This window comes from Halomonas stenophila (genome assembly GCF_014192275.1).
In the GTDB taxonomy this organism is placed as follows: domain Bacteria; phylum Pseudomonadota; class Gammaproteobacteria; order Pseudomonadales; family Halomonadaceae; genus Halomonas; species Halomonas stenophila.
Map to the genome: position 1 here is coordinate 680,940 of NZ_JACHXR010000001.1, position 55,736 is coordinate 736,675.

Genomic DNA, 55,736 nt, shown 5'->3' on the forward strand with positions numbered 1-55,736 from the left:
TGTTTTCTTGCTGATGGTTTCGGCAGTTCTAGGCTTTATTTATTCTGGCTTATTGTTGTTTTTGGTTGGGTATGTTGTTTGCGTGTTTTCTCTCTTTGGTTTTTTGTATGGCAAGAGTAATAGGTTCAAGAAGGGACTTGTTGAGGACCTGCCGAAATATGTAAATAGTGCAACAGGCGTAGGTTTTCTTTTGTCCTTTGGGTATATGGTTGGACAGTTTTTGTGGGGAGCCCCTCCAGGGATATTGATCGCAGTTATATCATTAATATTAATGCGGCAGGGTTTTTCCCGAATTAACGGGCTTGTGAATGATTTAAAAGGCTTGTTTTTGCAACGACTAAAGCTAAATGCTCTTTTTTTTCATGGCCATGTCCTGGTTTCAGAGGAAAAGAAGCATGAGGTGAGCTTCTGGACTTTGCTGGATTGCTCCAGTTGTGAGCGATGGATGCCATACGTCATTAGCCAATGGTGTGATCATGAAGTTGACAAGGTGGCTATTAGCTGGATTCAGCTTGGTGTTCAGGATGTCGCTGCCTTTCATGTCAAGTCATCGAATGACAGAGAGGGGGTGGTTGATGAATTTCTGGTTAAAGTCTTTAATGTAAATCGAGTTTCCCATGCCAAGCATGAGGCTACTCTTTTGTCAGAGCAGGGGCAGCTTCCTTCGTTAGACATTTTGGGGGTCGAGGATGTAGAGGGGCTACATTGTCATATCATGCATTGGCAGCCCGCCAAGAAAGTCTCGTCAGATAAAATGGCTGAGGCCAAGCAGGATTTGGCACTTTCCTTGCTTGCCTTTGATCCAAGCAAGCAGTTGGTATCTCAGTTCAAGCGTTCACGGCCGCCGCTGTGGCGACGAATCGATCAACGGATGATTGACCGACTTTTGACAGTGGCTGATATGATCAGTCCAAGACACTCTGATTATGTCAACATGTTTAAGAAAAACATGGTTGAGATTACCAGTCGACTCAGTGATATGCCGCTGATGATTGTGAATCCTGACATGGGAAGCGACTCGATACGAGTTGATAAGGGTGGACGGTATATTTTGCTGCATTGGGGGCGCTGGACTTTAGAGCCTGTTGGCGCAAGTTGGCCGATCCTGCCTGAAGAGCTCGATCGTCATATTGATGCATTGAGTGAAGCAAAGGAATCAAGGCCTGATCTGAGAGGCTTGCTTGAGTCGGACGTTCGACTCTCGGCTTTGGTGTATTCACTCGAAAAGCAATATATGAGGCAGAATTTTGTGGGTGCAATAAATACCATACCTCGTATAATTGAGTCCCTGGAAGAGGCTCGTTGCCACCCCTTGGCTGCAGGTTGATTTGGATACTGGTTTAGGAGTATGATTTGAGCACCGTTTCCATGATTGTCTGGAATGAGTTTCTTAATGATGCGCGTGTGCTGAAGGAAGCTCAGACCTTGCAATCCTCCGGCTTTCAGGTCGTTGTGCATGCCTTGCATACTCCCGGAGTGACACAAGAGAGAGAAACCCTCGACGGCGGGGTAAAGGTCGTACGAGTGGCGAAAAATCCCTTCTGGAAGCTTCGCAAGCGCCGGTACCTGGAGGCTGGCAAGAAGTCCGCCACCAATCCGGAACAGAAACCTCCGCAAGCGCAGAAGCCGGCAACGCCACCGCCGGAAACCTTCCAGAGGCAACTGCTGAAGCTGATCGCCAGGCTCTCGACACACGCGGGGCTCGCCTTCCAACTGGTGCGCTCGCGGCCTGCCGCGATCCATGCCCATGACGTGAATGTGCTGCCGACGGCGTGGTTGGCGGCCAAGCTGGCCCGGGTGCCGCTGGTCTATGATGCCCACGAGATCAGCACCGACCGGGAAGGCTACAAGGCCTTCCGCAGGCTGGTGGGCTGGATCGAAAAGACGCTCATGCCCGGGGCCGCCGGGACCATCACCACCACCGAGGCCCGTGCCAAGTTCTTCGCGCGGGCCTATGGCATCCCGCGTCCGCTGGTCTTGCAGAACCGGCCGCGGCTGGTGAAGGCATCGGGCTCCAATCGGATTCGTGAGGAGCTGGGGTTGTCCGAGCCGTGGCCCATCGTGCTGTATCAGGGCGGCCTGCAGCCGGGCCGGGGGCTTCCGCGGCTGGTGGAGGGGGCCGCCAGCGTGCCGAACGCCTATTTCGTGTTCATCGGTGGGGGACGCCAGGAGCGGGAGTTGCACGGGCTCAGCGAGCGGCTGGGCCTGGCCGAGCGGGTACGCTTCATTCCGACCGTGGCGTTGGCCGAGCTGCCGTCCTATACGGCCTCGGCCGATATCGGCGTCCAGCCCATCGAGAATACCTGCCTGAACCATTTCACGACCGACTCCAACAAGCTCTTCGAGTACGTGATCGCGGGATTGCCGGTCGTGGCGAGCCAGCTGCCGGAGATCAGCAGGGTCGTGCGGCAGCATGACCTCGGGCTACTGGTGCCGCCAGGCGATACGGCTGCCCTGGCCGAGGCCATCCAGCGCCTGGTCGAGGATCCCGAGCGGCGTGCCCATTACCGCGACCAGGCGGCAACGGCCGCTCAGTCACTCAACTGGGAATCCCAGGAGCAGGGGCTGATCGATCTCTATGCCCGGGTCCTGCCCGCCTCTCGTGCCGGTGCGACGCAGCGATGACGGCGGTGAGGGTACTGCTGCTCGGCTTCTACTATCCCCCCGATATCAGCGCCGGCGCCTTTCGCTGCGAGGCGCTGGTCCATGCCCTGGCCCGTCGACTGCCGTCGGGTAGCGAGCTGGATGTGATCACGACGGAGCCCAATCGCTTCGGAAGGGAAGGGCAGTGGCGCCCGGATGATGCCGAATGGCCCGAGGGGAAGGTGACGATCACCCGGCTCGAGGTGTCGGGCGGCGGAGGCGGCATGGCCTCGCAGGCACGGGCGTTTGCCTCCTATGCCGCCCGGGTTCGGCAACTGACGCGCGACCGGCACTTCGATCTGGTGATTGCCACCTCGTCGCGGCTGATGACCGCGGTGCTGGGTCGCTGGGTGGCGAAGCGTTGCGGGGCCCGGCTGTATCAGGATATTCGCGACAACTTCGTCGATAACCTGCCCTCGGTGTTGCCCCATGGGACGGGTCACCTGCTCGCCCCGGTGTTCGGGGGCCTCGAGCGGTGGGCGTTGGCCAGGGCGGATCGCATCAACCTGGTGTCACGGGGCTTCGAGCCCTACTTCCAGTCGCGCTATCCGGGGCAACGCTTCTCCTGGCATACCAACGGGATCGATGCTCCCTTCGTCGCGGCGTTCGAGTCCGGCATGTTCGAGCAGGAGGCGACAGGGCGGGTGGATCAGCCGCTGCAGGTGCTCTACGCCGGCAACCTGGGGGCCGGGCAGGGCATGGAGCACATTCTTCCGGCACTCGCCCGGCGGCTCGAGGGTCGCGTCGCGTTTCGGGTGATCGGCGCAGGCGCCGGACGCGAGCCGCTATGCCGAGCGCTGGCCGAGCAAGGCGTCGACAATGTTCAGGTCCTGGCGCCTGTGTCGCGAGACGACCTGCTGGACGCCTATCGCCAGGCCGACGTGCTCTTCCTCCACCTGAATCGCTTGCCGTCGCTGGAGAGCGTGCTGCCCTCGAAGCTCTTCGAGTATGCGGCAACCGGCCGCCCGGTATGGGCGGGCGTGTCGGGGGCCGCGGCGCGCTTCGTCGAGCAAGAGATTGATAACGCAGCGTGTTTTTCACCATGCGATGTCGACGAGGCCGTCGCGGCCCTGGGGCGACTTGAGGTATCCTCACGCCCGCGGCCCGCGTTCGTGGCCAGGTGGCGCAGAGACAGGATAATGGATGAGATGGCCAACGAGATCATGGCACTGGTGATGGATGAAGCGTGAGTATCAGCGCCGCCACTCGCGGTGGTACGAGGTGTTGCTGTTAGGGCTGTCGGTCCATGTGGTGGTGGGGATTCCGCTGGTCGTCGGGCTCCCGGCGCTGGAGCGGTGGGGCTGGGGATTCTGGGATTACCTGCCGGACGTACGCTACAACACCATGTTCGCCATCGCGCTGGCGTTTCTCGCCTCGGCGCTGACGCTGCGGCGCATGGCGCGCTTCCCCGGGGCGCAGCTTGCCGCCAACATCCTGCCGACCATCTCCCTCGCCTTCCTGATCGCGGTGGCCGTGCTGTTCTTCACCCGCGAAGGCTATACCCGTCAGGTGCTGTTCGGTGGCTACCTGGTCAGCCTGATGTGGTTCTATCTGGGCTTCTTCCTGGGCCGGCGTTTCCGCAGGCTCAAGCTGGCGGTGGTGCCCTTCGGTGATGTCTACCGCCTGATGGGCACCCGCCAGGCGGATCTGCGCTTGCTGGAAGGCCCCGATCTGGAAGGCATACGGGTGGATGGCGTGGTCGCGGACCTGCACGCCGCGGACCTGCCGCCCGAGTGGGAGACCTTCCTGGCCCGGTGCACGCTCTGCCATATCCCCGTCTACCATAGTCGCCAGGTGTCGGAGTCGATCTCCGGGCGGGTGCAGATCGATCGCCTCTCGGAGAACGAGTTCGGCAGCCTGCTGCCGCCGCTCGTCTATATCGGTTTCAAGCGGGTGGTCGACAGCGCCGCCGCCGTGCTCTTGCTGCCGGTGCTGTTGCCGGTGATGATCGGTGTCGCGATGGCCATCAAGCTGGATAGCCGGGGCCCCGTGCTGTTCCTGCAACCCCGCATGGGTTACAAGGCCCTGCCCTTCCTGATGTACAAGTTCCGCAGCATGCACCATGACATGAGCGGCGAGGACTTCACCATCTCCGAGGACGACCCGCGGATCACCCGGGTCGGGCGGGTGATCCGCAAGTATCGGCTCGATGAACTGCCCCAGCTGTTCAACATCCTGAAGGGCGAGATGAGCTTCATCGGCCCACGGCCCGAGTCGGTCTCGCTCTCCGAGTGGTATGAGCAGGATGTGCCCTTCTTCAGTTACCGTCACGTGGTCCGCCCGGGGATCACCGGCTGGGCCCAGGTGGAGCAGGGCTATGCCGCCGAGGTGGATGGCATGACCAAGAAGCTGCAGTATGACTTCTACTACATCAAGCACTTCTCGCTGTGGCTGGATGTGCTGATTGCCCTGAAGACCTCCCGAATTCTCTGGACCGGTTTCGGGGCACGCTGAGCCCCCACCATGCCGTTGCCACCCGACGTTGCCGCGCCTTGCGCGGCGACGTCGTGTCGGGGGCGGGGAATCTGCTACCATTCGCGCTTCCTTGGAAACGCTAAGAGTGACGCGGCAGTGAGGCACCCCTATTCCCTTCTCGAGCCGGGCGGGCCGCCCCCCGCCTGGGCTTCTCCCCCGTGGATGTGTTGGCTGGGCCTGGGGTGCGTGCTGCTCTATGCCGGCCTGCGGCTATGGGCGCCCCCGGTCGGTGAGCCCGCCGGCACCCTGATGGCCGTACTGGGGCTCTTTGCCGTTCTCCGCTGGGGGCATGGCCTTCGCAATGGTGGTGCGCTCTGGCTGTTGTTGGCGGTGGTGGCGGTGCAGCTGATCTCCTGGCTGGGCGGTTACCTCCACCACCCCGAGTGGGTGACCGACACCCCGCAGCTCGATCGGCTGGCCAAGTGGTTCCTGTTCATCGGCCTGGCCTGGTGGTTGGGGGGGAGCAGCCGCGTGACCCTGCTCGCCTGGGGGCTCGCGCTGCTGGGGCTGATGGTGGTGGTCTTCTGGCCCGAGGGTAGCCTCGAGCAGTGGCGGCTGGGGCTAGAGGGCGCGCGAGCCGAGTTCACCATTCGCAACGCCCAGCACGACGCCATGCTGTTCGCTACCGGCCTGCTCGGCCTGGTGTGCTTCGCGGGGCGGTGCTGGCGGGGCAGCGGCGCCCTGGCGTGGGGACGCCGTGTGGCGTGGAGCCTGGCCCTGATCGTGTGTCTGGTCGGTATCGGGATCACCCAGACCCGGGCCGTGTGGCTCGCGCTATTGCTGGTGATGCCGTTGCTGGCGGTGCTGGCCGGGTGGAGAGGGCGCCGGCCGTCCCGCAAGGCTGGGTGGGGGCTCGGTGCGGTTGCCCTGGTGATGCTGGTCGGGGCGGTGGCCTTCCACGAGCCGGTGGCCGAGCGGCTGGCCAACGAGAATCGCATCATTGCCCAGGCCATGGAGAATGACTGGAAGTCGCTTCCCTACAGCAGCATCGGCAATCGTCTGCTCACCTGGCGGGCCTCGCTGGACTGGATCGCCGAGCGCCCGCTGATCGGCTGGGGGGAGGAAGGGCGCAGCCTGGTCATCGAGCATACCGAGTGGTTGCCGGCAAAGACCCAGGCGCTCTATGGCCACCTGCATAACACCTTCCTCGAGATCCTGGTCGGCTATGGCCTCTTGGGGTTGTCGGTGGTGTTGGCATTGATCGCCTGGATCGGCCTGGGCACCTGGCAGGCCTGGCGGGCCGGTGTGATGCCTGGCGACATGGCGCTGTTCGCGGCGGGCTTCTTCGTCTTCTACGCCATCGTCAACCAGTTCGAGTCCTATGGCAGCTTCTGGACCGGGGTCTATGTCCAGAACCTGGTGGCGGGTGGCCTGGTCACCCATATCTGGCGCTGGCAGATAGCAACGGGACGTCGCGTGTTTCCCGCTCTTCGTAGCAAGGCCGCCTGATGCGCACACTGGTTGTGGTTCGCTCCCTGAAGATGGGAGGCATGGAGCGTGTCGCCGTGAACCTGGCCGATGCCTTCGCCGAGGCCGGGCACGAGAGTCACCTTCTCAGCCTGCGATCGACAGAATGCCCGCTGAAGCCGGAACATGCCGACGTCGAGCACCATCATTTGCCACTTCGCTGGTGGAGCCGGGTCACCGTGCTTGGCCTGCTGTTCGAGCAACTGGCGCGCTTCTTTCTGAACCCTCTGGTCAAGCGGTCGCTGTTTCTCGGGCGGGGGCTGATGGGGGGCATTGTCTTCCGGGCCTGGCTGCGGGCCTTCGAACGCCGCCACGGGCGCGTGGATCGCATCGTCTTCCGCGGCATCGGGACCTTCGAGCTGGTCTGGACGTTCCGCGACGAGCGAGCCCGTTACGTTCTCGAGAACATCCTGCATGTCCGTAATGCCGGCTGGGCGCGCCGGCTCTTCGCGCGCTGCCTGTACCATCGCCGCCACCTCGTGACCGTCTCCCGGGGGGTGGCGGAGAGCGTGCGCGAGGGGATGACCCGCTGGAAATTCACGCCGGCCTCGCTGACGGTGATCCCCAACCCGTGCCCCGTCGCCGGCATTCGCCAGCAGATGACGCGTCCCGAGCCCGACCTGCCCGCCGGGCCCTATATCGTCAACGTGGCACGCCTGGTGCCGGCCAAGGACCAGGCGCTGCTGCTGCGCGCCTATGCGAAGTCCGGCGTCTCGCTCCCCCTGGTGCTGGTGGGCGATGGACAGGAGCGGCAGCGCTTGCAGGCCCTGGCGAGCGAGCTGGGCATCGCCGATCGGGTGGTCTTCGCCGGCCAGCGGGACAACCCCTATCCGTGGATGCACCATGCCCGGCTGTTCGTGCTCAGTTCGCGTTTCGAGGGCATGGGCATCGTGTTGTTCGAGGCCCTGGCGTGTGGTACCCCCGTGCTGAGCGTGGATTGCCCGGGCGGGATTCGGGAAATCCTGAAGGGCGAACTGGAGGCATCCATCGTGCCCCATGATGTCGATGCCCTGGCGGAGGGCATTCGTCACGCCGCCGAGGCGGAGAAGCCCGAGATTCAGGAGCGCTGGCTGGATGACTTCCGCCCGGCAACCGTCGCCGAGGCCTTCCTGTGAGCCGTGAAGGCGAGGCCGGCATACGGAAGGGTGACGGCGCTGCGAGCTCGGAGCGTGGCTTCGAGATGGACTGGCAGCGGTTCGTCGACTACGGCATCCGCGAGGTGCTGGGGGGCAAGGGGCATCTGCCCTGGCTTCGGCTCTTCAAGTGCCTGTGGTCCATCAGGCCGGAGCGCCAGGCCGTGCTTCGCGTGCGGCTGGTGCAGATGCTCGAGCATTACGGACGCAACACCTTGGTCAGGCGTCAGCTCGCCACTCTGACGACCCGCTTCGGGATCCATGTGGAGCCGCGCACGGTCATCGGCAGGGGGCTGAGACTGCCCCATCCCACCTCCATCGTGATCGGCAGGGGACTCAGGATCGGTGAGCGCTGCCAGCTCTACCAGCAGGTGACCCTGGCGGCGGCGCCACGGGAGCACGAGCCGTTCATGGCGCGCGTCGGGGATGACGTCACGATCTTTCCCGGGGCCAAGTTCGTCGGCGAGGGACGTGTCGGGAATCGCGTCATCGTCGGCGCCAATGCGGTGGTGGCGGATGCCTTCGGCGACGACGTGGTGGTCGGCGGCGTGCCGGCCAGGGTGATCCGTGAGGTGAGGCCCGGCGAGCGGACCGGTTCAGGCAAGCCGGAATAGGGTGGTATCTAGGCAATGTCCGAAAAGTGCCTGCGCTCGGCTATACGGCGTTAAAAATCGGCTCAAAGTGCTCATTTACTACCTGTAAACTCCGCCTTTTCACCGATTTTTGCCTTGTCTAGCCTTCGCTCGTCGACTTTTCAGACAAAGCCTGGTGTAGGCCTGTCCTGGCTGAAGCATGGGCCAAGGGAATAACCATGCTTCGACCCTGGACCCTCCTAGGGTTCGCTACTCCATTAACGACTGCAGGCGCGACGCCGCCCGGGCGCGGTAGCGCTCGCCACGCAGCTTGTTGACGGTCAAGGAACGTTCGAGAGCCGGCCATTGGTCGGCTCTTTTCGTTGGCAGGCGGCGCACATGGGCGTCGATCCACACCAGCTGGCCGTCGGCCTTCACCAGCAGGTTGTTGTAGTGCAGGTCGCGATGCGCATAGCCGGCCCTGGCCAGCATGGCCACCTCCTGGCACAGGCGGTCGAGGAAGCGCTCACGCTCGGTCTCGCTGAGTGCATCGAAGACCTCGCCGCCCATTCGGGCATCCGCCACGTGCTCGAGCAGCAGCAAGGAGGCATTGCGGTTGCAGGGGTTCAGCGAGACGCCCCAGCCATGGCAGTAGGGTGTGGCCAGGCCCGTGCCTTGCAGGAGGCGCAGGCTGAGGAACTCCTTGCGGGCATCCGATTGCAGCAGGCAGCGCTTCTCGAGGTAGTCCCGCCACGCCCAGCCCAGCGGACGATGGCGCTTGTGGAACTTGTCGGGCACCACCTTGGCGAGGATATGGCCGTCCTCGCTCAGGTAGAAGCGGCTGCTGGCCACCGCCTCGAAGGCCGCGGTGGTCGTGGTGCTGGCCAGGCGCAGCTCGCCCGGCAGCTCGCTGGGGTGAAACACCAGGTAGCGGCGGCGGCGATCGTCGAAGGGGAGGTCCAGCAGCTTCATGGTATCGTTTGCCCTAGAGCGCCTCGAACTGCGGTAGCACGGTATCCTTGAGGAACTGCCGGTAGTGGCGCGGCTCGATGGCCACCGGGGCCTGGTCCATGCGCGCGATCGCATCGGCCAGGCCCTTTTCGTTCTCCGGGGCCACCAGGAAGTCCACTAGCTCCTGGGTCAGGATCTCCTTCGGCCCGCTGGGACAGTCCACGCTGATCACCGGGGTGTGCAGCAGCAGGGCCTCGATCAGCACCCGCGGCAGGCCTTCGGCGTCGGAGGTCAGCAGCATGGCCTTGGCATGGCGGATGAAGGGGTAGGGGTTGTGGTGATAGCCCAGCCACAGCACGCGGTCCTCGAGTCCCAGGGTCGTGATCAACTGGCGGACCTCGGCCTCGTGTTCGGGCTTGCCCTTGCCCATGATGGCCAGCGGCGTGGTGACGCCGCTCTCGGCGTAGGCGCGCAGCAGCCGGTCGTGACGCTTGCGGGGTTCGATGGCCGCCACGCACAGGAAGTACTCGCCATCGGGTAGCGGCGCCGGCTCGTCGGCCATGGCCACGAAGGGCTCACGCTCGTAGGGGTTGTAGATGGGCACGATGCGCTCGGCCTGGAGGCCGACGACGTTTTCCAGGTTGCCTTTCACGCCCTGGGAGACGGCGATGACCTGGCGCCCTCGGTAGAAGCGCCGGACCTTGTCGAAGGCTCGCTCGCGCTGCTTCGCCTCGCTGAACTTGGCCGAGACGTCCGACTTCACCCAGAAGTAGAGGTTCGAATGCTTCAGGTGGCGGGTGATCTTGTCGCAGGAGCAGGAGATCGCCACGTCCGGCTGCCAGGCTTCGAGCGCCTTGGCGATCCGCGAGGCCTGCCACTTCTCGGTCAGCACCGTGCTGGTCGCCTTGGTGAAGCGGGTCACGACGGCGAGATCCTCGATGTCCAGGCCCTCGGGCAGGCGATGCTCGATCCGCTCGCGCAGTGTGAAGACCCTCACCGCATGGCCACGCTGGCGCAGCTGGTCGGCGGTGTAGAGCAGCGATTTCTGGGCGCCGCCGCCGTAGAGGTCCTCGATGACGAAGGCGAAGCGTTTGTGGGCCATGCTGTCGTCCTGCTGGGGATCCGTGTTCGCCGTGTGTCCCCACGGCGCGAAAGGCCGGTATTCTAGCACGGCCGGCAGCGACGGTTGATGGTCGGATGCGATGACTCGGCCGTCCCCGCCCAAGCCGTCCTCGCCGGGCCTTCAGGATGAGTATCCTTTCATTTCGTTTTGGTACTTGCCTCCTGTTTTTCCCCTGTTATCTCAGTCCATCTTGGCACCCTGGTCGAGGGTGATATCCCATCCATCTCGACGGAGAAGAATCCGTCTGTGAACGCTCTGTAACTTCGTAAGCTGAAGTTAACCACCCCGTGACGCTCTGTGACAGAAGGTGCCTACATGCTACAGGGCGTGCGGGGTGGTACCACCCGGCGGTGCGGCAAGGAGCTACCTGAAGGAAGAAGGTCCCGGGGCGGCAGCGTCGCAAGCCAAGCACCAGATCAGAGACGCGTTGAACATGGTTGCGCATCTTGAGGTTCGAAGCACGACGCTGGCTGATGCAGGGGACACAGGAATGATGGGACTCGAGACGTTGATCAGGATGCCTCGCCGCTGGAAGCGCGCATTGTTGCGAGTGATGGATGCGCTGTTGATTGCCTCCTCCCTGCTGGTGGCGTCGCTGCTGGTGGGCCGTGATTTCTCCCAGGTCGATGAGGGAGGCTGGTGGCTGCTCGGCGTGGCGGTTGCCTCTTCACCCCTGATCTTCCAGGTTCTGGGGGTGTATCGCGTTGTCCTGCGCTTCATGCATCTGAGATTCATGGCCTCGCTGGTGTCGGGTGTGGGCCTGGTGTCCATCGGTCTCCTCGTCATGGACATGCTGGTGGGGTGGCCAGTGCTCTGGGAGGCCATTCCCGTGTTCGCCATGCTGGCCATCATCACGGTCTCCGGCCTCAGGTTGCTGCTTCTCGAGCTTTATCTCTTGAGTCGTCACCATCCAGGCAAGCCGGTCATTATCTATGGCGCCGGTGTCGCGGGTGGGGAACTGGCGCGTTCCCTGTATCACGGTGGCCAGTATCGGCCCCGTGCCTTCGTCGATGACTGGCGAGGGCTGCAGGGCTCTTTGGTGGAGGGGTTGCCGGTATACTGCCCCGCGCAACTCGAGAACAGGATCGAGCGCCTGGGCATCGAACTGGTGCTGCTGGCGATTCCCAGCGCGCCGCGTTGTCGTCGGCGTCAGATCCTCGAGCGGCTGGAGGGGCTCTCGATCCCGGTGCAGACGATTCCGGGCTTGGAGGACCTGGTATCGGGACGATCCCGCATCGCGGATACCTGTGATGTGCAGGTCGAGGATCTGCTGGGACGCGATCCCGTGCCTCCCTTTCCCGAGCTGATGGACGCCAATATTCGCGACAAGGTGGTCATGGTCACCGGGGCGGGGGGCTCGATCGGTGCCGAGCTGTGTCGTCAGATCCTGGCGCAGGAACCGCGTGTGCTGGTCCTGGTGGATAATGCGGAACATGCCCTCTATGCCATCGAGCAGGAGTTGCAGCTGTGGTTACGAAGGTCTGATAAACGCATCTGCCTGCGCGGACTCCTGGCTTCGATCCAGCAGGGCGAGCGGATGCGGGAGATCCTGTCGAGCTTTGGGGTCCAGACCCTCTACCACGCCGCGGCCTACAAGCATGTGCCTCTCGTCGAGTGCAACCTGGTGGAGGGCTTGCGCAACAATGTGTTCGGCACCCTCGCCCTGGCGACGGCGGCGGTGGAGTCGAGGGTGGAAACCTTCGTCATGGTATCCACCGACAAGGCCGTTCGACCCACCAATGTGATGGGCGCCACGAAGCGCCTGACGGAGCTGATCTGTCAGGCCTTCGCCGGTCGTGATCTCGGGCATGGCAAGACCCGTTTCTGCATGGTGCGCTTCGGCAATGTGCTCGGCTCCAGCGGGTCGGTCGTCCCCTTGTTTCGTACCCAGATCGAGCGGGGAGGGCCTCTCGAGGTGACCCACCCGGAGATTACCCGATACTTCATGACCATTCCCGAAGCGGCCCAGCTGGTCATCCAGGCGGGGGCCATGGGCAGCGACGGGCAGGTGTTCGTCCTGGACATGGGAGAGCCGGTCCGCATCGCCGACCTGGCCGCCAGCATGGTGCGACTCTCCGGGTTCGAAGTGAAGGACGACGACCATCCGGACGGGGACATCGAGATCCTCTTCACGGGGTTGAGACCGGGAGAAAAACTCTATGAGGAACTGCTGATCGGGGGCGAGGTTCAGGCGACGCGCCATCCCAGGATCATGACATCCCGGGAATTTTCCTGGGCCTGGTCCGAACTGGAGGCCTATCTCGTCGAGCTGCATGAGGCCATGAGTGCCTCGCGGCATGGCAGAATCCAGGCGCTGCTGGTGAAGGCGCCTCTTGGCTATTCGCCCGAAGGCGAGATGGTGGATCTGGTATGGGAGGCGCAGCATGCTTCGTCGCCTCTCGAACCCGTGATGCAGGCGGCTTCGACATCAGCCGTTGTGCCGCTTGTGCAGGAGCGTTTCAGATCTTCAGGCTCGACATGAAGACGTGGGGGTGGCCATGGGCGTTCAGCGTAGTGATGACTGGCTTGGCCCATGGGGATGCGAGGCTGATGCCAGGTGGTCGATGAACGGTGAATGCTCGAGGTCTCGATGATGAACCTGGGGGACGGGGGGGATCAGGAGGCCGACGAGTCGGGCGTTGGGCAGCTCGAGGGCAGCACGATCCTGGCACTGCAACCGGTGCTCATGGAGTGGGGGGAAACGCTCCCCCCGCCGGGTGTCGTCCTGCAGTCGCAAGAGATTCATCTGCCACCGAGAGCCTGGCGATACCTGGTCTTGAGGCTGGCACCGATACCGTCCACCTGGCCACTCGAGGCGCAAGAGGGCTGCACCCTCAACGTCAAGCGGCTCGTGCTGGCTGCGGGGATGCCCTTGCCGCCGCGCTTCGGCGATGACGGCTGGTTGTTGCTGACGCATTGGCCGGACGTCAAGGCGATGTCTGCCTTGTTGTTCAATCCCCATGGGGTACATTTCCTGGTCAATGCCCGGCATCGTCGCTATCGGCACTTATGGCCTGGCAGGATCACTCAGTGTCAGGCGTTTCTCTCCCGTCAGGAGCTCGAGGCATCGCGGGTGGTATTCGCTGGCTGCCTGGTGCTGGAGCTCTACGGAATCCGTCGTGGCAGGGTGATTGGCTACCTGGCGCTGGACACCGTCTCCCAGGCGGTGTCGCCCTTCATCGCCCAGGAGGCGGAAGTGGCAAGGTGTGGCATCGACAAGGTCGAGATGATCACCGATGCTCGCTACCACTTCGAGGTCGATGGTTTCAAGATCATGGCCTTCGGGCAGCTTCGGCAGCTGAAGCGCCATAGACGTAACCTGCAGGATCGCAACGACCTGGCCATGATGGCGGCGCTGGAGGAGGGCAGGAGCTGGTATCTGTGGCTGGGGCGGTGTATCGATCTCGTGCTGGCAGGCGCCATGGTCGTGCGACGGGCGGTCGCGCGCCTGGCCCGATTTCTCGGGCTGGGGAGGCGGCGGGGCAATGGGGCTCGAGGCGGCTAGATGTGTCAACCCGGGATCATGGCAGGGCAAGCCACAGTGCCAGCGCGCTCATGGCCGCCAGGAAGGCTGCCAGGCCGAGCCGGCCGATGGGCAGGCGTGACTCGCCCGACTGGGTGATCTCGGGATTGTCCGGGTCATGGCGGATCGTCAGGAGCGTGCCGGGTGGCGTGCGGTCGGCGTGGGCGATGGCGGCTTGCCGGCTGGTGAAGGAGGGAACGCCGTCGAAGCGGCCATTGTCCGATCGATAGGTGAGCCCCTTGGCGCTGGGCCAGCGGTTGACGTCGCGCCGCCGCCACGCGCCGTGGCCGGCGACCACGGCGCCCAGGCCCGCGGCGAGGGCGATGAATGGCGCGATATCAGGCATGCTCGGAGCTCACGATGATCGAATCCCTGCAACGGCTCTTCCAGGACATGATGGCGGCTGGCGAGGCGCCTGAACAGGGCGAGCCCACCCTGGCACTGGCCACCGCGGTGCTGCTCTGCGAGGTGGCGCGAGCCGACTATCACCTGGATGATGCCGAGCTGGCTCGCCTGAGGGAGGTCCTCGACCAGCGCTTCGCCCTCGATGCATCGGCCCTGGACGCCCTGCTCGCCCAGGCCCGGGAGGAGGTCGATACGGCGGTGGACCACCATCGCTTCGTGCGCCGCGTGCGGGACCACTGCGACTACGCCGAGCGCTATGAGCTGGTCCGCCTGATGTGGTCCCTGGCCCTGGTGGATGGCCACAAGGACCCGCTCGAGGAGCACCGCATCCGCCGTCTCGCCGAGCTGCTGCATGTCCGTCACGGTGACTTCGTGCGCGCCAGGCTCGCCGAGGAGGAGGACGCTCGCCGCTGACCTCAAGGGGTGTCTCGCGCCATGCGGGGCGCCGACTGGTATGATCGAGGGCGGATACGCCACGTTGGGTCCGCTCATCGTTCACGGCAGGGGAGGTGCAGGATGGCGCGCGAGATCATCGTTCTGGGAGCCGGCATGGTGGGGGTGTCGGTGGCCTGGCACCTGGCCCGGCGGGGGCACAGGGTGACCCTGGTGGATCGCCGTCCCCCGGGCTCCGAGACCTCCTTCGGCAATGCCGGCATCATCCAGCGCGAGGCGGTTCGCCCCTATCCCTTCCCCCGGGATCTCGCCACCCTGCTGCGGGTGCTGCCCAACCGGCAGGTCGATATTCGCTACCGGCCCGGTGGCATGCTGAGCGCCGCCGTCCCCCTGCTGCAGTACTGGCGGAATTCCTCCCCGCGTCGTTACCGGGATATCGTCCCCGAGTACGCTTCCTTGATCGCCCTCTCGCTGGACGCCCATGCCCCCATGATCGAGGCCGCGGGTGCCGACTCGCTGGTGCGCCGGGAGGGCTGGCTGGAGGTCTTCCGGACCCGGGAGGCCCTCGAGGCGCGCCTGGAGGAGGCTCACGACAACCAGGCCCGGTTCGGCGTTCGCTATCGTGCCCTGGACAGCAAGGACCTCGCCGACATGGAGCCGAGCCTGGTGGAGGGCCTGGCCGGGGCCGTCCACTGGCTGGACCCCTGGACCGTCGCCGATCCGGGCGGCCTGGTCCAGGCCTATGCCCGGGCCTTCGAGGCCGAGGGCGGGCGCCTGCTCGAGGCCGAGGTCGGCGAGGTGGCCCGCGACGCCGACGGCTGGCGGGTGAGCGCCGGCGAGGAATGCCTGCTGGCCAGCGACGTGGTGATGGCCATGGGGCCCTGGTCCCGGGCATGGCTGGCCCGGCTGGGGCTGCTGGTGCCGCTGTTCGTCAAGCGGGGCTACCACATGCACTACGGCAGCGTCGGCAAGGCGCGCCTCAATCACTGGGTCATGGATGCCGAGGTGGGCTACCTGCTGGCGCCGATGCGGGCCGGGATCCGCCTGACCACGGGGGCCGAGCTGGAGCGCCTCGAGGCGCCGCCCCACCTGCGCCAGCTGGCCGCGGCCGAGGAGAAGGCGCGGCAGCTCTATCCCCTGGGGGAGCGCCTCGATCCGGAACCCTGGAAGGGGGCCAGGCCCTGCACGCCGGACATGAAGCCGATCATCGGCCCCGTGGAGGGGCAGGCGGGGCTATGGTGCGCCTTCGGTCACGGCCACCAGGGCTTCACGCTGGGGCCGGCCACCGGCCGGCTGCTGGCGCAGATGATGGACGGCGAGACGCCGGAGATCGCCATGTGGCCATTTCGCGTGGATCGCTTCTAGGCCATCTAGAGCCCGGGCCGACGCCCGGCCTCAGGCGCTGTTGGTGGGGCCCCGGCGAGCCCGCTCGCGGATGCGGCGCTTCTCCCTCATCAGGTGGTACAGCAGCTTGACCGCCAGGGTGACGATGAACACCAGCCAGCCGGCGGTGGCCAGCACGTTGAACAGCAGCATCTTCTGCTCGCCGTTCAGCGGCGTGATCAGGTGATCGATCACGATCGCCAGCAGGAAGGCCAGGGAGAGGGGCAGGGCGAGGATGTGCATCCACATCTCGGTGCGGCGCTTGCGCACGTGGTAGCGGCTGAGCAGCACCCGGATGGGGCGGTGCACGAAGCTGATCATGATCAGGCTGCCCGCGATCAACAGCGCCGCCAGGGTCGGCTCGATGTTGTCGATGTGCACCGAATAGCTCACCGACCAGTAGACCAGCAGCCACATCAGCCCGGCCAGGATGGCGACGAGATCGGCGTAGTAGCGTACCTTCGGCATGATGTCTCCTCGCGTGGATCAGCGCGCATGATACGCAGATCAACGCCGGCTGACGAATTTGCGCGGCATGTCCGCCGTAGGCGGCAACGTCCTGAGACGTTGAGGGAGGAGAGGATGTCAAGAATTTGCGTACCCGGTACCAGCGATTGAAACGGCGGCCCATCTTGGCAGACAAAAAAATCGCGTCCCGCCGCCGGGGCCGGTTCCGGTATACTGGCGCCATCGCCGGGTCCCTGACCCTCTCCCTGAATCGCCGAGACAGGACACGCCGTGAACTCGATTACCCTGACCCGACCGGACGACTGGCACCTCCATCTGCGTGACGGCGAGGTGTTGCCCGCCGTGGTGCCCGCCAGTGCCCGCCAGATGGGCCGCGCCATCATCATGCCCAACCTCAAGCCGCCGGTGACCACCACCGAGCAGGCCCTGGCCTATCGGGAGCGCATCCTCGCCGCCGTCCCGGCGGGGCATGACTTCGAGCCGCTGATGACCCTGTATCTCACCGATCGCACCAGCGCCGAGGAGGTCGAGCGGGCCCATGCCTCCGGCCTGGTGCAGGCCGTCAAGCTCTACCCGGCGGGCGCGACCACCAATTCCGATTCCGGCGTCACCGACCTGGCCAACTGTGATGCGGCCATCGCCGCCATGGCGCGGCTGGGCATGCCGCTGCTGGTGCATGGCGAGGTGACCGACGCCGAGATCGACATCTTCGACCGCGAGGCGGTATTCATCGAGCGGGTGATGAAGCCGCTGCTGGACCGCCACCCGTCCCTGAAGGTGGTGTTCGAGCATATCACCACGGCCGAGGCGGCCGCGTTCGTGACCGCGTCGCCGGCCAACGTGGCGGCCACCATCACCGCCCATCACCTGCTGTTCAATCGCAACCGCATGCTGGTGGGCGGGATCCGCCCGCACTACTACTGCCTGCCGATCCTCAAGCGCGAGCGTCATCGCCAGGCGCTGGTCGAGGCCGCCGCCTCCGGCAACGGCAAGTTCTTCCTGGGGACCGACAGCGCCCCCCATGCCCAGGGCGACAAGGAGAGCGCCTGCGGCTGCGCCGGGGCCTATACCGCGCCCGCGGCCCTCGAACTCTATGCCACCGCCTTCGAGCAGGCCGGGGCCCTGGAGCAGCTGGAGGGCTTCGCCAGCCATCATGGCCCGGCCTTCTACGGCCTGCCGCGCAATACCGGGACCGTCACCCTGGTGCGCGAGCCCTGGACGCTGCCGGAGACGCTGCCCTACGCGGCCGGCCAGGCCATCGTGCCGCTGCAGGCGGGCGAGACGCTGGACTGGAAGCTGCAGGCGTAAGGCAGAAGAGGGAAGAAGTAAGAGCGAAGAGTGAAGAGGGAAGCTGCCCGGTGACGGGCGGCAGGTAGCGAGGCAGAAACGCGAAACCCCACCGGGCTACCCTGGTGGGGTTTCTTGCTATCGAGCGGAAGGCCAGGTTGGTGCCGGCATCATGGTGGATGCGCTGGCGCTTATCCACCCTACGCCGCTGGCCGCGCGGCTCAGCCCTCGACGGCGGCGTCGGCGGTCGCGGGTTCGGCGAGCCTGGCGACCATGGCGGTGACCATGCGGGTCGAGTGGTCGGCCGCCTTGGCGAGGAATGCCTCGAACGACAGGTGGTTGTCGCCGCCGCCGGCGATGTCGGACAGCGCGCGGATCACCACGAAGGGGCAGCCGTAGAGATGGCAGGTCTGGGCGATGGCCGCGGCCTCCATCTCGGCGGCGAGCATGGTGGGGAAGCGCGAGCGCGTCTGGGCGACCAGCTCGGGGCAGGCCATGAAGACGTCGCCGGTGGCGATCAGCCCCTCGACCACGCGCACCTCGTTCATCGACTCGATGCTCTCCCGGGCCACTCGCACCAGGCGCTCGTCGGGCCGGTAGGCGGCGGGCATGTCGGGCACCTGGCCGTGCTCGTAGCCGAACACCACGGCGTCCACGTCGTGGTGGCGCACCTCGCTCGAGACCACCACGTCGCCGATCTCGAGCCCCTCGCCGAAGCCGCCGGCGGAGCCGGTGTTGATGATCGCCTCGGGCTGGTACATGTCCAGCAGCAGGGTGGTGCCGATGGCGGCGTTCACCTTGCCGATGCCGGACTGCAGGATCACCACCTCGACCCCATGCAGCGTGCCGCGATGGAAGGTGGAGCCGACGTGGCGGCGGGTCTCGCGATCCTCCAGCATGGCCGCCAGCTGGGCGACTTCCTGGGACATGGCGCCAATGATACCGATGCGTTTCATCTTCCGGGGTCTCCGCGAAGTAAGGCGTGAGGAGTGAAGGGTAAGGCGTACGGGGTCAGGCGTGGCCAGGCAGCCCGGTTCGGCTGCCTATCAGCCTTCTTCGGCGAAGACCTGGGTCCACTCGTCGCGCTTGGCCAGGAAGCCGCGGGCGATGTCCTTGGCGCCTTCCAGGCTGTGGCTGGCCGCCCAGCCGCACTGCATCTCGTTGCAGGCCGGCACCGCGTCCGCCGCCAGCACGTCCTTCAGGGTGCCCTCGAGCAGGTCGAGTACGCCGTCGTAGTCGTCATGGTTGATCATGGCGACATAGAAGCCGGTCTGGCAGCCCATGGGGCTGATGTCGACGACCTTGTCGGAATGGTTGCGCGACAGCTCGGCCATCAGGTGCTCCAGGGAGTGCAGCGCCGGCATCTCCATATGGTCCTGGTTGGGCTGGCAGATGCGCATGTCGTACTTGTGGATGCGGTCGCCGAGCTCGCCGGTCTTGATGTCGGCCAGGCGGACATAGGGCGCCTTCACCTTGGTGTGGTCCAGGTTGAAGCTTTCGACGTTCATCTTGTCGCTCATCGACGGACCTCGCGAGTCGGTGGAAAAGTAAGCGGGATATTCTACCGGAGTGTGACTTATTCCTCACCCCTCACTCTTCACCCCCAGCGCCATGGCGTCGTGCATCTCGGCGGCGAGCAGGGTGTTCTCGAGCAGCGAGGCGACGGTCATGGGGCCGACGCCGCCGGGGACCGGGGTGATGTAGCTGGCGCGGGCGGCGGCGGGCTCGAAATCGACATCGCCGATCAGGCGGCCGTCCTCCTGGCGGTTGATGCCCACGTCGATGACGATGGCGTCGTCGCGCACCCACTCGCCCTTGACCAGCCCGGGCTGGCCGACCGCGACCACCAGCAGCTCGGCCCGGCGCACGTGCTCCTCGAGGTTGCGGGTGAAGCGGTGGCACACGGTGGTGGTGCAACCGGCCAGCATCAGCTCCAGCGCCATGGGGCGGCCGACGATGTTGGAGGCGCCGACCACGGTGGCGTCCAGGCCGCGCACCTTGAGCCCGGTCTCCTGCAGCAGGGTGATCACCCCCTTGGGCGTGCAGGGGCGCAGCAGCGGCAGGCGCTGGGCCAGGCGCCCCAGGTTGTAGGGGTGGAAGCCATCGACGTCCTTGTGCGGCAGGATGCGTTCGAGGATCGGCCGCGGATCGAGGTGCTCGGGAAGCGGCAGCTGGACCAGGATGCCGTCCACGCTCGGGTCGGCATTGAGCTCGTCGACCAGCTGCTCCAGGTCGGCCTGGGAGGTCTCGGCGGGCAGCTGGTGCTTGATCGAGTGGATGCCGGCCTCCTCGCAGGCGCGCTGCTTGTTGCGCACGTAGACCGCGGAGGCCGGGTCCTCGCCCACCAGCACGACGGCGAGTCCCGGGGAGCGCGCGCCGGCCTCGCGGCGTGCCTGCACCTGGCGTGCGACCTGCTGGCGGACTCGGGCGGCAATGGACTTGCCATCGATCAGTTGGGCGGTCATCGAACTTCCCTCTGGTGGTCGGGTGATGAAGGTGATGAAAGAGGAAGGCGATTTTCGCATGACCGGGCGTCCAGGCAAAGCGGCGGGCTAAGCGCCTGATGAGTGGGCATTGTGGCTTGACGCGGGCGGAGAGTCCCGTAGAATACGCAGCGCTTGACGAGGCCCCTGCGGCGGCGTCAGGGCCGTGCAAGAGCCGGCGGGGTGTAGCGCAGTCTGGTAGCGCGCCTGCTTTGGGAGCAGGATGTCGGGGGTTCGAATCCCTCCACCCCGACCACAAGCTATTGATTGAATTGAAATAAATTTCATCATTGGCTTGCGGTCAGGCGCTCGGGAACGTAGAATGCGCCCATAGCTCAACCGGATAGAGCAACGGCCTTCTAAGCCGTAGGTTGCAGGTTCGAGTCCTGCTGGGCGCGCCACGCCAGGTGGTGGCTTCCGGCGCTCGGATCGTTCGGTCGGGCAGTGTCGAAATGGTGGATGTAGCTCAGTGGTAGAGCCCCGGATTGTGGCTCCGGTGGTCGTGGGTTCGATCCCCATCATCCACCCCATCTCGACACGATCTCCAGGCAGTGGTGGATGTAGCTCAGTGGTAGAGCCCCGGATTGTGGCTCCGGTGGTCGTGGGTTCGATCCCCATCATCCACCCCATTGCCTCCCTCTTCTATTATTTCCCCATGCAGTGACTCGTTGACCCGTATCGCGGCGCACCCTCGTGCGTGGCGCTTTTCGCGTTGGCAGAGCCGCGCCGGGCCGGTGGCGGGAGAATCTGCGCCTCCCCCTTGTCTATAAGGTGGCATGCCCCCATCTGTTCAGCCATGGCGCTTGCCACTGCCCGATGGGATTCATAGAATTCCCTCCTTTGAACGTTTCACGCATTCCACAGAACGCCCCAGTCGGTAGAGGACAATTCATGCAAGTTTCCGTCGATACGACCTCCCAGATTGAACGCCGCATCAAGGTGCAGGTGCCGGCCGCCGAGATCGATGAGGCCGTTGCCGCCCGTCTCAAGGACGCCGCCAAGAACGTGCGCATGGATGGTTTCCGCAAGGGCAGGGTGCCGATGTCGGTGATCCGTCAGCGTTACGGCAGCGAGGTCCGCAACGAGGTGGTCGGCGAAGTGATGCGCGAGCGCTACGTGCGCGCCATCACCGACGAGAACCTCAACCCGGCCGGTTATCCGCAGATCGAGGCCGAGGTCAACGAGACCGGCAAGGATCTCGAGTTCACCGCGACCCTCGAGGTGTACCCCGAGGTCGAGCTGGCCTCCATCGAGGGCGCCGAGGTCGAGCGCCCCGTGGTCGAGGTGACCGACGCCGACGTCGACGAGATGATCGAGACCCTGCGCAAGCAGAACGCCGGCTGGGAAGAGGTCGAGCGGGCCGCCGAGGACGGCGACCAGCTGACCATCGACTTCCAGGGCTACCTGGGCGACGAGCCGTTCGAGGGCGGCAGCGCCGAGGGCCACGACCTGGTGATCGGTTCCGACAGCTTCATCCCCGGCTTCGAGGAGCAGCTCATCGGTGCCAAGGCCGGCGAGGAGAAGGAGCTCAAGGTCACCTTCCCCGACGACTACCAGGCCGAGCACCTGGCCGGTCAGGAGGCGACCTTCCAGGTCAAGGTCCATGCGATCAAGGCCCAGGCCCTGCCCGAGGTGGACGCGGAGTTCGCCAAGCAGTTCGGCGTCGAGGACGGCGACCTGGACAAGTTCCGTGACGAGATCACCAGGAACATGCAGCGCGAGGCCGAGCAGGCGGTGGACAACCGCGTCAAGCAGCAGGTCCTCGAGGCGCTGAAGCAGGCCAACGACATCCCGGTCCCGCAGGCCCTGATCCAGCAGGAGACCGACGGCCTCAAGCGCCAGGCGGCCCAGCAATTCGGCCTCGGCGAGGACTTCGACGTCAGCCAGCTGCCCGACGAGCTGTTCGCCGAGCAGGCCAAGAGCCGGGTGCAGATCGGCCTGCTGCTGGCCGAGGTGATCAAGTCCGGCGAGCTCGACGCCTCCGACGACGAGATCAAGGCCAAGGTCGAGGAACTGGCCCAGCAGTATCAGGACCCGCAGCAGGTGGTCGACTACTACATGGGCAACGACCAGATGAAAAGTCAGGTCAAGTCCGCCATTCTTGAGGAGAAGGCGGTCGATGCCCTGCTCGAGCAGGCCACCGTCAAGGACGTCGAGATGGGCTATCAGGAGGCACTCGCCGCGGCCCAGCAACAGGGCGGCGACGCCGAAGAGGCCGACGAGGCCGAGGGTGAAGCCAGTCAGGCCTGATCCCCGTCCCGGCCCTCCCGTTCGGTCGCCCGCGGCCGGACGGGGTGTCAGGCGTCGCTTCCATACACCGGATGCAAGGACATCACCCAGATGAGCAACGAGTTCGATATCCAATCCGCCGGCGGCCTGGTCCCGATGGTGGTCGAACAGAGCGCACGCGGCGAGCGGGCCTACGACATCTATTCCCGCCTGCTCAAGGAGCGCGTGATCTTCCTGGTGGGGCCGGTGGAAGACTACATGGCCAACCTGCTGGTGGCCCAGCTGCTGTTCCTCGAGTCCGAGAACCCGGACAAGGACGTGCACCTCTACATCAACTCCCCGGGCGGCTCGGTCACCGCGGGGATGTCGGTCTATGACACCATGCAGTTCATCAAGCCCGACGTCTCCACCGTGTGCATCGGCCAGGCGGCGAGCATGGGCGCGCTGCTGCTGGCCGGGGGCGCGGCGGGCAAGCGCTACTGCCTGCCCCACTCGCGGATGATGATCCACCAGCCGCTCGGCGGCTACCAGGGTCAGGCCTCGGACATCGAGATCCATACCCGCGAGATCCTCGGCATCCGCGATCGTCTCAACCAGATCCTGGCGCACCACACCGGCCAGGACTTCGAGACCATCGCCCGGGATACCGACCGCGACAACTTCATGGACGGTGCGCAGGCCGCGGAGTATGGCCTGATCGATGCCGTGCTGGATAAGCGGCCGACATCCTGATAGCGTGAAATCATCCACGCTCTGATTACGTGATTCCCGGCGGCCCCTGCGCCGCCGCTGCGAAAGAGGTACGCGAATGGCCGACGGCAAAGGCAAGGACGAAGGCGGCAAGCTGCTGTACTGCTCGTTCTGCGGCAAGAACCAGAACGAGGTGCGCAAGCTGATTGCCGGCCCGTCCGTCTATATCTGCGATGAGTGTGTCGACCTGTGCAACGACATCATTCGCGAGGAGGTGCTCGATGCCGATGCCGAGAGCGACGAGGAGCGTCTGCCGGCCCCCCGCGAGATTCGTCACACCCTCGACGACTACGTGATCGGCCAGGACCGCGCCAAGATGGTGCTGTCGGTGGCGGTCTACAATCACTACAAGCGGCTGCGCTACGGCGTGAAGGGCGACGAGGTGGAGCTCGGCAAGTCGAACATCCTGCTGATCGGGCCCACCGGCAGCGGCAAGACGCTGCTGGCCGAGACCCTCGCCCGGCTGCTCAACGTGCCGTTCACCATCGCCGACGCCACCACCCTGACCGAGGCGGGCTATGTGGGGGAGGATGTCGAGAACATCATCCAGAAGCTGCTGCAGAAGTGCGACTATGACGTCGACAAGGCTCAGCGCGGCATCGTCTACATCGACGAGATCGACAAGATCTCGCGCAAGTCGGATAACCCCTCCATCACCCGGGACGTCTCGGGGGAGGGCGTGCAGCAGGCCCTGCTCAAGCTGATCGAGGGCACCACTGCCTCGGTGCCGCCCCAGGGCGGGCGCAAGCATCCGCAGCAGGAGTTCCTGCAGGTCGACACCGGCAACATCCTGTTCATCGTCGGCGGCGCCTTCGCCGGCCTCGACAAGGTGATCCGGGATCGCGCCGAGAAGGGCGGCATCGGCTTCAATGCCGAGGTCAAGAGCAAGGACGAGACCAAGGGCGTCGGCGACCTGCTGCTCGAGGTGGAGCCCGAGGACCTGGTCAAGTTCGGTCTGATCCCCGAGTTCGTCGGCCGCCTGCCGGTGATCGCGACCCTCACCGAGCTCACCGAGGATGCGCTGATCCAGATCCTCACCGAGCCGAAGAACTCGCTGGTCAAGCAGTACGGCCGGCTGTTCGAGATGGAGGGCGTGGAGCTCGACTTCCGCGAGGACGCCCTGCGCGCGGTGGCCGGCAAGGCCATGGCCCGCAAGACCGGGGCCCGCGGCCTGCGCTCCATCCTCGAGTCGGTGCTGCTCGACACCATGTACGAGATTCCGTCCCTGGAGGGGGTCAGCAAGGTGGTGATCGATGCCTCGGTGATCGCCGGCGAGAGCGAGCCGCTGCTGATCTATTCCCAGCAGGAGCAGCCGCGGGTCGACGGTACCGACGGCTAGGCCGACGCGGCGCCGGTCCCGATGCGTCGGGGCGCCCGCCAGCCTGCCCAGCAAAGGGGCCGCCCAGGCGGCCCTTTTCTTTGCGCCGCCGCCGCGCCGGCCTTGTAATGCCGCGCCGGCGCCCCCACTCCCCTGGTATCCCATTGATCGTTTGAGGAACGTCTGCGATGCAGCAGAACGCCGAACAGACCCTGAGTCTGCCCCTTTTGCCGCTGCGGGACGTGGTCGTCTACCCGCAGATGGTCATTCCGCTGTTCGTCGGTCGGGAGAAGTCCATCCAGGCGCTGGAAGCCGCCATGGAGGCCGACAAGCGCGTGCTGCTGGTGGCGCAGCGCGAGGCCAGCAAGGACGATCCCGACAACGAGGATCTGTTCGCCATCGGCACCGTGGCCGAGATCATGCAGCTGCTCAAGCTGCCCGACGGCACGGTCAAGGTGCTGATCGAGGGCGAGTCCCGGGCCGATATCCGCGACATCCTGGCCGTCGACGCCGGCTACAGCCGCGCCGAGGTGGCGCTGCGCGAGAGCGAGCCGCTGTCCGAGCGCGAACAGGACGCCCTGGTCCGCGTGCTGCTCAACCAGTTCGAGCAGTACGTCAAGATGTCCAAGAAGGTGCCCAACGAGGTGCTCAACTCGCTGTCGGGCATCGAGGACCCCAGCCGCCTGGTCGACACCATCTGCGCGCACCTGTCGCTGAAGATCGACGACAAGCAGCAACTGCTCGAGATGGACCGGGTGCGGGATCGCATCGAGCACCTGATGGCGCTGATCGAGTCCGAGATCGACCTGCTGCAGGTGGAGAAGCGCATCCGCTCGCGGGTCAAGGACCAGATGGAGAAGTCCCAGCGCGAGTACTACCTCAACGAGCAGATGAAGGCCATCCAGAAGGAGATGGGCGAGCTCGAGAACGTGCCCAACGAGGCCGACAAGTACGAGCAGGCCATCGAGGAATCCGGCATGCCCAAGGAGGCGGCCGACAAGGCGAAGCAGGAGCTGGGCAAGCTGCGCATGATGTCGCCGTCCTCGGCCGAGGCCACGGTGGTGCGCTCCTACCTGGACTGGCTGGTCTCGGTGCCCTGGAAGAAGCGCACTCGGGTGCGCCATGACCTGGCCCATGCCCAGCGGGTCCTCGACGAGGATCACTACGGGCTCGAGGAGGTCAAGGAGCGCATCCTCGAGTACCTGGCCGTGCACAAGCGGGTCAAGAAGCTCAAGGGGCCGGTGCTGTGCCTGGTGGGGCCGCCCGGGGTGGGCAAGACGTCGCTTGGCCAGTCCATCGCCCGGGCCACCAACCGCAAGTACGTGCGCCTGGCGCTCGGCGGGGTGCGCGACGAATCGGAGGTCCGCGGCCACCGTCGTACCTACATCGGCTCGCTGCCCGGCAAGATGATCCAGCGCATGAGCAAGGCCGGGGTCAAGAACCCGCTGTTCCTGCTCGACGAGGTCGACAAGATCGGCATGGATCACCGCGGCGACCCGGCCTCGGCGCTGCTCGAGGTGCTCGACCCGGAGCAGAACGACAAGTTCAGCGACCACTACCTGGAGCTGGACTATGACCTGTCCGAGACGCTGTTCATCTGCACCGCCAACTCGATGAACATTCCCGGGCCGCTGCTCGACCGCATGGAGGTCATCCGCCTGCCCGGGTATACCGAGGACGAGAAGCTGGCCATCGCCAGGCGCTACCTGGTGCCCAAGCAGCTCAAGGCCAATGGCTTCAAGGACGACGAGTTGTCCTTCGCCGACGACGCGCTGCTCGAGTTGATCCGCTATTATAGCCGCGAGGCCGGGGTTCGCGAGCTCGAGCGCCAGATCGCCAAGGTCTGCCGCAAGGTGCTGCGCGAGCGCCTGGAGAAGGAGGGCAAGGAAGGCGCCCAGGCCCCGGTCTGCCTGTCGGCTGCGGACATCGAGGCCTATGCCGGGGTGCGCCGCTACAGCTATGGCCTGGCCGACCAGGAGGATCAGGTGGGGCGCGTGACCGGCCTGGCCTGGACCTCGGTGGGGGGCGAGCTGCTCAACATCGAGTCGGTGGTGACCCCGGGCAAGGGGCGCATCAACAAGACCGGCTCGCTGGGCGATGTCATGAAGGAGTCGGTGAGCGCCGCCCACACCGTGGTGCGGGCCCGGGCGTTGTCGCTGGGTGTCGACCCCGAGCGCTTCGAGAAGGAGGACCTGCACATCCACGTGCCCGAGGGGGCCACGCCCAAGGACGGTCCCAGCGCCGGCATCGCCATGGTCACCGCCATGATCTCCGCCTACACGGGCCGGCCGGTGCGCTGCGACGTGGCCATGACCGGTGAGGTCAACCTGCGCGGCGAGGTGATGCCGATCGGTGGCCTCAAGGAGAAATTGCTGGCCGCCAGGCGGGGTGGTATAAAGACCGTGCTTATCCCGGAGGAGAATCGCCGCGACTTGAAGGAGGTGCCGGATAACATCAAGGAAGCTCTTGATATTCGGCCTGTTCGCTGGATCGATGAGGTTCTCGAGGTTGCCCTGGCTGAAAAGTCGGGCCAGAAAAGTGATGAATCTCGAGCGGAAGATGTCGCCTCATCTCACTCGATGATCAGCACGCACTGATGACATTTTTTGCCATCATGTCGGGGCAGGAATCCCGGCATGATGGGGATTGTCAGGGATGCTTGCTTGACAGGCCTTTTATCGCATTGCTATAAATTACCGCCATGCTGTGATCGCGTCAGTCAGCCGTAAGTCTCGCCGATTAGAGCCAATTTACGAAACAGTCAAGGGGTGAAGTGTGAACAAATCCGAGCTGATCGAAGCCATTGCCGCGTCTGCCGACATTCCCAAGGCAGCCGCCTCTCGCGCGCTGGATGCCATGGTCGACACCGTGGCCGACAGCCTGAAGAAGGGCGACAGCGTTTCCCTGGTGGGTTTCGGCACTTTCACCGTCAAGGAGCGTGCGGCCCGCACCGGGCGCAACCCGCAGACCGGTGAGCCGATCGAGATCAGCGCCGCCAAGGTGCCGAGCTTCAAGGCCGGCAAGGCGCTCAAGGATTCCGTCAACTGAGGCAGCGCCGCTTGCCCAGTCATTGACGACTGATCCAGAACAGGCGCACCGCGGAAGCGGTGCGCCTGTTTCTTTTTTTGGCCGCGCCCTGCGCCTCCGGGTCGTCCCTTCCACGGTCGCGACCCCGACCCGGATGCGTATAATGTGGCGCGACCCGACACACTTGATCCGCAGAGGCCTGCATGCTGCAAAGTATTCGTGACCGCTCCACCAGTTGGGGTGCCAAGATCATCATCGGCGCCGTGGTCGTGACCATGGCGCTGTTCGGCGTGGAGTCGCTGGTCGGCCTGCTGGGCAGCGATGGCGAGACGGTCGCCGAGGTAAACGGCGAGCCGATCACCCGCCAGCAGCTGGAGCTCGAGGTCCAGCGGGCCATCCGCAGCGGCCAGGTGCCACCGGAGCAGGAGCGCCAGCTGCGCGCCCAGATGCTCGATAGCCTGGTCACCGACCGGCTGCTCACCCAGTACGCCGAAACGGGGGGGCTGCACCTGTCCGAGACACAGCTCGACCAGCTCATCGTCGGCCTGCCGGAGTTCCAGGACGCGGAGGGGCGCTTCGACCGTGAGCTGTTCCGCAACCGGCTGGCCAGCGCCGGCTTCACGCCGCTGTCGTTCCGTCAGCAGCTGAGGGTCGACATGAAGCGTCGCCAGCTGCAGCAGGGCCTGGCCATGAGCGAGTTCAGCCTGGACAGCGAGCAGGCGCGCCTGGCGGCGCTGCAGCGCCAGACCCGCACCTTCCGCCACCATGCCCTGGTGCCGTCCGACCTCGAGTCGGCCCCCGCGGTGAGCGATGACGAGCTGCGCGACTACTACGAGGCGCATGCCGGCGACTACCAGCGTCCCGAGCAGGTGCGCCTGGCCTATGTGGTGCTGGACCGCCAGCGCATGGCCGAGGACGTGGAGGTCGACGAGGCGGCCCTGCGCGAGGCCTGGCAGGCCGAGGCCGCCGGCGCCGATCGCCGCGTCTCGCATATCATGGTGACCTTCGGCGACCAGCGGACCCGCGACGAGGCCGTCGCGCGCCTGGAGGAGGTCCAGGCGCGGCTGGCCGAGGGCGAGGCGTTCGCCGACCTGGCCGCCGAATTCTCCGACGACGCCTCCACCAGCGATGCCGGCGGCGACCTGGGCGTGATCAGCCGCGGCTTCTTCGGCGAGGCCTTCGAGGAGGCGGCCTTCGCCCTGTCCGAAGGGCAGGTCTCGGATATCGTCGAGACCGACAACGGCCTGCACCTGGTCAAGGTTACCGAGCTGGATCGCCCGTCCTTCGAGCAGGCTCGGGATCGCCTGGCCCGCCGGGTCGCCATGGAGCGCGTCGGCGATGCCTTCAACGAGCGGGCCCAGCGGCTGATCGACGAGAGCTTCGCCGCCGAGGACCTGGCGAGCGTGGCCGAGAGCCTCGACCTCGAGCGGCACGAGAGCGACTGGATCGGTCGCGACGGGGCCCAGGGCGTGCTGGCCGAGCCCGGCGTCATGCGTCAGGCGTTCTCGCCGGACGTGCTGGAGGAGGGCTTCAACAGCGAGGTGATCGAGCTCGACGAGGACCGGCGCATGGTGCTGCGCGTCCTCGAGCATCGAGAGGCCACCACCCTGCCGCTCGAGGAGGTGCGCGAGCGGGTCGTCGAGGCCGTCGAGGCGCGCAAGGCTCGCCAGGCCCTCGAGGCCAGGGCCGAGGAGATGCTCGCTTCCCTGCGCGACGGCGAGTCGCTGGACCTCGACTGGCAGCGTGAGGACGCCCTGAGCCGCCAGGCCGGCAGCGACCTGGCCGAGCCGGTGATCGAGAGCGTCTTCCGCCTGCCGCATCCGGCCGACGGCGAGACCGTCTATGGCCACGCCGTGGATGGCCAGCGCGTGGTGCTGATCGCCCTGGAGCAGGTGACCGAGGGCGAGCCCGACGCGCAGATCGAGTCCTTCGTGGCGCGCATGGCCGAGCAGCTGCGCTCCCAGGCGGCCATCACCGGCCTGCTGGACCACCTGCGCGACCAGGCCGAGATCACCCGGCCCTGAGGGCCGGCCCGGCCTCGCAGGGAGCGAGAGAGGGGGCCGCGGCCCCCTTTTTCGTCCCGGGATGTTATACCGTTATCTTGATGGGCTTCCAACGCTCGCCGGGCCCCGACGCGCTCCCGGCTCCCGGGCCGATTTCGTCAACCGTTTCGCAGGGAGGCATGCCATGACCCCGACACCCCTCGCCGACATTCCTGTCCACGTCGTCACCGGCTTCCTGGGCGGCGGCAAGAGTTCGCTGATTCGCCATTGGCTGGCCGGCAAGCCCGCGGGCGAGCGCTGGGCGGTGTTGATCAACGAGTTCGGCCGGGTGGGCATCGACCAGGCGCTGCTGGCCGGGCGCGACGACGTGGTGGTCAAGGCGCTGCCGGGCGGCTGCCTGTGCTGCCAGCTGGCCGTGGTCCTGAAGGCGACGCTGGTCGAGCTGCTGCGCCGCGAGCGTCCGGACCGCCTGATCATCGAACCCTCGGGGCTCGGCCATCCCGGCGGGCTGCTGGAGCTGCTGCGCGGCGAGGCCTTCGCCGACGTGCTCAGGCTCCAGGAGGTCATCGCGGTGCTCGATCCCCGGCGTCTCGATGATCCTCGGGCCAGGCACCACCAGACCTTCCGCGACCAGCTGGCGCTCGCCGACGGCGTCGCCCTGACCATGACCGATCTGGCCAGCGCGGCCCAGGTCGCCGCCGCCCGGCGCTGGATCGCCGAGCTGGACGGGGCGGTGGCGTGGATCGAGGAGGCGCCCCATGGGCGGCTGCCGGATGCCCGCCGGCCGGCGTCGGCCGGCCGCCACCAGCTGGGAGGCATGGTCTACCGCCCGGCGGCGCACCGGGCCCTGCTCGAGGCATCGGGGGGCGCGCCAGACGGCGAGCGCTCACCGATGCCGGGGGCGCCGGTCAGGGAGACGGGAAGGGCGCTCGATCACGTCAGCCTGGGCTGGCGCTGGCATGCCGAGGAGGTCTTCTCGCGCCCGGCGCTGGAGGCGTGCCTGGCGGCGCTTCCCGCCGGGGTACGGGTCAAGGGCGTCTTCCATGCCGCCGATGGCTGGTGGAGCTACAACCGGGTCGAGGGCGACGAGCCCGCCGTGCCCAGCGACTGGCGGCGCGATTCCCGTCTCGAGCTCATCGGTGCGCCCGGCACCCTGCCGGATGCCGAGGCCCTGGAGGCCGAGCTGGCCGGCTGTCGCGTGTGAGGGCTGCTGATGGTCCGGCGGCTGGCCGGCGTCACCCGTGGGGATGCGTCAGGGGCAGCCCGTCGCGAGGCGCCATGGGGCCGGTCGCCCCGTCCGGTTCGGGCAGGCCGTGCTGGCGACAGGCGGCAATCAGGGTGTTGTGCAGCAGGCAGGCGATGGTCATGGGGCCGACGCCGCCCGGGACCGGGGTGAGCGCGCCGGCGACCCGGGAGACGCAGGCGGCATCCACGTCGCCCACCAGGCGTCTGCTGTCGCCCTCTCCGAGGCGTGTGATGCCGACGTCGATCACCGTGGCGCCGGCCTTGACCCAGTCCCCCTGCACCAGCCCGGGCTGGCCCACCGCCGCCACCAGGATGTCGCCCTGGCGGCAGATCTTGGCGGGGTTCGGGGTCCTCGAGTGGGCAACGGTGACGGTGCAGTCCTTCTTCAGCAGCAGGCTCGCCAGGGGGCGGCCGACGATTCGCGAGCGGCCCAGCACCACGGCATGCTTGCCGGTGAGCTCGCCGAGGTGCGACTCGAGCAGCCGGATGCAGCCCAGCGGGGTGCAGGGCGCCAGGCCTTCGCCGCCCACGGCCAGCGCGCCGACGTTCAGGGGATGAAAGCCGTCCACGTCCTTGGCCGGGTCGATGGCGTGGATGATCGCCTCGGGATCGATATGCGCCGGTAGCGGCAGTTGGACCAGGATGCCGTGCACCTCGGGGTCGCGGTTGAGGCGCGCGATCCGCTCGAGCAGCGTCGCCTGGGAGGTGGCGGCCGGCAGGGCATGCTCGAAGGAGCGCATGCCGACCTCCCGGGCATGCTCCCCCTTGCGCCGCACGTACACCTGGCTGGCGGGATCGTCGCCCACCAGGACCACCGCCAGGCCGGGGACGAGGCCCTGGTGAGTGCCGAGGCGGCGTACCGCGTCGGCCACCGTCGCGCGTAGCGCCCTGGCCTGAGCCTTGCCATCGATCAGTAACGCCATCTCGCTCCCGTTCGTCTGGTGTCGATCGTAGGCCTCCCTCTTCGACCTGTCCCCGGCGCCCCTCGCTTAGCTGCGATTCCCCTGCGGGGGAGGGGGCTCAACCTGCCTCGGAAGTCTACGCTTTGTCTGAAAACTGCCTGCGCTCGCCCATCCGGCGTTAAAAATCGGCTCAAAGTACTCATTTACACCGCGTAAACTCCGTCTTTTCACCGATTTTTGCCTTGTCTGGCCATCGCTCGCCGACTTTTCAGACAAAGCTTAGGCCAGAACGCTTTCGCTGTTATTCCGACGGCGACGCCGCGCATCGCCACGGCGACGGTCGTCCTGCGCTATGTCATTGTCGCCCTGATGGAAGTGCCGCGACGTCAGGCTTCCTAGCCTATCGAAAGGGCCCCTCCGGGGCCAGGCCATGCATCAAGGCGAGGGCAACCCCATGTATCGCATGCGGCGCTGGGTGGTCCGCCATGCCCGGGCCTTCGAGATCCTCTATGACGGCTTCGAGCCCGTCCTCAAGGCGCTCGCGCCGCTGGTGGCCCGTCTGGGCCACCAGCGGCTGGAGCGACCGGTCGCCGCGGTCGAGCGGGTCATCAAGGGGCTGTTGTTCGACTGTCAGATGTGCGGGCACTGCGTGCTCAGCGCCACCGGCATGGCTTGCCCGATGAACTGCCCCAAGCGGCTGCGCAACGGCCCCTGCGGCGGGGTGCGCCCCGACGGGGGCTGCGAGGTGAAGCCCGAGATGCGCTGCGTCTGGGTGGAGGCCTGGGAGGGCAGCCGGCGCATGCGCCACGGCGATCGTATCCAGGTGGTGCAGCTGCCGGTGGATGCCGCCGAGCAGGGGCGTTCCACCTGGCTCAAGGTGATGCGCGGCGAGCACGCCAGGGAGGTGTCGGGGATCCATGAAGTTCGATGACGAGCCGGTTCCCGGCTATTCGCTGCCGATCCTGCCGGGCCATGTCTCGCCCGGGCGCCTGGAGCGCGTGCTGCGCGCCGGGCGCTTCGCGCTGACTACCGAGATCGACCCGCCGGACTCCGCCGATCCGGCGGAGGTGCTGCGACGGGCGGCGATCTTCGACGGCTATGTGGATGCCATCAACGCCACCGATGGCTCCGGGGCCAACTGTCACATGTCCAGCGTCGGGGTCTGCTCGCTGCTGACCCGGGTGGGCTACGCCACCATCCTCCAGATGTCCTGTCGCGACCGCAACCGCATCGCCATGCAGGGCGAGATCCTGGGGGCCGCGGCCATGGGCGCCTGCAACCTGCTGTGCCTGACCGGGGACGGCGTCCAGGCCGGGGACCATCCCCAGGCCCGACCGGTCTTCGACCTGGACTCCATGTCGCTGCTGGAGGTCGCCCGACGCATGCGCGACGAGGGACGCTTCGAGAGTGGCCGGGCGATCACCGACCCGCCCCGGATCTTCCTCGGGGCGGCGGAGAACCCCTTCGTGCCTCCGCAGTCCTGGCGGGCACGTCGGCTGGCCAAGAAGGTGGCCGCCGGCGCTCGCTTCATCCAGACCCAGTACTGCTTCGATCCCCCACGGCTGCGCGATTTCATGGCCGAGATCGCGGACCTGGGCGTGCTCGAGGGGCCCGACCGCGCCTTCGTGCTGGTGGGCATGGGGCCGCTGGCCTCCGCCCGCAGCGCGCGCTGGATTCGTGAGCACGTCCCCGGGGTGCATATCCCCGATGCCGTGATCCGGCGGCTCGAGGGCGCCCGGGACCAGCGGGCGGAGGGCGAGCGGCTGTGCTGCGACATCCTCGCCGAGGTGCGCGAGATCGAGGGGGTGAGCGGTGCCCATATCATGGCCTACCGCCAGGAGCACACGGTGGCACGGATCATCGAGGAGACCGGGGTGCTCGAGGGACGCGTGCCCTGGTATCCGGGGCGGGACAACCCCGCCGAGCTCAACCCCGAGGCGCCGGAGGCGGACGTGGACGCGGTCGCCTCCGGCTAGTGGCGCTCAGCCGGCGAGGGCAACGTCGCGCAGTACCGGCGCCTGCCCGGGGGCGACCTCGATCTCCCAGCCCCGGTCCGGCTGCCAGTCGCCCAGCACGATGCGCCGCGCCGGGGTGCCGTCGAGCTCCAGTTGATGGACGGCGGGGCGATGGGTGTGGCCGTGGATCAGGGTGGTCACGCCGTGCTCGCGCAGGGCCTCGACGACCTCGTCCGGGGTGACGTCCATGATGTCCTCGGCCTTGTTGGAGTTGGCTTCGCCGGACTGGTCGCGCAGCTGTTTCGCCAGCGCCAGTCGCTCGGGGATCGGCATGGCGAGAATCTGCGCCTGCCACTGCGGGTCCCGGGCCCGGGACCGGAAGGCCATGTAGGCCTCGTCCCGGGTGCACAGGCTGTCGCCGTGCATCAGCAGCACCCGTTCGTCGCCGAGGGTGACGACGCTGGGGTCGGGCAGCAGCCGAGCCCCGGCCTCGTCGGCGAAGCGTTCCCCGAGCAGGAAGTCGCGATTGCCGTGCATCAGGTAGATGGCGGTGCCGTCGTCGGCGCGGGCCTTCAGGGCGCCGGCGATGCGCCGCGCCAGGGCGGCATTGCCGGTCGGGTCGGCCTCGCCGAGGTCCAGCAGGTCGTCACCGATCCAGGCCTCGAAGAAGTCGCCGAGGATGTACAGGGCCTCGGCGCCCCTGGCACGGCGGTCGAGCCAGGCCAGGAACCCTTCGGTGATGGCGGGGGCGCCGGGATGGAGGTGCAGGTCGGAAATCAGCAGGGTGGACATGGCGGCTCTTGCGGCGTCGGGTGCGTGAGAAGCGTGGGGCGATGAAGGCTCAGGCCTCGGCGTCGTCCTTCACGTAGGCGCGCTGGATGACGACGTCATCGGCGGGCACGTCGGCGTGCATGCCGCGGCGGGTCGTCGGCACGGCCTTGATGCGCTCGACCACGTCCATGCCGTCGACCACCTCGCCGAACACGCAGTAGCCCCAGCCCTGGATGTTCTTGCCGCGATGGTTGAGGAAGTCGTTGTCGGCGACGTTGATGAAGAACTGGGCGCTGGCGGAGTGCGGGTCCTGGGTGCGGGCCATGGCCAGGGTGCCGGTGGTGTTGGCCAGGCCGTTGTCGGCCTCGTTCTCGATGGGCTCGCGGGTCGGCTTCTGGTTGAAGTCGTGGTCGAAGCCGCCGCCCTGCACCATGAAGCCGTCGATCACGCGGTGGAAGAGGGTGTTGTCGTAGAAGCCATCGCGGACGTACTGCTCGAAGTTGGCTGCCGTCTTCGGCGCCTTCTCGTGGTTGAGCGCGATGGTGATATCGCCGAAGTTGGTCTGCAAGATGATCATCATGGTTTCCTTTCGTTTCCTGTCATTGTCGCCAGAGCCATCGCCGTGGGAAGGGGGCCGGCGCCCCTCGTCGAGTCCGGCGGTGACTGTCCTGGTCGTGAAGCGGGATGCCTTGGCGCCATATGGGCACGTGGCGCTATAATAGCCCTTTTGCGTCGATGCGCGAAGCCGGGCCCGGAGGCGCCGGCGTCGCGGCGACAGGCCCGCGTTCAACCAGAGGTTGCCCTATCAACATGACCAGCGAGACCACCAGCGCGCCGAACTTCATTCGCAACCAGATTCGCGAGGAGGTCGAGGCCGGCCGGCAGGGGAAGATCGTCACCCGCTTCCCGCCGGAGCCCAATGGCTTCCTGCACATCGGCCACGCCAAGTCGATCTGTCTGAATTTCGGGCTCGCCGAGCAGTTCGGTGGCGACTGTCATCTGCGCTTCGACGACACCAACCCGGCGAAGGAAGAGCAGGCCTATATCGACGCCATCAAGGAGGATGTCAGCTGGCTGGGCTTCGAGTGGGCGGGGCCGGTGCGCTTCGCCTCCGACTACTTCGACCAGCTGTACGCCTGGGCCCAGCACCTGGTGCGCGAGGGCAAGGCCTATGTCGACGACCTCTCGCCCGAGGAGATGCGCGAGTATCGCGGTACCCTGACCGAGGCGGGTCGGCCGAGCCCGTATCGCGAGCGCGGCGTGGAGGAGAACCTCGACCTGCTGGAGCGCATGCGCCTCGGCGAGTTCGCCGAGGGCGAGAAGGTGCTGCGGGCCAGGATCGACATGGCCGCCCCCAACATCAACCTGCGCGATCCCATCCTCTACCGCATCCGCCACGCCCATCACCACCAGAGCGGGGACAAGTGGAAGATCTATCCGTCCTATGACTTCACCCATGGCCAGTCGGATGCCATCGAGGGCGTGACCCACTCCATCTGCACCCTGGAGTTCGAGGATCACCGGCCGCTATACGAGTGGTTCCTGGACAACCTGCCGGTGCCGGCCCGCCCGCGCCAGATCGAGTTCGCCCGGCTCAACCTCAACTACACCCTGACCTCCAAGCGCAAGCTCAAGCTGCTGGTGGACGAGGGCATCGTCGACGGCTGGGACGACCCGCGCCTGCCGACCATCTCCGGGATGCGGCGCCGTGGCTATACGCCGGCCTCGATCCGCAAGTTCTGCGAGATGATCGGCGTCACCCGGGCCGACGGCGGCCTGGTGGACATCGCCATGCTGACCCACGCCCTGCGCTCCGACCTCGAGGACAACGCGCCGCGCGCCATGTGCGTGCTCAAGCCCCTCAAGGTGGTGCTGACCAACGTGGCCGAGGATCATGAGGAGGTCTACGAGGTGGCCGGCCACCCGGCCCGCGAGGACATGGGCACTCGCAGGATCCCCCTGACCCGGGAGCTCTACATCGACCAGGACGACTTCATGGAGGAGCCGCCGAAGAAGTTCTTCCGCCTGGCCCCGGGCAAGGAGGTGCGCCTGCGCAATGCCTACGTGATCCGCTGCGACGAGGTGGTCAAGGGCGCGAACGGCGAGATCGAGGAGCTGCGCTGCTCGGTGGACTTCGACACCCTGGGCAAGAACCCCGAGGGCCGCAAGGTCAAGGGGGTGATCCACTGGGTCAGCGCCCCCCATGGCGTGCCCGTGGAGGTGCGGCTCTACGACAACCTCTTCCAGGTCGAGCAGCCGGACAAGGACAGGGATGCCGACTTCCTCGAGCACCTCAATCCCGAGTCGCTGGTCACCGTGCAGGGGGTCGCCGAGCCGAGCCTGGCCGGCACGGCGCCGGAGAGCCGCTTCCAGTTCGAGCGGGTGGGCTACTTCTGCACCGACCGCCATGCCTCCGCGCCCGACAAGCTGGTATTCAACCGCACCGTGGGGCTCAAGGACACCTGGGCGAAGATCAAGAAGAAGGGCTGACATGCAGATCTACAACACGCTCACCCGGCGCAAGGAAACCTTCACGCCCATCGACCCGGGCAAGGTGCGCATGTACGTCTGCGGCATGACCGTCTACGACTACTGCCACCTGGGCCATGCCCGGGTGATGGTGGCCTTCGACGTCATCACCCGCTACCTGCGCGCGCGCGGCTATGACGTCACCTATGTGCGCAACATCACCGACATCGACGACAAGATCCTCAAGCGGGCCGACGAGAACGGCGAGACCATCGAGGCGCTCACCGACCGCATGATCGATGCCATGCACGAGGACGAGGGCCGTCTCGGGGTGCTGCGACCGGACAGCGAGCCCCGCGCCACCCGGCATCTCGACGAGATCGTCGCCATGATCCAGGCGCTGATCGACAAGGGCTACGCCTACGCCGCGGACAACGGCGACGTCTACTATCGGGTGCGCCGGTTCGAGGGCTACGGCAAGCTCAACAACCGCGACCCGGACGAGATGCGCGCCGGCGCCCGGGTGGATGTCGACGAGCACAAGGAGGACCCGCTGGACTTCGTGCTGTGGAAGGCGGCCAAGCCCGGCGAGGCCAATTGGCCGTCGCCCTGGGGGGCGGGACGCCCCGGCTGGCACATCGAGTGCTCGGCGATGTCCACCTGCTGCCTGGGCGAGACCTTCGACATCCACGGTGGCGGGCCGGACCTGACCTTCCCCCACCACGAGAACGAGATCGCCCAGAGCGAGGCCGCCACCGGCAAGCCCTACGTCAACACCTGGATGCACGCCGGCGCCGTGCGAGTGGACCAGGAGAAGATGTCCAAGTCGCTGGGCAACTTCTTCACCATCCGCGAGGTGCTGGCGCACCATGATCCGGAGGTGGTGCGCTACCTGCTGGTTGCGAGCCATTACCGCAGCCCGATCAACTATGCCCCCGAGTCGCTGGCCGATGCCCGCAAGTCCCTGGAGCGTTTCTACAACGCCCTGGCGGACGTGGAGGCGCAGGAGGGCGAGGTGGATGCGTCCTTCGACCGGCGCTTCGTCGCCGCCATGGACGATGACTTCAACACCGCCGAGGCGATGTCGGTGCTCTTCGACCTGGCCCGGGAGCTCAACCGGGCCAAGAAGGAGGCCCCGGCTCAGGCGCCGGCGCTGGCCGCCGAGCTCAGGCGGCTGGGCGAGGTGCTGGGTCTGCTGCAGCAGGCGCCGACGACCTTCCTCCAGGGGGGGGTGGCCGAGCTGCCGCTGCCCGAGGCCGAGATCGAGGCGCGGATCGCCGCCCGGGCCGAGGCCAAGAAGGCCCGCGACTTCGCCCGGGCCGACGGCATCCGGGACGAGCTGGCCGCGCTCGGCATCGTGCTCAAGGACGGCCGCGAAGGCACCTCCTGGGTGCTCGAGGCGTCGGAGGGGTGAGGCCCGCCCTACACGACGTGATCGGTACCCGTCCCCGGTTTCTCGCGCGACGTATGACGGGGGGCCGGGGCGTTCGGCCCTTCGTCGACGACGGCCATGGCCTCGTCCAGGCTCCTGGCCACCGCATTCCAGGGGAGCCGCGATCCGGCGAGATGGCAGTGGTAGAGCGCATCGTCATCGATTTCGACGCGATGGATGTCGTTGCCCCGATTGTCCCTCCACCAGTCGGCATGGACATGCCGCCAGCGAGGGGCGAGCGGCGTTCCGATGTTCATGAGGACGTTCCTCCGTTGACTACCCGTGCCGGGCGAGAGCTCAGTGGGCTTTCCAGATCTGCAGGTGGGGGCTTCCAGCCCGTGACAGAGCGAGTGGCAATCGCGTCTGCGCTTGGCGTTGGCCGGATCCGCAGGCCCCAGATCCTCGTGGGGACATGGGAGAGGCAGCCGACGTCCCCCCTGTGATGAGAGCGGGGGCGCGTCCGGGGGAGCTGCCCGGTGCGTGCGGTCCGGCGCATCGGGCGTTTCTCTCGGGGGTTATGGGTCAACAGCAATACCTGGTTCATATTGCTTTTCTCCGAACGGCTTGGCGGCCATGGGAGCGACTCTCGGTCGCCGGTCATCAGAGCGAGAGGGCAGGCACTCATCCAGTGCCGGGACGGCCCAACCCTCGGCCCCTTGTCCTCAAGAGTAGTATAAAAACGCTGTTTGTAAACAGCGTGCTGTAACTTTTGGTAACTTTTTTTAACGTCGTTTAACTTACTATAGCATTCTTTAACCTTGTCGTGCGCCTGCCGTCGGTGAGGGGCGCGACAGGATGGCGGCGGGAAGAGAGCCGGTGCCGTGCCGGGCGTGGTCCTTCACGGCGGGTCAAGGGGCCTCGGCCGCCGGGGGCAGGGGCATCTGGCGGGGCCAGTCGTCGTCGACCACGAAGATCCGGCACCACTCCGCCGGCGCTCCCTTCCCGGGCAGGCACAGGCCGAGCTGTACCGGCGCTCCGCCGCCGGCGAAGTGCAGCCGCAGGCAGTGCTCCAGCACCGGCAGCGAGGTCAGGTGCTCCGGGAGCGGCAGGGCGAGCCAGTGAGGCTTGCACAGCCAGGCCCCGCGAGTGCCCTCGGGGAGCGCGTCGTGGAGCCGCGACCAGTCCCGCCAGTACAGCCATTTCCCGCGATGGTGGTCGGGGGCGGCATCCCGGGGCGGGGGTAGCGAGGCATGGAAGGGGTAGAACAGCACCCCGGGCATCGCCAGGCGCTGCCGGAGGTGCGGGACCGGCCCGCCCAGCCGCTCGGCCAGCGCCTGGCGGGCCGTCGGGGAGTGGGCCAGCGGCAACTGGTGGCGCTCCAGATGGGCGCGCTTGATGGCCAGGCTGTCCAGGCCCCCGGGACCGATCCAGCGGGCCTGGTCGGCATCGTCGCCGGGCCCCTCGGGGAGGCCCAGGTAGTACTTGATGGCCACCTCCAGGTGCACCGGGGTGGGGTCCTGTGCCTCGGCATAGGCCAGGTCGAGCTCCCCCAGGGTGCGGCGCTCGCGGATCACCGGCAGGTTATGGGCCAACAGGCGGGTGGCCGGTGCCGTGTCGAGCAGGAATTGCCACAGCCGCTCATGATAATGGCCCATGCGGCCCTTCAGGGTGTCGCCGATGAAGTGTTCGAACTCTTCGGGCCGGGCCTCCAGATGACCCAGGTAGTCGGCCAGGGCATCGTCGCCGCCCAGGCCCAGCTGGGCCGGCTCGGGACGGCCGGGCCGGTTCAGGGTGAGCAGGTCCGGAGCCTGCAGCAGCCAGGCCAGGTCGCGTACCAGCGGGTGTTGCCAGCGGTCGATGATGTCGTGAAGCCCGTCGGGCGGCATGCGCTCTGGTTCCCGGCGTTGAGATGTCGTTCTGACAGCCAAGCTGTACAGGCCTTACACTCAGGATACCTTCAATAAGGAAGTGGGTGGTAACCATGAAGCCAGTACTGACGCGTCTCGCCGCCGTCGCGGCCGGCACCCTGATGACCCTTGCCGCGGCCCAGGCCCAGGACCCGGTGGTGGTCGCCTCCAAGATCGACACCGAGGGCTCGGTACTGGGGCAGCTGATCCTGCAGCGCCTGGAGGCCGGCGGCATCGAGGTCGAGAACCGCCTGCAGCTCGGCGGTACCAGCATCGTGCGCGGGGCCCTCACCGCCGGCGAGATCGACCTCTACCCCGAGTACACCGGCAACGGCGCCTTCTTCTTCGACATGGCCGACAGCCCGGTATGGAAGGACGCCGAGCAGGCCTACGAGACCGTCAAGCAGAAGGATCGGGAGCAGAATGGCCTGGTCTGGCTGGCCCCGGCGGATGCCAACAACACCTGGGCGATCAGCGTCCGCGGCGAGCTGGCCCGGGAGCACGGCCTGGAGAGCCTCGAGGACCTCGCCACCTACCTGGACGGCGGGGGCGAGTTCAAGCTGGCCGCCAGTGCCGAGTTCGTGGAGTCGCCCCAGGCCCTGCCGGCCTTCCAGGAGGCGTACGGCTTCGCGCTCTCCGAGCCACAGCTGCTGGTGCTCTCCGGCGGCAACACCGCCGCCACCATGCGTGCCGCCGCCCAGCAGACCAGCGGCGTCAATGCCGCCATGACCTACGGCACCGACGGCGGCCTCAAGGCCCTGGACCTGGTGGTGATGGACGACAGCCTGGGCGTGCAGCCGGTCTACCAGCCGGCCCCGGTGGTCAGGCAGGCCGTGCTCGAGGCCCATCCCGAGATCGAGTCCCTGCTGGCCCCGGTCTTCGCGGCGCTGGATCGCGACACCCTGCAGCGCCTCAACGGCGACGTCGCCGTCAACGGACGCGATCCGGCCCGGGTCGCCGCGGACTTCCTGGCCACCCTGGACGAGTGAGGCCCGGGGTGCGCCGGGACAGGACCCGCCCCAACATCGTCCTCGCCAGCCTGTTGCTGGCCACCCTGGTCGCCTGGGTCGGCCTGGATGCCGTGAGCGTCGCGCCCAACCGCATCGTGCCCGGCAGCGGGGTCGCCGCCTGGGAGGTCGCCGGTCTCGCCGGCCTGGCGGTGAGTCTGCTGCCCCTGCTGGCCGGGCTCTGGCTGGCCGGGCGACCCACACCGGGCAGGCTGCGGCTGGCGCTGGGGCTGGTGGTGGTCATGCTGGCCGCCTTGCCCGCCTGGCTGGCGCTGGCCGCGGCCAACCGGGTCGACCCCGAGCTGCCTCAGGCCCGCATGGGCATCGGCGCCGGGGTCTGGGTCGCGCTCTTCCTGCTGCTGCTGGCGGTGATCGAGTTGCGCAGCCGGCTGGCCCTGTCGCGGGCGCTGGGCTGGGCACTGCTGCTGGCGCCGCTGGCGAGCCTGGCGACCTGCCTGGCCCTGTGGCTCGAGCCCCTGGCCCTGCGCCAGGAGTACCGGGGGCGCAGCGAGCAGTTCCTCGGCGCCATCGGCGAGCACCTGCTGCTGGTCGGCGTGGCCGTGACGGTGAGCCTGGTGCTGGGCGTGGGGCTGGCCCTGGCCATGCGTCACTGGCCCGGCGTCCAGAAGGTCGGCTTCGGGGTGCTCAACTTCCTGCAGACGATTCCCAGCCTGGCGCTGTTCGGCCTGCTGCTGGCGCCGCTCGCCTGGCTGGCCGCCAACGTCGAGTGGCTGGCGGCCCTCGGCGTCAGCGGCATCGGCTGGGCGCCGGCGTTGCTGGCGCTGGTGGGCTACAGCCTGCTGCCGATGGTGCGCAACACCTTCGTCGCCCTGGACGAGGTCGATCCCGGGGTGATCGAAGCGGCTCGCGGCATGGGCATGAGCCGTGGCCAGGTGTTCCGCCAGGTGCGCCTGCCGCTGGCGCTGCCGGTGATCCTCGAGGGCATCCGCATCACCTCGGTGCAGGCCATCGGGCTGACCGCGGTGGCCGCGCTGATCGGTGCCGGCGGCCTCGGTACCTTCATCTTCCAGGGCCTGGGCCAGGCGGCGATGGACCTGGTGCTGCTCGGCGCCTTGCCGATCCTGGTGATGGCCCTGCTCGCCGATGCCCTGCTCGGCGCCCTGACCGACCTGCTGCGCCCGGGAGGGGCGAGATGATCGAGTTGATCCACGTGACCAAGCGCTTCGGGGCCGAGACCGCGGTGGAGGACATCTCGTTGTCCGTGGCCAGGGGCGAGTTCTGCGTGCTGGTGGGCACCTCCGGCTGCGGCAAGTCGACGACGCTGCGCATGATCAATCGCCTGATCGAGCACAGCGAGGGCGAGATCCATATCGATGGCCAGCAGATCCGCGCCTTCCGCGAGGAGACCCTGCGCCGACGCATGGGCTATGCGATCCAGAGTACCGGCCTGTTCCCGCACTGGACGGTGGAGCGCAACATCGGCCTGGTGCCGCGGCTGCTCAAGTGGCCGACGGGGCGGGTCCGCGAGCGGGTGGAGGAGCTGATGGCCCTGCTGGGCCTCGCCGTGGACGAGTTCGCCGGCAAGTACCCCAGCCAGCTCTCCGGCGGCCAGGCCCAGCGGGTCGGGGTGGCCCGGGCGCTGGCCGCGGATCCCGATATCCTGCTGATGGACGAGCCCTTCGGCGCCCTGGACCCGATCACCCGCGAGACCCTGCAGGAGGAACTGCGGGCCCTGCAGGCCCGGCTGCAGAAGACCATCGTCTTCGTCACCCACGACATGGCCGAGGCCCTGCACCTGGCCGACCGCCTGGTGGTCATGCACCAGGGGCGCATCCGCCAGCAGGGCCGCCCGCTGGCGCTGCTCCGCGAGCCCACCGACGACTTCGTGGCCTCGCTGCTCGGCGGCGAGGACCGCGGCCTCAAGGAGGCGGCCCTGCTGCCGGTGAGCGAGCGAATGCTGCCGCTGGACCCCCGGGGGCTGGCCCGGGAGCGGGTGGGCCAGCACGCCAGCCTGCGCGAGGCCCTGTCGATCATGCTGTGGCGGCATGCCGAGCGCCTGACCGTGGTTGACGACGACGACAACCCCATCGGCGAGCTGTCGCTGCGGCGGCTGGTGGGAGCCCGGGGCCATGAGTAGGGGGCCGGCGAGGCTCTCTGCGGTGCGGGCGGGGCGCCGCTGGCTGGCGCCCGCCCTCTGGCTGCTGCTGTTGCTGGGCGCCTGCCTGGGCATGGCGCGGTTCGAGGGCCTGTTCCGCCTGGTCGAGCCCGACAGCCGGGCGGTCATCTACGCCCGAGCCGACTTCCTCGTCCTGCTCGGGCGCCACCTGCAGGTGGTGGGCGTGGCGGCACTGCTGGCGATCCTGCTGGGCGTCGGGGCCGCGGTGGCCGTGACCCGGCGCGGCGGGCGCGACTTCCTGCCGCTGGTGGCCCAGCTGGCCTCGATGGGCCAGACCTTCCCGCCGGTGGCGGTGCTGGCGCTCGCCGTGCCGGTGCTGGGCTTCGGCACCCTGCCGATCATCGTGGCGCTGGTGCTCTACGGCCTGCTGCCCATCGTGCGCAATACCCTGGCCGGGATCGAGGGCATCGACCCGGGCGTGCGCGAGGCGGCCAGGGGCATGGGCATGACCGGCGGACAGCTGCTGCGCCAGGTCGAGCTGCCCCTGGCGGCGCCGGTGATCCTCGCCGGCATCCGCACCTCGGTGACCATCAACATCGCCACCGCGGCCATCGGTGCCACGGTGGGCGCCAGCAACCTCGGCGACCCGATCATCTCGGGCATCGTCAACGGCAATACCGCCTATGTCCTCCAGGGCGCGGTGCTGATCGGCCTGCTGGCGCTCACCGTCGACAGCCTCTTCGCCCGCCTGCAGCCCGCCGCCCCGCGCTGACCCGGTGGTGTTATACCGTTATCTTCCGGGATTCCGGGCAAGCGCGGGGAGGCACTGTCGTGGGTCGTCTACGCCGAAGGCGCATCCGACATGGCGGAGGCACGATAGTCTGGTTCGTTCGTCGGGTGCGCTCGCGGGCTCGCTGAGCCGACCGACCGACGCCTCGCCATGGGGGCGAAACCGACCAAATCGGGACTATCCAATAATCGCAGTTTACGTTAACGTCAATATCGCTGCGTTGATCGGCGCCGGGGCAATCCCCTGGCGATCCGAAAGAATAGAGACAACACTGCCCTCAAAAGGGGTAAGGATCATGACGATGACCACAACGCGAGATATCCACGTGCCGGAATTCCTGGCCGGGGACGAGTTCAGCATTCCCACCTATCGGGTCCTCACCCAGGAGGGCACCCTCTACGAGGGCGCCGAGGCCCCGGACCTCGACCGCGAGCTGGCCCGGCGCATCTATCAGGCGATGATCACCACCCGGGTGCTCGACGAGCGCATGATGGCCGCGCAGCGCCAGGGGCGTCTCTCCTTCTACATGCAGTGCACCGGCGAGGAGGCCGCCGTGATCGGCGCCACCGCGGCGCTCGACGACGCCGACATGATCATGGCCCAGTACCGCGAGCAGGGCGCCCTGGTCTACCGCGGCTTCAGCATCGACGAGTTCATGAACCAGCTGTTCGGCAACGAGCTGGACTACGGCAAGGGCCGGCAGATGCCGATCCACTATGGCTCGCGCAAACTGCACTACATGACCATCTCCTCGCCGCTGGCCACCCAGATCCCCCAGGCCACGGGCTATGCCTATGGCCAGAAGCTGGCCGGCGACGGCCACTGCACCGTCACCTTCTTCGGCGAGGGGGCCGCCTCCGAGGGCGACTTCCATGCCGCGCTGAACATGGCGGCGGTGCACGAGGTGCCGGTGATCTTCTTCTGTCGCAACAACGGCTACGCCATCTCCACGCCCGCCATCGAGCAGTTCGCCGCCGACGGGGTGGCGCCGCGGGCCTTCGGCTATCGCATGCACGTGATCCGCGTCGACGGCAACGACATCCTGGCGGTCTACCGGGCCACCCAAGAGGCCCGGCGAATCGCCGTGGAGCACAACAAGCCGGTGCTGATCGAGGCGATGACCTATCGTCTGGCCGCCCACTCGTCCTCGGACGACCCCTCCGGCTATCGCTCCCGCAAGGAGGAGGAGGCCTGGCGCGAGAAGGACCCCATCCTGCGCATGCGGCGCTGGATGGACGACCAGGGCTGGTGGGACGACGAGGAGGAGAAGGCCCTCCAGGAGAGCCTGCGTCGCGAGGTCCTGGAGACCATGAAGCGCGCCGAGAAGCGCCCGCCGCCGCCCCTGGACAGCCTGGTCACGGACGTCTATGCCGATGTCACGCCGGCCCTGCAGCACCAGCTCGACGCCCTCAAGGCGCATATCCGCCGCTACCCCGATGCCTATCCGCGGGGCGCCCGGTCCCTGGATCCCGGACTGAGCCAGGGCGACGATGCGGCCTCCGACAAGGGAGGGGCCTGAGATGCCGACCATGAACATGCTGCAGGCCATCAACAACGCCCTGGACATCGCCATGGCCGAGGACGAGAAGGTGCTGTGCTTCGGCGAGGACGTGGGCGGCTTCGGGGGCGTCTTCCGCGCCACCAGCCACCTGCAGGAGAAGTACGGGCGGGCGCGCTGCTTCAACACGCCGCTGGTGGAGCAGGGCATCGTCGGCTTCGCCAACGGCCTGGCCGCCCAGGGCTCGGTGCCCGTGGCCGAGATCCAGTTCGCCGACTACATCTTTCCGGCCTTCGACCAGATCGTCAACGAGACCGCCAAGTTCCGCTACCGCTCGGGCGACCTCTTCAACGTCGGCGGGCTGACCATCCGGGCGCCCTACGGCGGCGGGATCTCCGGCGGTCACTATCACTCCCAGTCTCCGGAGGCCTATTTCGCCCATACCCCCGGCCTCAAGGTCGTGGTGCCGCGCAATCCCTACGAGGCCAAGGGCCTGCTGCTGGCCGCCATCCGCGACCCGGACCCGGTGCTGTTCTTCGAGCCCAAGCGCCTCTACCGGGCCTCCACCGGCGAGGTGCCCGAGGAGGACTACCAACTGCCCATCGGCGAGGCCGAGGTCACCAAGGAAGGCAGCGACGTCACCCTGGTGGGCTGGGGCGCCCAGATGGAGGTCATCGAGCGCGCCGTGGAGCTGGCCGAGAAGGAGGGCATCTCCTGCGAGGTGATCGACCTGCGCAGCATCCTGCCCTGGGACGAGGACAGCGTGGCCGAGTCGGTGCTCAAGACCGGCCGCCTGGTGGTCACCCACGAGGCGCCGCGCACCGGCGGCTTCGCCGGCGAGATCGCCGCCGCCATCCAGGATCGCTGCTTCCTGTACCTGGAATCGCCCATCATGCGCGTGACCGGCCTGGATACCCCCTTCCCGCTGACGCTGGAGAAGGAGTACCTGCCGGACCACCTCAAGATCTTCGAGGCCATTCGCGCCAGCGTGAATTACTAAGCCGATTTAGAGGATGCTGACAAAAGTCACGAGCGATGGTCAGGCAAGGCGAAATCAGCCAAAAAAGCGCAGTTTACGAGTCGGTAAATGAGCATTTTGCGGCTGGTTTCAACGCAGCATGGCCGAGCGCAGTCAATTGTCAGCATTCTCTCAGGACAGGAGAGATCACATGACCGAGTTCAAGCTGCCCGATATCGGTGAAGGTATCGTGGAGTGCGAAGTCGTGGAATGGCGCGTCAGCGAGGGCGATGCCATCGAGGAGGACCAGCCGGTGGTCGAGGTAATGACCGACAAGGCACTGGTCGAGATCACCGCCCCCGAGGCGGGCCGGGTCACCAGGCTGCACGTGGGCAAGGGCGAGATCGCCAAGGTCCATGCCCCGCTGTTCGCCTACGAGGCCGAGGGCCAGGCGGCGACTGCCGCGTCCGCTGGCGACGCCACCGAGGCTATGCCGAGCGAGCCGCCGGAGGCGAAGGCGGAAGCCGAGCCCCAGGCCGCGCCGGCGAGCGGCAGCCAGCCGCCTGCCCAGTCAGGCCAGGCCAAGGACTTTATCCTGCCGGATATCGGCGAGGGCATCGTCGAGTGCGAGGTGGTCGAGTGGCGCGTGGCCGAGGGCGAGGCGATCGCCGAGGACCAGCCGGTGGTCGACGTGATGACCGACAAGGCCATGGTCGAAATCACCGCCCCCGAGGCGGGTCGGGTGAGCCGGCTGCACGTCGCCAGGGGCGAGATCGCCAGGGTCCATGCGCCGCTGTTCGCCTATGTGCCCGAGGGTGGCCACGAGACGGGCGAGGCCGCCGCTTCCGCCGAGGCGAGCCCGGCGCCGGTGCGCCAGGAGCCCGCCGCGCCGAGCGCCCCTCCCGCGAGCCGTGGCGGCCGCGGTGCCCATGGACGCATCCCGGCGAGCCCGGCGGTGCGCCGCCTGGTCCGCGAGCACGACCTGCGCCTGGAGGACATCCCCGGCTCCGGCAAGGACGGCCGGGTGCTCAAGGGGGACGTGATGGCGGTGGTCGAGGGCGGCGGGGGGCGTCCCGCCGAGGCGCCCCAGCCGACCCCGGAGGCGGCGCCGGCTTCCCGCCGGGCCCCGGAGGAGGGCGAGATCCGCGTCGAGCCGCTGCGCGGCGTGCGCGCGGCCATGGCCAAGCGCATGGTGGCATCGGCCACGACCATCCCGCACTTCCAGTACGGCGAGGAGATCGACGCCACCGCGCTGCTGGCGCTGCGCGAGCGGCTCAAGCCCGAGGCCGAGGCGCGCGATGCCCGGCTCACCCTGATGCCCTTCTTCATGAAGGCCATGGCGCTGGCGATCCAGGACTTCCCGATCCTCAACAGCCGCCTCAACGAGGCCGCCGACGAGATCCACTACCTGCCGTCCTGCAACATCGGCATGGCGGTGGACGGCAAGGCGGGGCTGATCGTGCCCAACGTCAAGGGCGTGGAGACGCTGAGCGTGCTGGACGTGGCCCGGGAGATCCAGCGTCTCACCGGCGAGGCCCGCGAGGGCCGGGTGGCCCAGGCCGACCTCCAGGGCGGCACCATCAGCATCTCCAACATCGGTGCCCTGGGCGGCACCTATGCCGCGCCCATCATCAACGCCCCGGAGGTGGCGATCGTGGCCATCGGCAAGACCCAGTGGCTGCCGCGCTTCGACGCGGCGGGCGAGGTGACCCGCCGGGCGATCATGACCGTGACCTGGGCCGGCGACCATCGGTTGATCGATGGCGGCACCATCGCGCGGTTCTGCAATGCCTGGAAGGGCTACCTCGAGGCGCCGGAAACCATGCTGCTGGCGCTGCGCTAGGCGCGCCGGGCCGGCCGCCGGGGACGATGGCGCCTCCGGCGGCCGGCCTCCCACTCACCATCCGGGGACGCCCATGACCCAGGCCCCGCTGCAGCAGTTCTATATCCCGGAAGACCAGTCGGTCTACCTGCTCAGTCACCACGACGCCCGCAAGCTCAAGGAATGGGTGGCGCTGTGCCGGGCCCAGCTCGAGCAGCTGGGCTATCGCAACATCGAGCTGATCGGCAAGGGGGCCTACGGCTTCGTCTTCGCCGGCCTCACCGCCACGGGCGAGGAGTACGTCTTCAAGTTCACCCGGGTCAACCTGCCCCAGCACCTGCAGGACCGCCTCGAGGAGGAGGCCTTCATGCTGGAGCAGGTCGCCCACCGCCGGGTGCCGCGGCTGATCGTCTTCCAGCGGGTGCGCAACCAGTCGATCCTGGTGATGCAGCGCGCGCCCGGGGTCAACCTCGAGGAGGTCTCGCTGCGCGAGGGGCGGCTGTCGCCGCGGCTGGTCGTGCGCATCGCCGAGCAGCTCGCCGATATCCTGCGCGCCCTGCGACGCGAGTCCGGCCCCTCCGGCAAGCCGATCGTCCACGGCGATATCAAGCCCTCCAACCTGGTCTACGATGACCGCCACGAGACCATCGCCCTGATCGACTGGGGCTCCTCGGTCTTCGCCCAGCTCGACGCCAACCAGCAGTTCGTGGCCGCCAACGTCATGGAGCTGATGTCGGACAACCTGCAGCAGACCAATGCCCGCCTCGGCGATGTCTACTTCATCGGCGAGGAACAGCTCAACGGCGCGTTGTCCTCGCCGCGCTTCGACGAGCAGGGGGCCGCCGGGACCCTCTATGCCCTGGCCTCGGCCCAGTCGTGCCGCTTCGGCCACCGCGCCATGCCGGCGACCTCGCTCGGCCTGCCCATGGAGTTCGCCCGCATGCTCGATGGCATGCTCGACCCCGACCCCCGGGTGCGCCTCAAGGCCGGGGATCATTTCATCCGCGAGATGCCGCGCCTGGGCCGGCTGGTGATGCTCGACCTGCCGGCGCCCCCGGAGGCGCCGCTGGTGCCGGTCTGGAGCCGGCCGCCGGACCGCGAGATCGATACCGTGGTCTACAGCTCGCGGAAATCCTTCCTGCGCGAGGAGGGCGTGCGCGAGACCCTGAACGACGTCAACGACGTCCAGCTGGATCGCTACTACAAGAACTTCATGCAGGGCATGGGCGAGACCGAGAAGGCCTTCCTGGCCGCGGTGAGCCGGCTCGGCAAGTACCCGGTGGTGGGCGGGCTGGCGGTGCGCTGGGAGGTCGATGGCGTCTACATCGACACTTCCCTGAACCTCCACGACCCGGCGCTCAGGCCGGCCTTCATCGCCGCGGTCAACAACATGGTGACCCTGGCCCGGGCCATCCATCGACGCGGCATCTTCAAGAGCTGCCTGTTCAATGCCCGGGACACCCTGCACCTGGAGCGAGAGGGGCCCGACCGGCCCTTCGTGGTCTCGCCGGACCTGCGCCTGGCCTACGAGGTCAGCGCCGTGCCCGAGCTGGAGGATCGCTCGCGGCTGCACAGCTACTTCGAGGACGGGCCCGACCCGGAGGAGTTCCTGGTGCTGCCGGAGACGATCATCATCTCTCTCGAGGCCCTCAACGAGATCCACCACACCGGCATGATCATCTTCGAGGCGCTGCCCGAGCACCTCAAGATCCACAGCCAATACCGGTTGCTCGACCCGTCCCGGGAGGACGAGTTCCGCCGGCGGCTGGACGACATCCTCGGCGCCGTGGGGCAGATCGAGGGACTCGGGGTCTCGGGCTTCATGAAGATGCCCTACAAGGACACCCGCTTCTTCGCCCACGTGGCCCGCCAGCCGGAACGCTTCTACCCCCGCGACCCTCGCTCCGCCTTGGCCGTCGCCCGGCGCGAGGCCGAGGCGGGGCGGCAGGGCTGAGCCGCGTCATCAGCGGTTCCCCATGGCGGTGGGCAGGTAGGTGACGATCTCCGGGAAGAGGCCGATCAGCACCACGCCGAGCATCATCAGGAAGAAGAACGGCAGGGCCGCCCAGGCGATGGTCAGGATGTTGCGGCCGGTCATGCCCTGGAGCACGAAGAGGTTGAAGCCGATCGGCGGGGTGATCTGCGACATCTCGACCACGATCACCAGGTAGATGCCGAACCAGATCAGGTCGATGCCCGCCGCCTCGACCATGGGCAGCAGGATGGAGGTGGTCAGCACCACCACCGAGATGCCGTCCAGGAAGCAGCCCAGCAGGATGAACAGCAGCGTGAGGGCCGCCAGCAGCATCACCGGCGACAGCCCGAGGGTGCCGATCCAGGCGGCCAGGTCACTGGGCAGCCCGGTGAAGCCCATGGCGGCGGTCAGGAAGGAGGCGCCGGCGAGGATGAAGGCGATCATGCAGGAGGTGCGCACGGCACCGAGCAGCGCATCGCGGAACACCAGCCGGTCCATGCTGCCCTGGACCCGGGCGAGCAGCAGCGAGAGCACCACGCCCACCGCGGCGGCCTCGGTGGGCGAGGCCAGACCGGCATAGATCGAGCCGATCACGCCGATGATCAGGCCCAGCAAGGGAATCAGTCGCCGCGAGCGGCGCAGGCGCTCCCCCCAGCCGACCCGGGCATCGGCGGCGGGCACCTTGTCGGGATAGCGCCAGGCCCAGAGCATCAGGTAGCCGGCGAACAGGCCGATCAGCAGCAGGCCGGGGAAGATGCCGGCGATGAACAGTCGGGCGATGGACTGGTCGGTGGCCACGCCGTAGACGATCAGGATGATCGAGGGCGGAATCAGCAGGCCCAGAGTCGCCGAGCCGGCCAGGGTGCCGATCACCAGCTGCTCGTCGTAGCCACGGCGGGTCAGCTCGGGAATGGTCATCCGGCCCATGGTGGCGCAGGTGGCGGCCGAGGAGCCGGAGACGGCGGCGAACAGCCCGCAGCCGACCACGTTGGTATGCAGCAGGCGGCCGGGAATGCGCTGCATCCAGGGCGAGAGGCCGGTGAACATGTCGTCGGCCAGCCGCGAGCGGAACAGGATCTCGCCCATCCAGATGAACATCGGCAGGGCGGTGAGCTCCCAGCTGTAGCTGGCGCCCCAGATGTCGGAGGCCATGACGTCCCCGGTGGGAATGGTGGTGAACTGACTCAGCGCGACCCAGCCCAGGCCCAGCAGCGAGAAGGCCACCCAGACGCCGCTGCCGAGCAGCACCAGCAGGGTGACGAAGAGCGTGGTGGTCAGTATCAGCATGGCGGTCTCGTCACTCCTGGCCGTGGTCGTCGATGGTGAAGTCCCCGGGCCGGCGCAGCGCGGTGACAAGGGTCTGCCACCAGGCCTCGCCCAGCGCCAGGCAGAACAGCACGATGCCGGCCAGCATGGCCGACTGCGGCAGCCACAGGGGGATGCTGAGCAGGCCGTAGGAGGTCTCGCCGAAGGCGATGCTGTCGGCTAGCAGGCGGTAGAGGTAGAAGGCCAGGTAGAGGCACAGGACCAGGGCCAGGCTCAGGCAGGCCACCTCGACGAAGACCCGGTATCTGGCCGGCAGCCGGCCGATCACCAGGGTCACGCGGATGTGCGCCCCGTGGATGAAGGTGTAGGCCAGGCCCAGGAAGGTCGCGCCCACCAGCAGGAAGCCGGAGATCTCGGCGAGCCCAGGAATGGCCAGGCCGATGCGGCCCACGCCGGTGGCGGTGGTCAGCAGGTCGATGAGGCGACCGACGATCTGGGCGGTGATCAGGGTGCAGATCAGCACCAGGCAGGTGGCGGAGAGATAGCCGCCGAGGTTGTAGAGGGGCCTGAGTCGATAGGACATGTGGGGTACCCGAAGCTGCCGGGACGAGGCCCGGCGGGATGGTGATGGCAAGGAGCGTCGGCGACCGGCGGCACTGCCCGCCGGTCGCGTCCGGTCACTGCTTGGCGGCCCGGTAGGCCTCGAGGATGGCGGCGCCCTGCTCGCCGGCGCGCTCGACCCACTCGTCGGTCATGGTGGCGCCGATCTCCTCCAGTCTGGCGGCGAGCTCCGGCGTCGGCGTGGTCACCGTGATGCCGTTCTCCTCGAGCACCGCCAGGGCCTCGTCGGTCTCCTGACGGCTCATCTCCCAGCCGCGCTCCTCGGCGGCGGTGGCGGCCTCCAGCACCGCCTGTCGGGTCGCCTCGTCGAGCCGCGAGAAGGCCCGCTCGCTGACGATGACCATGTTCTTGGGCAGCCACAGCTGGGCATGGTTGAAGTGGCTCAGGTAGTCCCACGCCTTGGTGTCGGCGCCGGTGGCCGGCGAGGTGATCATGGCGTCCACGCGACCGGTGCTGAAGGCGGTGGGGATGTCCGGCACCTCGACCTGGGTCGGCACGGCGCCGGCCAGCTGGGCCAGCCGCTCGCTGGCGGCGTTGTAGGCGCGCATGCTGAGGTTCTGCAGGTCCTCCGGCGCATCGACGGGCTGGTTGGTGTAGATGCCCTGGGGCGGCCAGGGCACGGCGAACAGCAGGCGCAGCTGCTGCTCGGCGAGTTCCTCGGCGATGATCTCCCGGGAGGCGTCCCACAGGGTGCGGGCATCCGCGTAGCTGGCCGCCAGGTAGGGGACCGAGTCCACCTCGAAGATGGGGTTCTCGTTGGCCAGCCGGGACATGATCAGCTCGCCGATGGGCACGATGCCGCGGCGCACCGAGTTCTTGATCTCGGCATGGCCGATCAGCGAGCCGTTGGAATGCACCGTGATGTCCAGCTCGCCATCGGTGGCCTCGCGGACGTCGTCGGCGAACTCGCGGATGTTGACGGTGTGAAAGGTGCGGTCGCCGTAGGGGGTGGGCATGTCCCATTCGGTGGCCGCCTGGGCGCCGGTGCCCAGGGTGGCTAGGCTGACACCGAGGGCCACGGCCGCGGCCAGGTGGGGCAGGGCGTTGCGGACGGTCATGAGCGGTTCCTCTCGTGGGTCGGTCTATAGTGGTGGCGGTCCGCCCGGCGGCGGTGGCGCGGACGGTGTCGCGTTGGCTTGAGCATAGGGGGGATCGGCGGGAAGGTCAGGCAGCCCTGGGATGGGGCATCAACGTCGTTGGGGTTAACACCGTGATGTCATGCATGGAAAACGCTGATAATTTATCGACAAAATGAAACTGAATGAGAGGTGGCGATGAAGACCCTGCTCCTCAATGCCGACATGGGCGAAAGCTTCGGGCCCTGGGTGATGGGGCTGGACCATGAGGTCATGCCCCACGTCGACCTGGCCAACGTGGCCTGCGGCTTTCATGCCTCCGACCCCGACGTGATTCGCAAGACCGTGCGCCTGGCACGCCAGCATCGCGTGACGGTGGGCGCCCACCCGGCCTATCCGGACATGGTGGGGTTCGGGCGTCGCTCGCTGGCCTGCAGTCCCGAGGAGATCGAGAACCTGGTGCTCTACCAGGTCGGGGCCCTGGCGGGCCTGTGCCGGGCGGAGGGCGTCTCCATTGGCTATATCAAGCCCCACGGGGCGCTCTACAACGACATGATGCGCGACCCCGAGATCCTCGCCGCCGTGATGCGGGCGCTGGTGGCCTATGACGCCGACCTGCCGCTGATGGTCATGGCCACGCGGGATCCCTCCGCCGCGCGGACGCTGGCCGACGAGCAGGGCGTGACCCTGTGGTTCGAGGCCTTCGCGGACCGCGCCTACGATGGCGAGGGGCGGCTGGTCTCGCGGCGCGAGCCGGGCGCCGTGCATCACGACACCGAGGTCATCGTCGACCAGGCCCGGCGCATCGCCCGGGGGGAGCCGCTGATCGCCAGCGACGGCAGCGAGCTGGTGCTGGCGGCCGACACCCTCTGCGTGCATGGTGACAACGCCGAGTCGATCGCCGCCATCAAGGCCATCCGCGCGGCCTTGCGCGATGCGGGGAGGGCCGGATGACGGCCAGGCGATTGCCACGGCTCGAGTCCGCCGGCCTCGACGGCTGGTTGGTGCGCCTGTTCGCCGAGATCGACGAGGCCAACATGCCTTGGCTCACCGCCCTGGTGCGGGACTGCGAGGCGGCTTTCGGCGAGGCGCTCGTCGACCTGGTGCCGTCCTATACCACCCTGCTGGTGGTCTTCGACCCGCTGTCGCTCTCGCCCGGCGAGGCGCGCCGGCGGCTGGCGGACGTGGTGGCGTCCCTGCGTCCCGACGAGGCGGCCGAGGGGGCGCCGCTGCGGGAGCTGCCCACCTGGTACGACCCCTCGGTGGGGCCGGAACTCGCCCGACTCGCCGAGCGCAGCGGGCTGAGCGTGGAGCAGGTCGTCGAGTGCCACAGTGCTGTCACCTACCGGGTCTTCGCGCTGGGCTTCGCCCCGGGCTTCGCCTTCATGGGCCGTGTGGAGGAGCGCCTGGCGTGCCCCAGGCTCGAGACGCCCCGCAAGCGCGTGCCCGCCGGCAGCGTGGGGATCGCCGGGCGCCAGACGGCGGCCTATCCGCTGGTCTCCCCAGGCGGCTGGAACCTGATCGGGCGCACCGCCGCGGTGCTCTTCGACCGGGACCGCGAGGGCTTCAGCCTGTTGCAGGTGGGCGACCGGGTGCGCTTCGTGCCCGTGACGCGGGAGGCGTTCACCCGCCTGGGCGGCGATGATACGGCCATGGAGGACAGGCGATGACGGCTACGGTGCCGGGATGGCGCGTGCGCCGGGCAGGTCCGCTGGCGCTGCTGCAGGATGCCGGACGCTTCGGCGTGCGACGGCTGGGCGTGACTCAGGGCGGCCCCGCGGACCTGCATGGCTGGGCCTGGGCCAATCGCCTGGTGGACAACGGCTGGGGCACGACGGCGCTGGAGGTCACCGTCGGCGGCCTGGCGCTCGAGGCGGAGCGCGACCTGACGCTGGCGGTCTGCGGGGGCGATCTGGGGGCGACCCTGGACGAGGCGCCGCTGCCGCTGTGGCGTGGGCTGCGGGTGCGGGCGGGGCAGGTGGTGGCCTTCCGCCAGCCGGTCGCCGGCCTGCGGGCCTACCTGGCGGTGGCCGGCGGCTTTCGTGCCGACCCGGTGCTCGGCAGCACGGCCTGTGTGGTTCGCGAGGGGCTGGGCGGCCACGACGGCCACGGGCGGCCGCTGGCGGCGGGCGATCGTCTGGCGGTCGGCGCCGCGGCGCCGGGCGTCCGCGGCGAGGAGGCGCCGGCCGAGGTCCGGCCCGACTACGCCGCGGTGCCGCGCCTGGCCTTGCTGCCGGGGGCCCAGATCGGCGAGTTCGACGGGGCAAGCCTCTACCGCGCCTTCAACACCGCCTGGCGGGTCGACGACCGGGCCGATCGCATGGGGGTGCGTTTGACCGGTCCCCGGCTGCATTGCCGGGTAGAGACGCTGATCTCCGAGGGGCTCGGGCTG

49 protein-coding genes and 4 tRNA genes (2 of these 53 cut by a window edge) are annotated in these 55,736 nt (G+C 67.4%); 38 read left to right on the forward strand and 15 right to left on the reverse strand.

The window, feature by feature from the left end; genetic code table 11:
- The 7 genes from FHR97_RS03025 to FHR97_RS20615 form a co-directional block, all read left to right on the forward strand.
- Positions 1-1,327, forward strand: partial view of a hypothetical protein gene (locus tag FHR97_RS03025; protein WP_183382262.1) — the 3' portion only. 419 nt of this gene lie to the left of the window's left edge; the window shows 1,327 of its 1,746 coding nt (coding positions 420-1,746); the start codon falls outside the window, past its left edge; its stop codon occupies positions 1,325-1,327.
- A gap of 26 nt (positions 1,328-1,353) precedes the next feature.
- Positions 1,354-2,625, forward strand: coding sequence for a glycosyltransferase family 4 protein (locus FHR97_RS03030; RefSeq protein ID WP_246403692.1), 1,272 nt, complete (start codon positions 1,354-1,356; stop codon positions 2,623-2,625).
- 5 nt (positions 2,626-2,630) lie between these two features.
- Positions 2,631-3,833, forward strand: a complete 1,203-nt coding sequence (locus FHR97_RS03035; protein ID WP_221187649.1) for a glycosyltransferase family 4 protein — start codon at positions 2,631-2,633, stop codon at positions 3,831-3,833.
- A complete protein-coding gene (locus tag FHR97_RS20260; protein WP_183382264.1) occupies positions 3,823-5,097 on the forward strand; it encodes a sugar transferase in 1,275 nt (424 codons plus the stop codon). Before FHR97_RS03035 ends, FHR97_RS20260 begins: the two co-directional genes overlap by 11 nt.
- A gap of 183 nt (positions 5,098-5,280) precedes the next feature.
- Positions 5,281-6,567 (forward strand): O-antigen ligase family protein, encoded by a 1,287-nt coding sequence (locus FHR97_RS03045; RefSeq protein WP_183382265.1) that lies wholly within the window; start codon positions 5,281-5,283, stop codon positions 6,565-6,567.
- Positions 6,567-7,700 carry a glycosyltransferase gene (locus FHR97_RS03050; RefSeq protein ID WP_221187650.1) on the forward strand — a complete coding sequence of 378 codons (1,134 nt, stop codon included), beginning with the start codon at positions 6,567-6,569 and terminating at the stop codon, positions 7,698-7,700. Before FHR97_RS03045 ends, FHR97_RS03050 begins: the two co-directional genes overlap by 1 nt.
- On the forward strand, positions 7,697-8,332 hold the full coding sequence (locus FHR97_RS20615) for an LbetaH domain-containing protein (RefSeq protein ID WP_183382266.1): 636 nt from the start codon (positions 7,697-7,699) through the stop codon (positions 8,330-8,332). Before FHR97_RS03050 ends, FHR97_RS20615 begins: the two co-directional genes overlap by 4 nt.
- 228 nt (positions 8,333-8,560) lie before the next feature.
- Here the strand turns inward: FHR97_RS20615 and FHR97_RS03060 are convergent, their stop codons facing one another.
- Both FHR97_RS03060 and FHR97_RS03065 read right to left on the reverse strand, forming a co-directional pair.
- On the reverse strand, positions 8,561-9,262 hold the full coding sequence (locus tag FHR97_RS03060; protein WP_183382267.1) for a lipopolysaccharide kinase InaA family protein: 702 nt from the start codon (positions 9,260-9,262) through the stop codon (positions 8,561-8,563).
- A 13-nt stretch (positions 9,263-9,275) separates the two neighbouring features.
- Complete coding sequence (locus FHR97_RS03065) at positions 9,276-10,343, reverse strand: glycosyltransferase (RefSeq protein ID WP_183382268.1); 1,068 nt, start codon at positions 10,341-10,343, stop codon at positions 9,276-9,278.
- 511 nt (positions 10,344-10,854) lie between these two features.
- On the opposite strand from FHR97_RS03065, the gene FHR97_RS03070 reads away from it, so the two are divergent.
- Positions 10,855-12,846, forward strand: a complete 1,992-nt coding sequence (locus tag FHR97_RS03070; protein ID WP_246403694.1) for a polysaccharide biosynthesis protein — start codon at positions 10,855-10,857, stop codon at positions 12,844-12,846.
- A 93-nt stretch (positions 12,847-12,939) separates the two neighbouring features.
- Positions 12,940-13,869 (forward strand): hypothetical protein, encoded by a 930-nt coding sequence (locus FHR97_RS03075; RefSeq protein WP_183382269.1) that lies wholly within the window; start codon positions 12,940-12,942, stop codon positions 13,867-13,869.
- Positions 13,870-13,885: 16 nt separating this feature from the next.
- Here the strand turns inward: FHR97_RS03075 and FHR97_RS03080 are convergent, their stop codons facing one another.
- Complete coding sequence (locus FHR97_RS03080; protein ID WP_183382270.1) at positions 13,886-14,233, reverse strand: DUF3592 domain-containing protein; 348 nt, start codon at positions 14,231-14,233, stop codon at positions 13,886-13,888.
- 14 nt (positions 14,234-14,247) lie between these two features.
- Here FHR97_RS03080 and FHR97_RS03085 point away from each other — a divergent pair, with 14 nt between their 5' ends.
- Both FHR97_RS03085 and FHR97_RS03090 read left to right on the forward strand, forming a co-directional pair.
- Entirely contained in the window at positions 14,248-14,706 is a 459-nt protein-coding gene (locus FHR97_RS03085; RefSeq protein ID WP_183382271.1) for a tellurite resistance TerB family protein, read from the forward strand.
- Positions 14,707-14,808: 102 nt separating this feature from the next.
- A complete protein-coding gene (locus tag FHR97_RS03090; RefSeq protein WP_183382272.1) occupies positions 14,809-16,050 on the forward strand; it encodes an NAD(P)/FAD-dependent oxidoreductase in 1,242 nt (413 codons plus the stop codon).
- Between the two features lie 30 nt (positions 16,051-16,080).
- On the opposite strand, the gene FHR97_RS03095 is transcribed toward FHR97_RS03090, so the two are convergent.
- Positions 16,081-16,536, reverse strand: a complete 456-nt coding sequence (locus FHR97_RS03095) for a hypothetical protein (protein ID WP_183382273.1) — start codon at positions 16,534-16,536, stop codon at positions 16,081-16,083.
- 270 nt (positions 16,537-16,806) lie between these two features.
- Between FHR97_RS03095 and pyrC the strand changes: the two genes are divergently transcribed.
- Positions 16,807-17,844: a dihydroorotase gene (pyrC, locus tag FHR97_RS03100; protein WP_183382274.1), complete on the forward strand. Its 1,038-nt coding sequence runs from the start codon at positions 16,807-16,809 to the stop codon at positions 17,842-17,844.
- A 200-nt stretch (positions 17,845-18,044) separates the two neighbouring features.
- Here pyrC and mtnN read toward each other — a convergent pair whose 3' ends face one another.
- The 3 genes from mtnN to folD (FHR97_RS03115) form a co-directional block, all read right to left on the reverse strand.
- A complete protein-coding gene (mtnN, locus tag FHR97_RS03105; RefSeq protein WP_183382275.1) occupies positions 18,045-18,779 on the reverse strand; it encodes a 5'-methylthioadenosine/S-adenosylhomocysteine nucleosidase in 735 nt (244 codons plus the stop codon).
- Positions 18,780-18,869: 90 nt separating this feature from the next.
- On the reverse strand, positions 18,870-19,343 hold the full coding sequence (locus FHR97_RS03110; protein ID WP_183382276.1) for an S-ribosylhomocysteine lyase: 474 nt from the start codon (positions 19,341-19,343) through the stop codon (positions 18,870-18,872).
- A 63-nt stretch (positions 19,344-19,406) separates the two neighbouring features.
- Positions 19,407-20,288: a bifunctional methylenetetrahydrofolate dehydrogenase/methenyltetrahydrofolate cyclohydrolase FolD gene (gene folD / locus FHR97_RS03115; RefSeq protein WP_183382277.1), complete on the reverse strand. Its 882-nt coding sequence runs from the start codon at positions 20,286-20,288 to the stop codon at positions 19,407-19,409.
- Between the two features lie 197 nt (positions 20,289-20,485).
- On the opposite strand from folD (FHR97_RS03115), the gene FHR97_RS03120 reads away from it, so the two are divergent.
- From FHR97_RS03120 to FHR97_RS03170, 11 genes are all read left to right on the forward strand, one after another.
- Positions 20,486-20,562: transfer RNA gene (locus tag FHR97_RS03120), tRNA-Pro, on the forward strand.
- A 68-nt stretch (positions 20,563-20,630) separates the two neighbouring features.
- A tRNA-Arg gene (locus tag FHR97_RS03125) sits at positions 20,631-20,707 on the forward strand.
- Positions 20,708-20,761: 54 nt separating this feature from the next.
- A tRNA-His gene (locus FHR97_RS03130) sits at positions 20,762-20,836 on the forward strand.
- A 24-nt stretch (positions 20,837-20,860) separates the two neighbouring features.
- Positions 20,861-20,935: transfer RNA gene (locus FHR97_RS03135), tRNA-His, on the forward strand.
- A 262-nt stretch (positions 20,936-21,197) separates the two neighbouring features.
- Positions 21,198-22,556: a trigger factor gene (tig, locus tag FHR97_RS03140; RefSeq protein ID WP_183382278.1), complete on the forward strand. Its 1,359-nt coding sequence runs from the start codon at positions 21,198-21,200 to the stop codon at positions 22,554-22,556.
- Positions 22,557-22,646: 90 nt separating this feature from the next.
- Positions 22,647-23,267 (forward strand): ATP-dependent Clp endopeptidase proteolytic subunit ClpP, encoded by a 621-nt coding sequence (gene clpP / locus FHR97_RS03145; RefSeq protein WP_183382279.1) that lies wholly within the window; start codon positions 22,647-22,649, stop codon positions 23,265-23,267.
- Between the two features lie 76 nt (positions 23,268-23,343).
- Complete coding sequence (clpX, locus tag FHR97_RS03150) at positions 23,344-24,624, forward strand: ATP-dependent Clp protease ATP-binding subunit ClpX (protein ID WP_183382280.1); 1,281 nt, start codon at positions 23,344-23,346, stop codon at positions 24,622-24,624.
- Between the two features lie 167 nt (positions 24,625-24,791).
- The gene (gene lon, locus FHR97_RS03155; RefSeq protein WP_183382281.1) at positions 24,792-27,200 is read left to right on the forward strand and encodes an endopeptidase La; all 2,409 of its coding nucleotides are present in this window, start codon (positions 24,792-24,794) and stop codon (positions 27,198-27,200) included.
- Between the two features lie 178 nt (positions 27,201-27,378).
- Positions 27,379-27,651 carry an HU family DNA-binding protein gene (locus tag FHR97_RS03160; protein WP_183382282.1) on the forward strand — a complete coding sequence of 91 codons (273 nt, stop codon included), beginning with the start codon at positions 27,379-27,381 and terminating at the stop codon, positions 27,649-27,651.
- Positions 27,652-27,833: 182 nt separating this feature from the next.
- Positions 27,834-29,654, forward strand: coding sequence for a SurA N-terminal domain-containing protein (locus tag FHR97_RS03165; protein ID WP_183382283.1), 1,821 nt, complete (start codon positions 27,834-27,836; stop codon positions 29,652-29,654).
- Positions 29,655-29,817: 163 nt separating this feature from the next.
- The gene (locus tag FHR97_RS03170; protein WP_183382284.1) at positions 29,818-30,837 is read left to right on the forward strand and encodes a CobW family GTP-binding protein; all 1,020 of its coding nucleotides are present in this window, start codon (positions 29,818-29,820) and stop codon (positions 30,835-30,837) included.
- 31 nt (positions 30,838-30,868) lie between these two features.
- Here the strand turns inward: FHR97_RS03170 and folD (FHR97_RS03175) are convergent, their stop codons facing one another.
- Positions 30,869-31,801 carry a bifunctional methylenetetrahydrofolate dehydrogenase/methenyltetrahydrofolate cyclohydrolase FolD gene (folD, locus tag FHR97_RS03175; protein WP_183382285.1) on the reverse strand — a complete coding sequence of 311 codons (933 nt, stop codon included), beginning with the start codon at positions 31,799-31,801 and terminating at the stop codon, positions 30,869-30,871.
- A 409-nt stretch (positions 31,802-32,210) separates the two neighbouring features.
- Between folD (FHR97_RS03175) and FHR97_RS03180 the strand changes: the two genes are divergently transcribed.
- Both FHR97_RS03180 and FHR97_RS03185 read left to right on the forward strand, forming a co-directional pair.
- A complete protein-coding gene (locus tag FHR97_RS03180) occupies positions 32,211-32,711 on the forward strand; it encodes a methylenetetrahydrofolate reductase C-terminal domain-containing protein (protein ID WP_246403697.1) in 501 nt (166 codons plus the stop codon).
- Entirely contained in the window at positions 32,698-33,756 is a 1,059-nt protein-coding gene (locus tag FHR97_RS03185) for a methylenetetrahydrofolate reductase (RefSeq protein ID WP_183382286.1), read from the forward strand. The genes FHR97_RS03180 and FHR97_RS03185 overlap by 14 nt, the downstream gene beginning before the upstream one ends.
- A 6-nt stretch (positions 33,757-33,762) precedes the next feature.
- Here FHR97_RS03185 and FHR97_RS03190 read toward each other — a convergent pair whose 3' ends face one another.
- On the reverse strand, positions 33,763-34,527 hold the full coding sequence (locus tag FHR97_RS03190; RefSeq protein ID WP_183382287.1) for a UDP-2,3-diacylglucosamine diphosphatase: 765 nt from the start codon (positions 34,525-34,527) through the stop codon (positions 33,763-33,765).
- A 49-nt stretch (positions 34,528-34,576) separates the two neighbouring features.
- Positions 34,577-35,083 carry a peptidylprolyl isomerase gene (locus tag FHR97_RS03195; protein WP_183382499.1) on the reverse strand — a complete coding sequence of 169 codons (507 nt, stop codon included), beginning with the start codon at positions 35,081-35,083 and terminating at the stop codon, positions 34,577-34,579.
- 233 nt (positions 35,084-35,316) lie between these two features.
- Between FHR97_RS03195 and FHR97_RS03200 the strand changes: the two genes are divergently transcribed.
- Positions 35,317-36,996: a glutamine--tRNA ligase/YqeY domain fusion protein gene (locus tag FHR97_RS03200; protein ID WP_183382288.1), complete on the forward strand. Its 1,680-nt coding sequence runs from the start codon at positions 35,317-35,319 to the stop codon at positions 36,994-36,996.
- Position 36,997: 1 nt separating this feature from the next.
- Positions 36,998-38,389: a cysteine--tRNA ligase gene (gene cysS, locus FHR97_RS03205; protein ID WP_183382289.1), complete on the forward strand. Its 1,392-nt coding sequence runs from the start codon at positions 36,998-37,000 to the stop codon at positions 38,387-38,389.
- Positions 38,390-38,397: 8 nt separating this feature from the next.
- Here the strand turns inward: cysS and FHR97_RS03210 are convergent, their stop codons facing one another.
- Together FHR97_RS03210 and FHR97_RS03215 are read right to left on the reverse strand one after the other, a co-directional pair.
- Positions 38,398-38,664: a hypothetical protein gene (locus tag FHR97_RS03210; RefSeq protein ID WP_183382290.1), complete on the reverse strand. Its 267-nt coding sequence runs from the start codon at positions 38,662-38,664 to the stop codon at positions 38,398-38,400.
- Between the two features lie 591 nt (positions 38,665-39,255).
- Positions 39,256-40,233 (reverse strand): DUF1853 family protein, encoded by a 978-nt coding sequence (locus tag FHR97_RS03215; protein ID WP_183382291.1) that lies wholly within the window; start codon positions 40,231-40,233, stop codon positions 39,256-39,258.
- Positions 40,234-40,328: 95 nt separating this feature from the next.
- Between FHR97_RS03215 and osmF the strand changes: the two genes are divergently transcribed.
- The 8 genes from osmF to FHR97_RS03255 all read left to right on the forward strand — a co-directional run bounded on the left by osmF (position 40,329) and on the right by FHR97_RS03255 (position 50,360).
- Positions 40,329-41,243: a glycine betaine ABC transporter substrate-binding protein OsmF gene (gene osmF, locus FHR97_RS03220; protein WP_183382292.1), complete on the forward strand. Its 915-nt coding sequence runs from the start codon at positions 40,329-40,331 to the stop codon at positions 41,241-41,243.
- 8 nt (positions 41,244-41,251) lie between these two features.
- Positions 41,252-42,418 (forward strand): ABC transporter permease subunit, encoded by a 1,167-nt coding sequence (locus FHR97_RS03225; protein ID WP_183382293.1) that lies wholly within the window; start codon positions 41,252-41,254, stop codon positions 42,416-42,418.
- Positions 42,415-43,359 carry an ABC transporter ATP-binding protein gene (locus FHR97_RS03230; protein WP_183382294.1) on the forward strand — a complete coding sequence of 315 codons (945 nt, stop codon included), beginning with the start codon at positions 42,415-42,417 and terminating at the stop codon, positions 43,357-43,359. Before FHR97_RS03225 ends, FHR97_RS03230 begins: the two co-directional genes overlap by 4 nt.
- Positions 43,352-44,110 (forward strand): ABC transporter permease, encoded by a 759-nt coding sequence (locus tag FHR97_RS03235; protein WP_246403700.1) that lies wholly within the window; start codon positions 43,352-43,354, stop codon positions 44,108-44,110. The genes FHR97_RS03230 and FHR97_RS03235 overlap by 8 nt, the downstream gene beginning before the upstream one ends.
- Before the next feature lie 313 nt (positions 44,111-44,423).
- On the forward strand, positions 44,424-45,647 hold the full coding sequence (locus tag FHR97_RS03240; RefSeq protein WP_183382295.1) for a thiamine pyrophosphate-dependent dehydrogenase E1 component subunit alpha: 1,224 nt from the start codon (positions 44,424-44,426) through the stop codon (positions 45,645-45,647).
- Between the two features lies 1 nt (position 45,648).
- Positions 45,649-46,626: an alpha-ketoacid dehydrogenase subunit beta gene (locus FHR97_RS03245; protein ID WP_183382296.1), complete on the forward strand. Its 978-nt coding sequence runs from the start codon at positions 45,649-45,651 to the stop codon at positions 46,624-46,626.
- A gap of 169 nt (positions 46,627-46,795) precedes the next feature.
- Positions 46,796-48,427 (forward strand): dihydrolipoyllysine-residue acetyltransferase, encoded by a 1,632-nt coding sequence (locus FHR97_RS03250; RefSeq protein WP_183382297.1) that lies wholly within the window; start codon positions 46,796-46,798, stop codon positions 48,425-48,427.
- A gap of 73 nt (positions 48,428-48,500) precedes the next feature.
- A complete protein-coding gene (locus FHR97_RS03255; RefSeq protein WP_183382298.1) occupies positions 48,501-50,360 on the forward strand; it encodes a protein kinase domain-containing protein in 1,860 nt (619 codons plus the stop codon).
- A gap of 9 nt (positions 50,361-50,369) precedes the next feature.
- Here FHR97_RS03255 and FHR97_RS03260 read toward each other — a convergent pair whose 3' ends face one another.
- The 3 genes from FHR97_RS03260 to FHR97_RS03270 form a co-directional block, all read right to left on the reverse strand.
- Positions 50,370-51,668, reverse strand: a complete 1,299-nt coding sequence (locus tag FHR97_RS03260) for a TRAP transporter large permease (RefSeq protein ID WP_183382299.1) — start codon at positions 51,666-51,668, stop codon at positions 50,370-50,372.
- Positions 51,669-51,678: 10 nt separating this feature from the next.
- On the reverse strand, positions 51,679-52,230 hold the full coding sequence (locus FHR97_RS03265) for a TRAP transporter small permease (protein WP_183382300.1): 552 nt from the start codon (positions 52,228-52,230) through the stop codon (positions 51,679-51,681).
- A 94-nt stretch (positions 52,231-52,324) separates the two neighbouring features.
- Entirely contained in the window at positions 52,325-53,326 is a 1,002-nt protein-coding gene (locus FHR97_RS03270) for a TRAP transporter substrate-binding protein (protein WP_183382301.1), read from the reverse strand.
- 216 nt (positions 53,327-53,542) lie between these two features.
- Between FHR97_RS03270 and FHR97_RS03275 the strand changes: the two genes are divergently transcribed.
- The 3 genes in view from FHR97_RS03275 to FHR97_RS03285 are tightly spaced (each overlapping or abutting the next) and all read left to right on the forward strand, a layout consistent with a single transcriptional unit that may run on beyond the window.
- The gene (locus tag FHR97_RS03275; protein ID WP_183382302.1) at positions 53,543-54,298 is read left to right on the forward strand and encodes a 5-oxoprolinase subunit PxpA; all 756 of its coding nucleotides are present in this window, start codon (positions 53,543-53,545) and stop codon (positions 54,296-54,298) included.
- Positions 54,295-55,014: a 5-oxoprolinase subunit PxpB gene (gene pxpB, locus FHR97_RS03280; protein WP_183382303.1), complete on the forward strand. Its 720-nt coding sequence runs from the start codon at positions 54,295-54,297 to the stop codon at positions 55,012-55,014. Before FHR97_RS03275 ends, pxpB begins: the two co-directional genes overlap by 4 nt.
- Positions 55,011-55,736 carry the 5' portion of a 5-oxoprolinase subunit C family protein gene (locus FHR97_RS03285; protein WP_183382304.1) on the forward strand. 210 nt of this gene lie beyond the right edge of the window, so the window shows 726 of its 936 coding nt (coding positions 1-726); its start codon is at positions 55,011-55,013; its stop codon lies beyond the right edge, outside the window. Before pxpB ends, FHR97_RS03285 begins: the two co-directional genes overlap by 4 nt.

Excerpts from the sequence above, each read along its gene's own strand:
- FHR97_RS20260 (WP_183382264.1), top strand. The coding sequence starts at position 3,823 with ATGAAGCGTGAGTATCAGCGCCGCCACTCGCGGTGGTACGAGGTGTTG.
- FHR97_RS03045 (WP_183382265.1), top strand. The coding sequence starts at position 5,281 with ATGTGTTGGCTGGGCCTGGGGTGCGTGCTGCTCTATGCCGGCCTGCGG.
- FHR97_RS03050 (WP_221187650.1), top strand. The coding sequence starts at position 6,567 with ATGCGCACACTGGTTGTGGTTCGCTCCCTGAAGATGGGAGGCATGGAG.
- FHR97_RS03060 (WP_183382267.1), bottom strand. The coding sequence starts at position 9,262 with ATGAAGCTGCTGGACCTCCCCTTCGACGATCGCCGCCGCCGCTACCTG.
- FHR97_RS03065 (WP_183382268.1), bottom strand. The coding sequence starts at position 10,343 with ATGGCCCACAAACGCTTCGCCTTCGTCATCGAGGACCTCTACGGCGGC.
- FHR97_RS03070 (WP_246403694.1), top strand. The coding sequence starts at position 10,855 with ATGATGGGACTCGAGACGTTGATCAGGATGCCTCGCCGCTGGAAGCGC.
- FHR97_RS03075 (WP_183382269.1), top strand. The coding sequence starts at position 12,940 with ATGCTCGAGGTCTCGATGATGAACCTGGGGGACGGGGGGGATCAGGAG.
- FHR97_RS03080 (WP_183382270.1), bottom strand. The coding sequence starts at position 14,233 with ATGCCTGATATCGCGCCATTCATCGCCCTCGCCGCGGGCCTGGGCGCC.
- FHR97_RS03085 (WP_183382271.1), top strand. The coding sequence starts at position 14,248 with ATGATCGAATCCCTGCAACGGCTCTTCCAGGACATGATGGCGGCTGGC.
- FHR97_RS03090 (WP_183382272.1), top strand. The coding sequence starts at position 14,809 with ATGGCGCGCGAGATCATCGTTCTGGGAGCCGGCATGGTGGGGGTGTCG.
- FHR97_RS03095 (WP_183382273.1), bottom strand. The coding sequence starts at position 16,536 with ATGCCGAAGGTACGCTACTACGCCGATCTCGTCGCCATCCTGGCCGGG.
- mtnN (WP_183382275.1), bottom strand. The coding sequence starts at position 18,779 with ATGAAACGCATCGGTATCATTGGCGCCATGTCCCAGGAAGTCGCCCAG.
- FHR97_RS03110 (WP_183382276.1), bottom strand. The coding sequence starts at position 19,343 with ATGAGCGACAAGATGAACGTCGAAAGCTTCAACCTGGACCACACCAAG.
- folD (WP_183382277.1), bottom strand. The coding sequence starts at position 20,288 with ATGACCGCCCAACTGATCGATGGCAAGTCCATTGCCGCCCGAGTCCGC.
- tig (WP_183382278.1), top strand. The coding sequence starts at position 21,198 with ATGCAAGTTTCCGTCGATACGACCTCCCAGATTGAACGCCGCATCAAG.
- clpP (WP_183382279.1), top strand. The coding sequence starts at position 22,647 with ATGAGCAACGAGTTCGATATCCAATCCGCCGGCGGCCTGGTCCCGATG.
- clpX (WP_183382280.1), top strand. The coding sequence starts at position 23,344 with ATGGCCGACGGCAAAGGCAAGGACGAAGGCGGCAAGCTGCTGTACTGC.
- lon (WP_183382281.1), top strand. The coding sequence starts at position 24,792 with ATGCAGCAGAACGCCGAACAGACCCTGAGTCTGCCCCTTTTGCCGCTG.
- FHR97_RS03165 (WP_183382283.1), top strand. The coding sequence starts at position 27,834 with ATGCTGCAAAGTATTCGTGACCGCTCCACCAGTTGGGGTGCCAAGATC.
- FHR97_RS03170 (WP_183382284.1), top strand. The coding sequence starts at position 29,818 with ATGACCCCGACACCCCTCGCCGACATTCCTGTCCACGTCGTCACCGGC.
- folD (WP_183382285.1), bottom strand. The coding sequence starts at position 31,801 with ATGGCGTTACTGATCGATGGCAAGGCTCAGGCCAGGGCGCTACGCGCG.
- FHR97_RS03180 (WP_246403697.1), top strand. The coding sequence starts at position 32,211 with ATGCATCAAGGCGAGGGCAACCCCATGTATCGCATGCGGCGCTGGGTG.
- FHR97_RS03185 (WP_183382286.1), top strand. The coding sequence starts at position 32,698 with ATGAAGTTCGATGACGAGCCGGTTCCCGGCTATTCGCTGCCGATCCTG.
- FHR97_RS03190 (WP_183382287.1), bottom strand. The coding sequence starts at position 34,527 with ATGTCCACCCTGCTGATTTCCGACCTGCACCTCCATCCCGGCGCCCCC.
- FHR97_RS03195 (WP_183382499.1), bottom strand. The coding sequence starts at position 35,083 with ATGATCATCTTGCAGACCAACTTCGGCGATATCACCATCGCGCTCAAC.
- FHR97_RS03200 (WP_183382288.1), top strand. The coding sequence starts at position 35,317 with ATGACCAGCGAGACCACCAGCGCGCCGAACTTCATTCGCAACCAGATT.
- cysS (WP_183382289.1), top strand. The coding sequence starts at position 36,998 with ATGCAGATCTACAACACGCTCACCCGGCGCAAGGAAACCTTCACGCCC.
- FHR97_RS03210 (WP_183382290.1), bottom strand. The coding sequence starts at position 38,664 with ATGAACATCGGAACGCCGCTCGCCCCTCGCTGGCGGCATGTCCATGCC.
- FHR97_RS03215 (WP_183382291.1), bottom strand. The coding sequence starts at position 40,233 with ATGCCGCCCGACGGGCTTCACGACATCATCGACCGCTGGCAACACCCG.
- osmF (WP_183382292.1), top strand. The coding sequence starts at position 40,329 with ATGAAGCCAGTACTGACGCGTCTCGCCGCCGTCGCGGCCGGCACCCTG.
- FHR97_RS03230 (WP_183382294.1), top strand. The coding sequence starts at position 42,415 with ATGATCGAGTTGATCCACGTGACCAAGCGCTTCGGGGCCGAGACCGCG.
- FHR97_RS03235 (WP_246403700.1), top strand. The coding sequence starts at position 43,352 with ATGAGTAGGGGGCCGGCGAGGCTCTCTGCGGTGCGGGCGGGGCGCCGC.
- FHR97_RS03240 (WP_183382295.1), top strand. The coding sequence starts at position 44,424 with ATGACGATGACCACAACGCGAGATATCCACGTGCCGGAATTCCTGGCC.
- FHR97_RS03245 (WP_183382296.1), top strand. The coding sequence starts at position 45,649 with ATGCCGACCATGAACATGCTGCAGGCCATCAACAACGCCCTGGACATC.
- FHR97_RS03250 (WP_183382297.1), top strand. The coding sequence starts at position 46,796 with ATGACCGAGTTCAAGCTGCCCGATATCGGTGAAGGTATCGTGGAGTGC.
- FHR97_RS03255 (WP_183382298.1), top strand. The coding sequence starts at position 48,501 with ATGACCCAGGCCCCGCTGCAGCAGTTCTATATCCCGGAAGACCAGTCG.
- FHR97_RS03260 (WP_183382299.1), bottom strand. The coding sequence starts at position 51,668 with ATGCTGATACTGACCACCACGCTCTTCGTCACCCTGCTGGTGCTGCTC.
- FHR97_RS03265 (WP_183382300.1), bottom strand. The coding sequence starts at position 52,230 with ATGTCCTATCGACTCAGGCCCCTCTACAACCTCGGCGGCTATCTCTCC.
- FHR97_RS03270 (WP_183382301.1), bottom strand. The coding sequence starts at position 53,326 with ATGACCGTCCGCAACGCCCTGCCCCACCTGGCCGCGGCCGTGGCCCTC.
- FHR97_RS03275 (WP_183382302.1), top strand. The coding sequence starts at position 53,543 with ATGAAGACCCTGCTCCTCAATGCCGACATGGGCGAAAGCTTCGGGCCC.
- pxpB (WP_183382303.1), top strand. The coding sequence starts at position 54,295 with ATGACGGCCAGGCGATTGCCACGGCTCGAGTCCGCCGGCCTCGACGGC.